Consider the following 51,604-nt stretch of genomic DNA (forward strand, 5'->3'; position numbering starts at 1 on the left):
ATCGACTACAACGAGCACCGCCCCCACGACGCCCTTGGCGGCATGACGCCCGCCGAGTTCCGAAATCACCACGAGGCCAGAAGCTCTACTTTCGAACTGTCCGCTTGACGGGGGAGGTTACGTCTCGCGAACTGATCGTCGATCTTCAAGGTCTTCACCGGAAGGCTCTTGAATTCGCCGAAAGACGAGATGCCAGCACCGAAGTCGTCCAGCGCCACTTGAGTGCCCAGTGCGCGGACTTGCTCGACCTCTGGGCCGGCGTCCTGACGATCCGCCCCTTGCACTCAGTCGGGCGCCAGCTCGCCGCTGGCCCGGAGCTCGTCGCGTCGCCGGGCGTTGACGATGGTGAGGAGCTTGCGCATGCAGGCCACCAGCGCGACCTTCGCCGGCTTGCCGCGGTCGCGAAGCTGCCGATAGTGCGCCTTCATGGCCGGGTCGCAGCGCACGGCGGAGAGGGTGGCCATGTACAGCGCCACCCGCATGCTGGCCCGCCCGCCACGGATGCGGCGTCTGCCCTGGCTGTTGCCGCTTTCCCTCGCCATCGGCGCGACACCGACGAGCTTGGCGATCTGCCGGCGGCTCAGTCGTCCCAGCTCGGGCAGCAGGGCGAGGGTCGTGGCCTGGAAGATCGGCCCCATGCCCTTCGATGAGCGGATGGCCGCTGTGCCATTCGCGTCGACGAGGACCTTCATGGCCTGTTCGATGGCCGCGAGTTCCCGCCGGAGGGCCGCCATGGTGCGGTGGATCAGGGTGCGCACTGCGGTCGGGGTGCGATTGGCCTGCTGTTTCTGCGCTTGGAGGGTGATGACGACCTGTCCGCGGCGGCGCAGCCAAGCGCGCAGTTCGCGTTGCCACGGCGGTGCCGGGACGTGGCAGCGCAGTCGATCGCGGAAAAGCCGCGCGAACAGGCAGAGCAGCCGCGCATCGATGGCGTCGGACTTGGCGAGTTCACCGATGGCGCGGGCAAAGGCGTTCGACTGTCGGGGGTTGATCCGCGCCACGTGGAGCCCGGCGTCCACGCAGGCGTCCAGTAGCGCGTCCTCGTAGCCGCCGGTGGCTTCGACGACCACGAAGGCATCGTCGAGGCCGGCCAGCCCGCGAATGAGCTTCCGTCGCCCGGCAGCATCGTTGCTGAAACGGGTGGTCCGGGCTCGCCCGTCGATGGCGAGATCGAGGAAGTCCTTGCCGACATCCACACCTGCGGCCGTCATCACGATGCTCCGAGGGAAGGGGAAGCCGTGGGAGCCGGCGTGCGTCCCTTGAGGAGCTACGGTGGCGCGGCACCCAAGCGTTATCGGGCGCGCACGCCGGTCTCCCGGTGCCTACATTAGGGAAACGCGCCGCCGCTGTTCTTCGGGACCTTGATTCCAGCCATCGTCGGCCAGACTGCTCGTCCAGCGCGCGCCTCAGCCCAGCGCCTTCATCCCCGAGGCGGCGAGCAGTTCGACCATCTGCCCGGCCTGCTGCGCCTGCTCGCTGCTGGCGTTGCCCTGTTCGGCGCGCTTGGCCACGCCCTGCGCGATCGCCGCGAGGCGGAAGAAGCTGAAGGCCAGCACGAAGCCCCAGTCGTCGGGGATCGCGCGGCCGGTTTTCGCGGCATAGCGCGCCAGCAGTTCGCGTTCGGAGGGAATGCCGAGAGCGGCGCGGTCCATGCCAGCAAGGCCGGGCAGGGCGGGATTGCGCGGCAAGCGCAGGGCCATGCAGAAGTAGCCGAGATCGGCGAGCGGATGGCCCAGCGTGGCCAGTTCCCAGTCCATCACCGCGAGCACGCGCGCTTCGTCCTTGGCCCACATCAGGTTGTCGATGCGGAAGTCGCCGTGCACCAGCGCGACGATGCCGTCATCCGCCGGGCAGCGCTTCGGGAGTTCTGAAATCAGCGCGTCCATCGCCGCGATGTCGCGCGTGCGGCTCTGCGCGTACTGCTCGCTCCAGCGCGCGATCTGGCGGGCAAAGTAGTTGCCGGGCTTGCCGAAATCGGCGAGCCCCGCGGCCGCCACGTCGACGCCATGGATGGCGGCGAGCGTGTCCATGATCGATTCGAAATGCGCCGCGCGTTGCTCGGGCGAGTGGTTCGGCAGCGCCGGGTCCCACTCGACGCGGCCGTCGACGAAGTCCATCACGTAGAACATCGAGCCGATCACCGCATCGTCCGTGCACAGCCAGTGCGGCGTGGCCACGGGCACGCGGCCCTGCAACGCCTCCAGCACGCGGAACTCGCGGTCGACGGCGTGCGCCGAGGCGAGCAGCGCGCCCGGCGGCTTGCGGCGCAGCACATACGTTCCGGAGGCGGCGTCGAGGCGGTAGGTCGGGTTGCTCTGGCCGCCCTTGAACTTCGTCGCCGTCAGCGGGCCGCGGAAGCCCGGGATCGCGGCTTCGAGCGCGCTGGCGAGTGCCGCCTCGTCCAAGGCGAAGGGCGTGCTCATGCGCGGTGCGCCTTCAACATGCCCTTGGCCAGCGAGGCGAGGTGCACTTCATCCGGGCCGTCGGCGAGGCGCAGGCAGCGTGCGCCGGTGTAGGCGGCCGACAGGAAGGGATCGGCGAGGCCGCCGGCGCCATGGATCTGGATGGCGCGATCGACCACCGCGCAGGCCATGCGCGGCGCGACGATCTTGATCATGCCGATGGCGTCCTTCGCGCCCTTGTTGCCCTTGGCGTCGAGCTGGGCGGCGGCGTCGAGCGTGAGCAGGCGGGCCTGCTCGATCTCGCAGCGCGACAGCGCGATCGCCTCCTGCACCATGCCCTGCGCGCCGAGCGGCTTGCCGAAGGCGATGCGGCTTTGCGCGCGCGCCACCATCATCTCCAGCGCGCGCTGCGCCATGCCGATGGTGCGCATGCAGTGGTGGATGCGCCCCGGGCCCAGCCGCGCCTGCGCCAGCGCGAAGCCCTGGCCTTCGCCGCCGATGAGGTTCGCCGCGGGCACGCGCACGTTGGTGAATTCGAGCTCGACGTGGCCGCCCGGGGCATCGTCGTGGCCCAGCGCTTCGAGCGGCCGAACCACGCGCAGGCCGGGCGTGTCCATCGGCACCAGCACCATCGCGTGCCGGGCGTGCGGCTCGGCCTCCGGCGTGGTCACGCCCATGACGATGAGGATGCGGCAGCGCGGGTCGCCGGCGCCGGTGATCCACCACTTGCGGCCGTCGAGCACGTAATGATCGCCGTCGCGGCGGATGCGCAGGGCGATGTTGGTGGCGTCCGAGGAGGCCACGTCCGGTTCGGTCATCGCGAAGGCCGAGCGGATCTCGCCGCGGAGCAGCGGTGCCAGCCACGCGGCCTTCTGCTCCGGCGTGCCGAAGTGTGCGACCACCTCCATGTTGCCGGTGTCGGGCGCGTTGCAGTTGAAGACTTCGCTGGCCCAGAGCACGCGGCCCATGCGCTCGGCCAGCGGTGCGTAGTCGAGGTTCGAAAGGCCGGCGCCGTGCGTGGCGTCGGGCAGGAACAGGTTCCACAGGCCGGCGGCCTTCGCTTCCGATTTCAGCGTTTCGATGCGCGGGCAGACCGTCCAGCGCGTGGCCGGGTCGGACGCCCAGGCGTGCACCTCGGCTTCGGCCGGCAGCACACGCTCGGCCATGAACGCAGCAAGCCGGGCATCGAGCTCGCGGGCGCGGTCGGAGAAGGGGAAGAGCGGGCTCATCGGCAGTCCTTCAGAAATGGGTCCACAGCCGGCGGTCGTGCGCGAGGTGCGGCAGGGTGTTGAAGCTGCCGAAGCGCAACCGCCCCTGGCGGGCGCTGAACTCGTTGATCGAGGCGTTGCGGATGGCGAGGTTCAGGTCGACGGCGCGGGCCGCCGGCACCTCGAGCGCCTGCTGCGCGAGCCGGGCGATGACGCCGCCCGAGCTCACCACGAGGGTCGGGCCGTCGCCAGTTGCGTCCGCCGCGGCCGCACCGGCCCGCGCCACGCGCTCGCCAAACACGCCCCAGCGTTCGGGGACGGCCTCCAGTTCGTCGTGCGCCCAAGCGTGGATGGCGGCGTACAGCATCGGGCCCACCACCGTCGGGTCGTGCGAACCGGCGCGGGCGCGCATGTCGGCATCCGCGCGCTCGACGAGGTAGGCGCGGATCACCGCGCCGTGGTCGAACTCGTTGAGGTCGGCGTCCTCTTCCGGCTCGGGCAGCGGATGCCCGGCCTCGGCGAAGGCGCGGCGGATCGCTTCGAAGGTCTCGCGGTGCCGGCGCATGGCACCGACGCGCACGCGGGCGAAGCCGTGCGGCTCGCGGGCGAGCCAGGTGCCGAGGTGGCCGGCCTGCGTCCAGCCCAAGGGCGAGAGGCGGTCGTAGTCGTCGGTGCCGTAGCTGGCCTGGGCGTGGCGGACGAAGAGCAGGGCCATGCGTCAGCGCGCCGGAATCGCGGGCCAGAACGCCTGCGCGTAGCGGGCGTTGATCGGGGTGCCGCCTTCCGGCGTCACCACCAGTTCGAACACGATGTCGTCGCGCTCCTCGATGCGGGCTTCGCCGAGGTAGTAGATGGCGCCGCGATCGCGCACCTCGCGCAGGTTCAGCGATTGCCGCTGCCCGGCGCCGTTGATGGCGGTGGCCTCGATGCGCGCCGTCACCGCGACGGCTGTGGCCGCACGCGGGCCCTTCATCACCGAGACGTTGAGCAGCGCACGGTTCGCCGAGCGCGTGATGCCATAGCGCGTGGCGATTTCCGGCGTGAGCTGGGTGCTCGGCATCGCGTTGTAGTGCACGGTGAACTCGCCGGACTGCGTGCTGTTGAGTCCCGAGCTGAGCGTCAGCGAGGGCTTCGGCGGAGGCGCGGCCGGCGGCGTGGCGCTGGCCGTGGGCGCGACGAGCGCGGCGGCGAGCACGACGCCGATCAGCGGCAGGGCAGTTTGGAAGGCGGGCATGGCGGAAGGCTCCGGATCAGTCGTTCGCCGCGGAGAGTTCCGCGCCGCGGCTCCGCGCAGCGTGAATGGCCGCGGCGACCAGCGGCGTGAAGCCGCCGGCGGCGAAGGCGTCGAGCGCGGCCTGCGTCGTGCCGTTCGGCGAGGTGACGCGCTGTCGCAGCGTGGTGGCGGTTTCGCCGCTTTCCTTGAGCATTCGTGCGGCACCGGCGAGGGTCTCGACGACCAGCGTGCGCGCGGCGCCGGCGGGCAGGCCCTCGGCCTCCGCGGCGGCCTGCATCGCCTCGGCCAGCAGGAACACGTAGGCCGGACCGCTGCCCGAGGCCGCGGTGACGGCATCCATCAGCGCTTCGTCGTCGATCCACACGGTCTCGCCGGCGGGCTTGAGCAGGGTATCGGCGAGGGACTTCTGCGCGGGCGTGGCGGCGTTCGTGGCGTACAGGCCGGTGACGCCGGCGCCGAGCAGGGCGGGGGTGTTGGGCATGGTGCGCACCACCGCGATGCCGCCGCCCAACCAGCGGTCGAGCTGCGCGCTGGTGATGCCGGCGGCAATCGAAACCACCAGCGGGCGCTGCGCCTGGGCCAGCGGCGCCAGCGCCTCGCAGACGCCGCGCAGCACCTGCGGCTTGGTCGCCAGCACCCACACCGCGCCCTTCGATGCGGCGGCGGCGTTGTCCTCGGTGGTGACCACGCCGAACTCCGTGGCCAGGCCCTCGCGGTTGGGCGCGTAAGGCTCGCTGACATGGATGTCATGGGCCGATGCGCCGCCGCGGACCATGCCGCCGATCAGGGCGCGGGCCATGTTGCCGCCGCCGATGAAGGCGACCGGAGGAAGGGCGGTGGGGCTCGGGCTCATGGGTTCGCGGGTAAGGAGGCGGAAGCCCTGCATCATGGCCGGCCCGCGCGGCGTTCGGAACCCCGGCTCAAGCCTTCGTTGGGCGAGCCCCGAACAGCGCGGAGCCCACGCGCACCAGCGTCGCGCCCTCGGCCACGGCCAGCGGCCAGTCGTCGCTCATGCCCATCGAGAGGGTGTCGCAGCCCGGGTGCTGCGCCCGAAGGGCGTCGAAGAGCGCTCGCATGCGCGCAAAGGCGACGCGTCGGTGTGCTTCGTCCGGGTGCGGCGCGGGAATGGCCATCAGGCCGCGCAGCGCGAGGCGGGGCAGGGCGGCGGCCTGGTCGGCCAGCGCCATCACGTCGGTGGGCGCACAGCCGGACTTGCTGGCTTCGCCGTCGATGTTGACCTGCAGCAGCACGTTCAGAGGGCCGCGATCGGCCGGGCGTTCTTTGTCGAGCAAGGGCAGCAGTTTGGCGCGGTCGACCGACTGCACCCAGTCGAAGTGGCAGGCGGCCTCGCGGCACTTGTTGCTCTGCAGGGGGCCGATCAGGTGCCACTCCAGCTCCAGGTCGTCCAGTTCGCGCTGCTTGGCCAGCGCCTCCTGCACGTAGTTCTCGCCGAAGGCGCGCTGGCCGAGGCCCGCGAGGGCGCGGACCGCCTCAGCGGGCTGGGTTTTCGACACCGCGACGAGACGCGCCGAAACCCCGGCCGCGGGGTGGGCGAGGGCGTCGACGAGCGGGCGGTAGCGGGCTTCCAGAGCGTCCATGGGCTGGGGCTATACTGCCGGAGAACGTGCCGTCGCACGACGGTGTGCGACTCAATCGGCTTCGACCGGCTCTGGGGAGTGAACGAATGGATATCGCGGAACTGTTGGCCTTCTCGGTCAAGAACAAGGCCTCCGACCTGCACCTCTCGGCCGGCCTGCCGCCGATGATCCGCGTGGACGGCGACGTCCGCCGCATCAACATCCCGGCGCTCGACCACAAGACCGTGCACGCGCTGATCTACGACATCATGTCGGACAAGCAGCGCCGCGATTACGAGGAATTCCTCGAGACCGACTTCTCGTTCGAGATCCCGGGGCTCGCGCGCTTCCGCGTCAACGCCTTCAACCAGAACCGCGGCGCCGGCGCCGTGTTCCGTACCATTCCCTCAGAAATTCTGACGCTGGAAGACTTAAACGCGCCGCGCATTTTCCGCGAGCTCATCGACCAGCCGCAGGGCTTGATTCTGGTCACTGGCCCGACCGGCTCGGGCAAGTCCACCACGCTGGCAGGCATGGTCGACCACATCAACAAGAACGAGTACGCGCACATCCTGACGGTCGAAGACCCGATCGAGTTCGTGCACACCTCGCAGAAGTGCCTCGTCAACCAGCGCGAAGTGCACCGCGACACCCACGGCTTCAACGAGGCCCTGCGCTCCGCGCTCCGCGAAGACCCCGACTACATCCTCGTCGGCGAGCTCCGCGACCTCGAGACCATCCGCCTGGCGCTGACCGCCGCGGAAACCGGCCACCTGGTATTCGGCACCCTGCACACCAGCTCCGCGGCAAAGACCATCGACCGCATCATCGACGTGTTCCCCGCTGGCGAGAAGCCGATGGTGCGCTCCATGCTCTCGGAATCGCTGCGCGCTGTGGTGTCTCAATCGCTGCTGAAGAAAGTGGGTGGTGGCCGAGTTGCGGCACACGAAATCATGGTCGGCATCCCGGCCATCCGTAACCTGATCCGCGAGGACAAGGTGGCCCAAATGTACAGCTCCATCCAGACCGGCCAGCAGTACGGTATGCAAACGCTCGACCAGTGCCTCCAAGACTTGCTGAAGCGCGGGCTGATTACCCGCGCGCAGGCGGCCACTTACGCCAAGGACAAGCGCATCTTCGAGTGATCGAACGCGTCGACTGAGCGCCCACGAGAACCGGCCGGAGCCCCCCAATGAGCAGCATCGATTTCACCTCGTTCCTCAAGCTGATGGCGCACAAGAAGGCGTCCGACCTGTTCATCACGGCCGGCGTCCCGCCGTCCATGAAGCTGCACGGCAAGCTGGTGCCGATCACCCAGGAGCCGCTCACGCCCACGCAGAGCCGCGACCTGGTGCTGAACGTGATGAACCCCTCGCAGCGCGAGGAGTTCGAGAAGACCCACGAGTGCAACTTCGCCATCGGCCTCGCCGGCGTCGGCCGCTTCCGCGTGTCGTGCTTCTACCAGCGCAATCAGGTCGGCATGGTGTTGCGCCGGATCGAGACCAAGATCCCGACCATCGACGAGCTCAACCTGCCGGCGGTGATCAAGACGCTGGCCATGACCAAGCGCGGCCTGATCATCTTCGTCGGCGCCACGGGTACGGGTAAGTCGACGTCGCTGGCGGCGATGATCGGCTACCGCAATATCAACTCCTCGGGCCACATCATCACCATCGAGGACCCGATCGAGTTCGTGCACAAGCACGAGGGCTGCATCGTCACCCAGCGCGAGGTCGGCATCGACACCGACAGCTGGGAGGCGGCGCTGAAGAACACCCTGCGCCAGGCGCCCGACGTCATCATGATCGGCGAGGTGCGCACCCGCGAGGGCATGGACCACGCCATCGCCTTCGCCGAAACCGGCCACTTGGTGCTGTGCACGCTGCACGCGAACAACTCGAACCAGGCGATGGACCGCATCATCAACTTCTTCCCGGAAGAGCGGCGCAACCAGCTGCTGATGGACCTGTCGCTCAACCTGAAGGGCATCGTGGCCCAGCAGCTGATCCCGACGCCGGACGGCAAGGGTCGTCGCTGCGCGATGGAGATCCTGCTCGGCACGCCGCTGGTGCAGGACTACATCCGCGACGGCGAGATCCACAAGCTGAAGGACGTGATGAAGGAGTCCACCCAGCTGGGCATGAAGACCTTCGACCAGGCGCTGTTCGAGCTCTACCAGTCCGGCGAGATCACCTACGAAGACGCGCTGCGTTACGCCGACTCGGCCAACGAGGTGCGCCTCAAGATCAAGCTCGCGCAGGGCGGCGACGCCCGCACGCTGTCGGCGGGCCTGGACGGCGTGGAAGTCTCGAAAGTCGAGTAATCGCCTCGCCGGCAACAAGGGAACGGGCCACCCCCCGATGGCCCGGATGCAAGGGCGTGCATGTACCTCCATCGCTGGTTTTCACGGGCCGGTCGGCTCCTCGATCGCCTTCCGCCGTTCACCTGGATCAACCGCGCGGTCTACCGCCGCGCGTTCGCACGGAACCGCCACGAGAACCTCTTCCTCGGGCGCTATGCGAGCTTCGCCGAGGCCGCTGCCGCCGCCCCGCCGGTCAAGCCGGTCGGTTACGACAATGCCGATTCGGTCGCGCTCTATGGCGACGAACTGCGGCCGCGTGATTACCCGGCGGTGTTCTGGATCGATCGCCTCGTGCGCGCGGGCGCCCGCCGCGTCTTCGACCTCGGCGGCTACACGGGCATCAAGCACTATGGTTTCGCCCGCCTGATCGATTACCCGGCCGACCTCGTCTGGACCGTTGGCGACGTGCCGGCCGTCGTCGAGGCGGGGCGTCGCGTGGCGGCCGAGCGCGGCATCGAAGCACGCCTGAGATTCACCGCCGACCTCTCTGCCGTCGCCGAGGCCGACCTGCTGTTCGCCTCGGGCAGCGTGCAGTTCCTCGAGGAGTCGCCCGGCGCGCTGCTGTCGCGCACCGGGGCTCGGCCGCGCTGGATCCTGCTGAACACCTCGGCCATCCATCCGAAGCACTCGTACATCACGCTCAACAGCATCGGGACCGCGTCTTGCCCCTACCGCGTGCAGTCGCGCGATGCGTTGGTGGCCGAGCTCGAGGCGCTGGGCTACCGGCTGCTCGACGAATGGCGCAACCCCGGCAAGGGCATCACCGTGCCCTTCCACCCGGAACTGGACCTCGAGGAATACCGCGGCTTCTGCTTCGAGCGCGTCGCTTCGGCCTGATTCAGCCGCCGGCCTGGTAGCGACCGATGTCGAAGCCGCCCACCTCGAACTCGATCGGGTCGGCGCGGCCGTCCACCGGCGCGATGCGCACGCGGGTGGCGGCGTCGAGCGCACGGATGAAGCCGGCATCGTCCTTGATGAACAGCGCCGGCCGCGTGCCGGTGCTCGAGGCTTCGCCGGCGAAGCGCTTCGGCGGGGCCTCGTCCAGCGTGATGTTGAACGCGCAGGGGCGGCCGCACTCGAACGCGCCGTCCTCGATGACGAGGTAGACGCTCTGGCCCCAGCGCGGATCGTCGCGCAGCACCAGTTGCACGGTCGGGACGACGGCGAAACTGGCGGGGTCGTCCGCGTCGGGACGCCGGTTGCGCATCGAGGCGGCTTTCTGCGGGTCGGATTCCCCGGCGATGGGCGTCGACACGTAGCTCCATAGCGCCTTCAGGCGTTCGCTCTCGACCTGCGTCTTCGCCGTCTCGCGCAGCGCGTCCAGGCCCTCCGACACTTCGGTGGCGGCGGCCGTGCCGGGGCCGTCGGCGAGGATCACCTCGGCGCTGGCGACGGCAATGCGGGCGTCGCCGCGTGCCCTGGCGTCGCGGTAGACCTGCAGGGTCGGGGCCATTGCCGCTTCGCGGGCGGCCGCGGCGGCTTCGGCGGCTGCACGCTGCTCTTCCGGGCTCGGGCCGCAGGCGGCCAGTGCCAACACGGCGGCCGCCAGCAGGGCAGGGCGGAGGCGGAGGACGGACAGGCGGGAGGGCTGGGGCATGGGTGCGTCAGGCTGGGGCCGGCCTTCAGCTTAAGCGCACCCCCGCTCGGGGCGCACGGCCTACAATGCCGGCATGCCGCTGGAAAACACGCTCTCGTCGTCGCTTCTGCTCGCCATGCCCGGTATGGACGATCCGAATTTCGCCCGCACTGCGGTGCTGGTCTGCCAGCACGACGGCGACGGGGCCATGGGCGTGGTGCTGAACCGCCGCACCGACGTGCTGCTCGGCGAGTTGTTCGAGCAGCTCGGCATCGAGGGCGCCTCGCACGAGATGATGGGCCGCCAGGTGCTGTGGGGCGGCCCGGTGCAGGTCGATCGCGGCTTCGTGCTGCACGACGACCCGCGGCCGTGGCCCTCGACCCTGCGCTTCGGCGGCTTCAGCCTCACCAGTTCGCGCGAGATCCTGCACGCCATGGCGCGCGGCGACGGCCCCGAGCGCTACCTCGTCATGGTCGGCCATGCCGGCTGGGGCGGCGAGCAGTTGGAAGGCGAACTCGCGCAGAACGCGTGGCTCACCGTGCCGGCGCCCGAGGCCATGGTCTTCGACACCGACAGCGAGCTGCTGTGGCAGGTGGCGGCGGGCCAGATCGGCGTCGACATGGCGAACATGGCCGATTACAGCGGCCACGCGTGAGCGGCGCTCGCGCATGAGCCTCGGTGCGGTGCTCGGCTTCGACGTCGGCGCGAAGCGCATCGGCGTCGCCGTCGGCAACGGCATCACCGGCACCGCCAGCGAACTCGGGCTGATCGAGGTGCGCGACGGCATCCCGGATTGGGCGCGCTTCGAGAAGCTGTTGAAGGAGTGGGCTCCGGTGCAGCTGATCGTCGGCGACCCGCTCACCTTCGATGACGACGACCCCGACCCGCCAGCCCGCCAGCGCGCTCGCGGCTTCGCCCGTGCCGCTGCCAAGCGCAGCGGGCTGCCGGTGGTGATGGTGGACGAACGCCGCAGTTCGAAGGAGGCCGCCCGCCGCTTCGCCGACCAGCGCCGCGCCGGCATCAAGCGCCGCAGCCACGCCGAAGAGATCGACGCTCTCGCCGCCGTGGTGATCGTCGAGCGATGGCTCGCCGGCGGCAACGACCCGACCTGACCCGACTATTTCCCGAACCGATCCCGCCGCCATGACGACCGAACGCCTGCGCCACCTGCTCACCCTCGACGGCCTCGGCGGCGACCGCCTCGACGCCCTGCTCGACACCGCCGAGGCCCTGCACCCCAATGCCCTCGGTGGCACGGCGCTCCGCCACGTGCTGGCCGGTCGGACGGTGTGCAACCTGTTCTTCGAGAACTCGACGCGCACGCGCAGCAGCTTCCAGCTGGCAGCGCAGCGCCTCGGCGCCGACGTGCTGAATTTCGACATCAGCGCTTCGTCGGTGAAGAAGGGCGAGAGCGCGCTCGACACGCTGCGGACGCTCGAGGCGATGGGCATCGATGCCTTCGTCGTGCGCCACGCCGAGAACGGCGCCGTCGCGGCGCTGGCTGCGGGCGCGAAGCCGACGACCTCGCTGTTGAACGCCGGCGATGGCCGCAGCGCGCACCCCACGCAGGGCCTGCTCGACATGCTGACGATCCGCCAGCGCAAGGGTCGCGATTTCGGCGGCCTCTCGGTGCTGATCGTCGGTGACGTGCTGCATTCGCGCGTGGCGCGCTCCGACCTTCATGCCCTGCGCCAGCTCGGCTGCCGCGACATCCGCGTCTGCGGCCCGGCCAGCCTGCTGCCCGGCTCGAACATCACCGCCGGCTGCACGGTCGGCCAGAACCTCGACGCGATGGTCGAAGGCGCCGACGTGGTGATGATGCTGCGCCTGCAGCGCGAGCGCATGGAGGAGGGCCTGGTGCCCTCGCTCGACCAGTACTTCCGCGAGTACGGCCTGACGCCGGCGCGTCTGGCGCGCGCCAAGCCGGATGCGATCGTCATGCATCCCGGCCCGATGAACCGCGGCGTCGAGATCGCCGACGCCGTGGCCGACGGCCCGCAGTCGGTGATCCTCGACCAAGTCGCGAACGGCGTCGCGGTGCGGATGGCGGTGCTCAAGCACCTGCTCGGCGGCTGACCCGCCGCGTCACGGTGCCGGCAGGTGCCGGCGCAGGAAGGTGAGGAGCCGCGTGGCGCGATCGCGCCGGTTTTCGAGCGCGTAGAACCCGTGGCCTTCGCCCTCGTACACCTTCATGTCGACGGCCACGCCCTTCGCGCGGAGCGCTTCGGCGAACGCGGTCGTCTGCGACGGCGGCGTGCGCTGGTCGAGCGCGCCGGCATGCAACAGCACCGGGTCGGCGATGTCGGCCACGCGGCGGATCGGCGAGATCGCGGCGCGATCGACGTCGCCGATCGAGTTGCCCACGGCCTCGCGTGCCCGACGGTAGCGACCGACGTCGGCGGATTCCTCCCAGGTGGTGAGGTCGTAGAGCCCAACCTCGCCGACGCCGCAGGCGAACATCTCCGGGTCGTTGGCGAGGGCCAGCATCGACGCATAGGCGCCGTAGCTGCCACCGACGGCGCACCATCGGCCCGCCGCGCCGTGGCCCTCGCGGTTCGCCCACGCGACCGCGTCTTCGAGATCACGCTGCATGGCGGCGCCCCATTGGCCGCGGCCGGCTTCGAGAAAGGCGGCGCCGCGGCCGGAAGAGCCGCGGAAGTTCACTTGCAGCACCCCGTAGCCGGCCTTCGCGAGCAGCTGCACCGTATCGTCGAACAAGCCCTCGTCGCGGACGCCGATGGGACCGCCGTGCGGCATCAGCACCATCGGTACCGGGCCCTCGGCCGCGCCGATCGGGCGCGTCAGGAAACCATGCAGTTCGAGGCCATCGCGGGCCTTGAACTGGATCGGCACCGACGGAACCAGTTCGGAGGCCTCGACGCCGTCGAGCAGGGCGGCGATGCGCTCGAGGCGCTTCGTCGCCGGGTTCCACAGGTGGAAGGTGCCCGGATCGCGGTCGGAGTACGAGGTGATCAGTCGGATGTCGTCGGGGCCGGACGCCGGGCCGACGTCGATGGCTTTCCCGGCCAGCAGCGAGGCCAGCGCGCGATGCACGGCAGCGACCTCGTCGCCATTGTCGAAGAAGACGCTGGTGCGATCGCCCCCGACCGGGCGCACGCCGATCGGCGTGCCGTCGCCTGTGCGATGCACGACGCCGGGATCGAACACCGGGTGTGACCAGGCGGCCTGCCATTGGCCGTCCGCGATGCCGCGCCATTCCAGCCGGCTCGGGCCGGAAGCCTGCTGGCGCTGGAACAGGATGCGCTGGCCGTCGGCCGAGAAGCCCAGGGCGTACCAGGCCTGTCCTTCGCGCTCCGCACGATGCAGCAGGGTCCATTCGGCGCTGTCGGATTCCCGGTACCAGGTCTCGTAGATGTCGTTGCCGGGCGAGCCCTGCGCGATGCGCACCTGCCCATCGGCATCCGTGACGAAGCCGGCATTCGCTACCGGCGAGCGCGCGACGCGGGTCACGCGGCCGGTGGAAAGCTCCGAACGGTGGACTTCCGGGATGGGGGCGAGGCCTTCGAAGGCCTGCAGGTGCAGAAGCACATGGTCGTCGTCCTTGGCGAGCCCGTCGAGCAGCTCGGCACCGACGCCGCGCGCATCGGTACCGCGCAGCAGGCCGCTCACCTGGCTGTTCAGTGCCGCGGCTTCACCTTCGCGGAGGTCGAGCCGGTAGAGGATGCCCGTGGGCATCGGGGCCTCGTACTTGTCGAAGCGCTTGAGCAGCCGGGCCAGCACCACGTGCGGCGACACCCAGACCGGATCGACGACATGGGTGTCCTCGCCGAAGCCCATGTGGGCAGCGATGCCGCCGTCGGCGCGGCGCAGCACCACGATGATCGTCTTGTCGCCCTGGGCCATCTGCAGCGCGAGGTGCGCGCCGTCGGGTGACAGCGCCACGTCGCCGATGCGGGGTTCGACCACCAGTTGCTGCACGAGGTCTTCGATGCGGTGGCTCGAAGGCGTCGGCGCGGCGCTGGATGGCGAAACCGCGCCGGCAAGCAGGGCAGTGGCCAGCATCAGCGCGGTGGGCGCGGCGATCCGTCGCATGTCGGGGGTCCTTCGGGGGCGGTGTCGGGGAAGCCAAGCGTCCCGATTCGGGCCGCCCGGTGCAAGCGCCCGTCAGCGCGCGAGCACGTCCGCCTGTGGCGTGCCGTCCATCGGCTCCAGCGTGGTCTCCGCGACGGCCAGGCCTTCGGCATCGAGCCGGTAGCGGATCACGCGGACGAAGCCCGCGCTTGGGCTCGCGTTGTCGTCGTCGTCGCGGTACAGCGGGAAGCTGCGGACCAAGGCATCGCCCTGCACGCCGAACTGGTCGCGGCCGCGCCATCCGATGGCCGCCTCGTCGTCGAGGGTCGGCGCCTGGATCGCCGTGGCGCCACCGGCGGCGTCGAAGCGCCATCCGCGCACGTCCCCTTCGGCCGAGCTCCCGCCGCTGCGCGTCCAGAGCAGCAGTTCGGGCGCGGAATCGCCGTCGAGGTCGGTGGCGAAGGCCTCGGCGAGGCCGCCGACCACGTCGAGCCGAAGGCGCTGCGGGGCGGCGCCGACCGTGGCGGTGAGCACCAGCACGTCGATGCGCGTGGCATCGCCGACGGTGGCGGTATCGAGATCGAACTGCCAGCCCGAACCGGACAGGCGAAGGCTGCGGATGACCGGTGTGTCCGCCGCTGGCGTGCCCGTGGGTTCCGCCTCGATGGCCGTAGGCGGGATGTGCGGCGTGGCCGCAGGGGTAGGTGGCGCGGGATCTCGGCCGTTTTCGCCGCATCCCGCCAGGGTCGCCGTGGCGACGAGCAGCAGTGCGAGGCGGCCCGGCGCGCGCATCGTCAGTGCATCAGGAAGACGGTGGCGAGGCCGAGGAAGGCGAAGAAACCCATCACGTCGGTCACGGTGGTGAGGATTACGCCGCCGCCGACCGCCGGATCGACGTTGAAGCGGCGCAGCAGCATCGGCACCAGCACGCCCGCGCAGGCCGCGAAGCCGAGGTTGATCACCATCGCGGCGAAGATCACCGCGGCGATGCCCGGGCTGCGGAACCACGCCAGCGTCACCGTGGCGACGACGAGGCCGAGCAGCACGCCGTTCATCAGCGCGATGCGGATCTCCTTCCAGACCAGCGTGCGCAGGTTGGCGGCGGAGACCTGGCCCAGGGCGAGGCCGCGCACCATCAGGGCCAGCACCTGCGTGCCGGCGTTGCCGCCCATGCCCGCGACGATGGGCATCAGCACCGCGAGGGCAACCACTTCCGCCAGCGTGGCCTGGAAGCGGCCCACGACGCTGGCGGCCAGGAAGGCGGTGCCGAGGTTGATGCTCAGCCACAGGAAGCGGCCGCGGAAGGCGCGCAGCACCGGGCTGAACAGGCTCTCGTCCTCGCTGACGCCGGCCGCGGAGAGCACCTGGTAGTCGGCCTGCTCGCGGATGATGTCGACGACGTCGTCGATGGTGATGCGGCCGAGCAGCACGTTGTTGTCGTCCACCACCGGCGCCGAGATCCAGTCGTGGTCGGAGAACTGCCTTGCCACCTCGTCGGAAAGGGTGTCGACGGCGATGGCGGGCTGCTCGCCATCCATCAGCGTGTTGATCGGCGTCGTTGGTTCGTGCGTGAGCAACTGGGCCAGCGCGATGCGGCCGAGGTACTGGTGGCGGCGGCTGACGACGTAGAGGTGGTCGGTGTTCTCGGGCAGTTCGCCGCGCAGGCGCAGGAAGCGCAGCACCACGTCGACGCTGACGTCGGCGCGCACCGTCACCACGTCCGGGTTCATCAGGCGCCCGGCGCTGTCCTCGGGATACGACAGCACCTGTTCGAGGCGCTCGCGGTTCTCGCGGTCCATCGACTTCAGCACCTCGTCGATGACCGTGTCGGGCAGGTCCTCCATCAGCTCGGCGAGGTCGTCGATGTCGAGGTCCTCGACCGCGGCGACGAGCTCGTCGGCGTCCATCGCCGCGATCAGGCCCTCGCGGACCTCGTCGTCGACGTGCAGCAGCACTTCGCCGTCGTCTTCCGGATCGACGAGGCCCCAGACCACGTCGCGCTTGGCCGGCGGCAGCGATTCGAGCAGGTTGCCGATCTCGGCCGCCGACAGCGAGTTCACCAACCGGCGCACGGGCCCGAGCCGCCCGCTGTCGAGGGACTCCGACAGCATGCGCAGCTGGTGGGCGGTGCGTTCGTGGCGGGCGGCGTCGACCATCGAGGAGCCTGAGCGTGCAGGGCGCGCGCATTATGGCCCTTGGGCGCGGGGGCGAACAGCGCGCCGCGCGTGCTTGCGGCGTTCATCGAGGCTCCGGCACGCTGGTGCACCGTCGATCGGAGCTGCCGACCATGCGAATTCCTGCCATCGCCACCGCCGCCCTGTTGCTCGCCGCCTGTGCGCCCGGCGAGATCGTGCCGACGGAACCGATGGCGCTCGACGGCGTGCGCTTCGAGGTGGAGGCCTTGCCGCAGGCTGAGGGCGCCTGCGATCCGGCACAGCCTTTCCCGGCGCGCGTCACCTGGGACGTCACCGACTGGACCGACCCGAAGTTCGACTTCCTGCTGCGCAGCACGAACGGCCAGCTGTTCGCCCGCCACAACACGGCGAGCGGGGAGCACGTGACCGATCCCTACGCGCACGAAGGTCTGTGGATCCTCCTCGTCGACCGCAACACGCAGCTGCTGGTCGCCGCGACGCCGGTGCCCGCGCTGGTCTGTCCTGCCGATTGAGTCGCGCGCCGACGCGGCGGCTCAGAGGGCGCGCACGCGCTCCAGCCAGCGCTCCACTTCGGCGCGCTCGCGGCACTGCAGCAGCGAGGCCGCCCGGCGCCTGAGCTTGCCGACGTCTGCGGCGCGGATCGCTTCGCGGACTTCCAGCACGGCGCCCGGATGCACGCTGAAATCCCGCAGGCCAAGCGCCAGCAGCAGCGGCACATCCTCGGCGCGTGCCGCCAGTTCGCCGCAGACGTGGATCGGCAGCCTGGCATCGCGCGCCTGTGCGAACAGCTGGTGCAGAAGGCGAAGCACCGCCGGGTGGCGCTCGCTGTAGAGGCCGTCGAGTGCTTCGTGCGTGCGGTCGGCGGCCAGCAGGTATTGCACGAGGTCGTTGGTGCCGACGGCGGCGAAGTCGATCAGGTCGGCGTAGTCCAGCAGCGTCAGTGCCGCGGCGGGCACCTCGACCATGACGCCGAAGCGCACGTGTTCACCGATCGGCACGCCGTCGTCGCGCAGCCGCGCGGCCAGCGCATTGAGCCGGAACTTGACCGCTTCGATTTCCTCGCGAGCGGTGACCATCGGCACCAGCACGCGAACCGGGCCGAAGGCAGAGGCGCGCAGCATCGCGCGCAGCTGGGCATCGAGCAGCATCGGCCGCGACAGCGACAGGCGCACGCCGCGCAGTCCCAGCGCGGGGTTCGGTTCGTTGCGCAGGGTGAGGCCGCTGTTGTCGGCCTTGTCGGCACCGAGGTCGAGCGTGCGCAGGGTCACCGGCTTGCCGGCCATGCCGAGCACGGCATCGCGGTAGGCGTGGAACTGCTCGTCCTCGTCGGGCACCTGCGCGCGGCCCATGAACAGGAACTCGGTGCGGTAGAGGCCGATGCCGTCCGCGCCCATCGACAGTGCCTCGGCGATCTCCTCGCGCCGTTCGCCGTTGGCGTACAGGCCGATGTCCATGCCGTCCTGCGTCCGCGTCGGCGCCCGCTTCAGGCGGTCGAGCTGGGCGCGCTTCTTCTCGATCTTCGCCCGGGCGACGTGGTAGCGGGCGAGGTCGTCGGCGTTGGGTTCGACCACCAGCAGGCCGTCGCGGCCATCGACCAGCAGGGCATCCCCGTCGTTGACGTGCGAGAGCGCATCGGCGCAGCCCACCACCATGGGCAGGTGCAGGCCGCGCGCGATGATCGCGCTGTGCGACAGCGGGCTGCCGGCGCGCGTCACCACGGCCAGCAGCTGCTGGCGCGACAGTTCGGCGAGTTCGGCCGGGGCGATGTCGTCGGCGACGAGGATCTCGCCGGCGAGGCCCAGCTGGCCATCGTCCGCGCGGCGGTGCAGGGCGGCGTGCACGCGGCCGATCACGTGGTCGAGGTCGTCGAGCCGCGTGCGGAAGTAGTCGTTGTCCATCGCCTCGAACACCGCGGCGAGGCGGTCGCGCTGCAGCTTCAGCGCGTAGTCGGCGGAGTAGCGCCCGGTCTGGATCAGGTCGCGCAGGCCGGCGCGAAGCTCCGGGTCGTCGAGGATCAGCACGTGCAGGTCGAGGAACTCGCCGATCTCCTGCGCCAGCGCGCCGTGTAGCTTCTCGCGCAGCCCGCCGAGTTCGTCGCGGGCAGCCTGCATGGCGGCGTCGAGGCGGGCCAGCTCGGCTTCGATAGCCTCCGGCGCGATGGTTTCCTCGGAGAGCGTGAGGACGTGCGGGTGGCGGACGCGGGCGCGGCCGAGGGCAAGGCCCTTCGACGCCCCGACGCCGGCCAGCGCGCGCCGCATCAGCTCTCCTCGTCGAAGCGTCGGGCGAACAGGGCTTCCGCGGCGGCCATGGCCTCGGTTTCGTCCGGACCGTCGGTGCGCAGCGTCACCGTGCTGCCCTGTCCCGCCGCGAGCAGCAGCACGCCCATGATGGATTTCGCGTTCACCTCGCGGCCGCTACCCACGAGGGTGGCCTGCGCCTTGAAGCCGCCGAGCAACTGCACGAGCTTGGCCGAGGCCCGCGCGTGCAGGCCGAGGCGGTTGATGACGGGGATCTGCCGTTCAAGCATCGTCGAGCACCACGCCGTTGCGGCCGCCGTTGGCCGCGGTTCGCGCCAGGTCCTCGAGGCCCTGGTCGCCGTAATTCATCACCCGCAGCAGCATCGGCAGCGACAGCCCGGCCACGCGGCGGCAGGGCGAAGCGATCTGCGTGAGCTGGTGGGCCAAGCGCGCGGGTGAGGCGCCATAGACGTCGGTGAGCAGCAAGGCGCCGTCGTCGCCCATCACCTTCTTCAGCGCCGCGCTGGCGCGCGGAAGTTGCACGGCGAGGTCGGCGTCGAATTCGAGCTCGAACGCCCGCGCCTCCAGCGGCAGCTTGCCGAGCAGGCGCGATGCGGTTTCGAGCAGGGCGTTGCCGAGCCCGGGATGGGTGACGAGGAGGATGCCGACGGCCATGCATCGAACCTTAGCAAACCCCCATGGCGCGTCGGCAAGCGCCGACGCCGCGGGCTCACTCCAGTTCGCGGTGGTAGGTGAGGGCGTCGTCGCGTCCGAGCTCGCGGAAGTGCGCCGCCAGCGTCTCGGCCAGATAGACCGAGCGATGCCGGCCGCCGGTGCAGCCGAAGGCGATCGTGAGGTAGCTGCGGGTTTCGGATTCGAAGCGCGGCAACCAGCGCTCGACGAAGCCCCGGACCTCGGCGACGTAGTCCTGCACCTCGGCGATGCCGGCGAAGTGCGCCTGGATCAGGGCGTCGCGGCCGGTCAGCGGCCGCAGGGCCGGGTCCCAGTGCGGGTTCGGCAGGCAGCGGGTGTCGAAGACGAAATCGGCGTCCACCGGCAGGCCGCGCTTGTAGGCGAAGCTCTCGAACAGCACGGTGAGGCCCGGCCGGCGTCCGGCTTCCAGCTCGGTGAGCACGAGCTTGCGCAGCTGGTGCACGTTGAGCGCCGTGGTGTCGAAGACATGGTCGGCCAGGGCGCGCACCGGGCGCAGCACCTGGCGCTCCAGCGCGATGGCGTCGGGCAGGGCCAGGCCGAGCTGCGACAGCGGATGGCGCCGGCGGGTGTCGGAATAGCGCTTCACCAGCGTTGCGTCGGCCGCGTCGAAGAACACCAGACGGTGCTGGTAGCCGCGTTCGCCGACCGCCGAGAGCCATTGCCCGATGCTGCCCAGGTCGGCGTGGTGGTTGCGCACGTCGATACCGACCGCGAGCTTCTGGTGCGTCTCGCTGGTGCCGACGCTGTCGACGAAGCCGGGCAGCAGGTCGGCCGGCAGGTTGTCGACGCAGTAATAGCCGAGGTCCTCGAGCGTCCGCAGGGCGACGGACTTGCCGGCCCCCGACAACCCCGAAACGACGGTGAGGGAGCGGCTCATGGCGCGGCCTTGTCGAGCAGCGCGGAGTGGCGCGCGAGGAAGGCGGCCGCCGGATCGTCGCCCTTGGCCCGCAGGATGTGCAGGCGGGCGGCGGCTTCGGTCAGCACCGCGAGGTTGCGGCCCGCGGCCACCGGCAGGTTGATCACCGGGACGTCGAGGCCGAACACCGGGCGCGCAGCGGTCTCGCCGGTCAGCCGCGAGAGGCCTTCCACGTCCACCGCCTCGCCGGGACGCACGAGGTTGACGATCAGGCGCAGGTACTTGTTCCGCTTCACCGCGGTGTCGCCGAACATCTGGCGGATGTTCATGATGCCGAGGCCGCGCACTTCCAGCAGGTCCTGCAGCAGCTCGGGGCAGGTGCCGTCGAGCACGTCGGGCGCGATCTGGGTGAACTCCGGAGCGTCGTCGGCGACGAGGCGATGGCCGCGCGAGATCAGCTCCAGCGCCAGTTCGCTCTTGCCGAGCCCGGACTCGCCGGTGATCAGCACGCCGATGGAATAGATCTCGATGAACACGCCGTGCAGCGTGATGCGCGGCGCCAGCGCGCGCGCCAGCACGTATTGCAGTTGCGAGAGCAGTTCATGGCCGGCCTGCGGCGAGATCCACAGCGGCGTGCCGGTTTCCTCGGCGATGTCGCGCAGGTCGGTGGGGCAGCCCTGGTCGCGGGTGATCACCAGCGCGAGCGGCCGGAAGTCGACGATCTTCTGCAGGGTTTCCCAACGCTGCCGGGCGTCGAGCGAATCCAGCCACTGCAGCTCTTCGCGGCCGAGGATCTGCAGCTTGTTCGGGTGGATGACGTTGAGGTAACCCACCAGCGACGGCCGCCGCGTGCGGTGTTCCTCGGCTTCGAGGGCGCGGTCGCCGCCGGCCTGGCCGGACAGCCAGCGCAGCCCGAGCCGGTCGCGGTGCTGTTCGAAGAGTTCGCGGGCGCTGAGTCGGCGCGGCAGCATGCGCGGGGCCGTCTCAGGCCGCCGCGGAGTGGCCGGGACGCCAGTCGGCGACGAGCCGGAACAGCGCCTCGCTGTCGGTGGCGGCTCGCAGCCGGGCGCGGAAGCCCTCGTCCGCGAACATCTCGGCGAGCTGGGCGAGCAGCACGAGATGCTGCTGGGTGAAGTGTTCCGGCACCGCCAGCGCGAACAGAAGGTCGACCGGCTGGCCATCGCTGGCACCGAAATCCACCGGCTCGGCGAGGCGGATGAAGGCCCCTGTCGCGACCGTCAGTGCCGGACTGCGGCCATGCGGAATGGCGACGCCGTGGCCCAGCCCGGTGCTGCCGAGGCGCTCGCGCTGGCAGAGGCTGTCAAAGAGGGCGCGTTCGCGCTCGGCATTGCCTTCGCCAAGCAGCTGGGCCAGTTGTTCGAGCAGGCGTTTCTTGGAAGAAACCTTGGCGCCCGCGAGTACGCGCGCGGGCGCCAGGAGGTCGAGGAGGTGCATGGGGATGGGGCTTGTGGGGCCGCGATGCCTTCAGCCGAAGCTGCCGGAGCGGACCGCGGATTCGCCGCGGTGGTGGTCGGTGATGCGCTCTTTTTCCTTGAGCACGATGCGGTCGAGCTTGTCGACCAGCAGGTCGATGGCGGCATACATGTCGGCGGCCTCGGCTTCGGCGTGCAGCGCCTTGCCGCGGGGGGTGAACGTGGCTTCGGCCTTGTGCTGGAGCTTGTCGACGGAAAGCAGGACGCGCACGTCGAGATGGTGGTCGAAATGGCGGGAGATCCGCTCGAGCTTCGCCGTCACGAAGTCCTTCAGGGCCGGGGTGATGTCGATCTGGTGGCCGCTCACTTCAAGGCGCATGGGCGCGTTCTCCTTGCTGGGACAAACAAACCTTCACTAGGAGGCAGCATACGCCCCTCGGGGGAGGGGGCGAAGGGGAACCACGTCAAATTTCGATGTCAGCGTTGCCCGCGCTCGGAGGAGGGCGGGAGGCCCAGCCCTTCTCGGTATTTCGCCACGGTGCGCCGCGCCACGGCGATGCCCTCGGCCTTCAGTGCATCGGCAAGCGCTTGATCCGAAAGCGGTTTCCCGGCGGGTTCGGCCTCGATCATCTTGCGGATCATGGCCTGCACGGCGGTGGACGAGGCCGCGCCCCCGTGCTCGGTGGCCAGCCCGGCGCTGAAGAAGAACTTGAACTCGAAGGTGCCGCGGGGGGTGCGCAGGTACTTGCGCGTCGTGGCGCGCGAGATCGTCGATTCGTGGAGATCGAGCTGCTCGGCGACGTCGCGCAGGGTGAGTGGCCGCATCGCTTCGAGGCCGTGGTCGAGGAAGGCGCTCTGCGTGCGGACGATGGCCTCGGCCACCCGCTGCAGGGTTTCGCCGCGGTTCTCCAGGGCTTTGATGAGCCACCGTGCTTCCTGGAGCTGGCCGCGAAGGTAGGCGTCGTCGTCGCGACTGCAGCGCCCGATCAGGCCTTGGTAGTGCGAGTTCAGCCGGAGCCCGCCACCACCGCGGGCCATGCGGACGCGCCAGACGCCGCGCTGCTTCAGCGCGATCGCATCCGGCTGCACGTATTCGGCCGGCGCACCGTCGAAGCGGGCGCCGGGCTTCGGGTCGAGCGCCTTCACGAGCGCGATGGCTTCGACGAGCGCGGTGGTGTCGACGCCGAGATCGGCGGCCAGCCGGTCCGGGCGCTGCCGGGCGATGGCGTCGAGGTGCGCCGCCACCAGCCGCTGCGCGAGGGCCAGTCCCGGCGTGTCGACGGACAACGCGGCGAGCTGCAGGCCCAGGCACTCGGCGAGGTCACGCGCACCGCAGCCGATCGGATCGAACTGCTGCACGAGGCGCAGCAGCGCCCGCACGTCGTCCAAGGTGACGTCGAGCGCGGCGGGCAGGGCGGCGGGCAAGGCCTCCAGCGGCTCGCGCAGGTAGCCGTCGTCGTCCAGCGCATCGATCACGGCTTCGCCGATGGCTTCGTCGCGGGCGGAGTGCACGCTCATCCGGAGCTGCCAGCGAAGGTGTTCATGCAGACCCGGTGCGGCGCCGGCGTCCTCGCGCTCACCATCGTCGTCATCGCGCTGGCGCGGGCCGGCATCGTCGTCGCCGAGCGTCCAATCCTCATCGGTGAACGCTTCGTCGACCTCGTCGGCCGCCTCGGCGCCGGCGCCCTCCGCATCCTCCGGCGCTTCGTTCGCGGGGCTGTCGTCCAGCGTCGCGGCGGCACCCTCGTCGTCGCCCGGTTCGGCGAGTTCGAGCAGGGGGTTCGATTCGACGGCGGCCTGCAGTTCGGCCTCGAGTTCGATCTGCGAAAGCTGCAGCAGGCGGATGGCCTGCCTCAGCTGCGGCGTGAGTGCCAGCGCCGTGCCGAGCTTGGCCTGCAGGGCGGGCTTCATGGCCGCGGCCTTACATCGTGAAGCTGGAGCCCAGGTACACGCGGCGGACGTCGGGGTTCATCAGCACGTCGTTCGGCGAACCCTGGGCCAGCACGGTGCCGGCATTGAGGATGTAGGCGCGGTCGCAGATGCCGAGCGTCTCGCGGACGTTGTGGTCGGTGATCAGCACGCCGATCCCGCGGTGCTTGAGGTGCCGGATGATCCCCTGGATCTCGCCGACGGAGATCGGATCGACGCCGGCGAAGGGCTCGTCCAGCAGCATGTAGCGCGGGTTCGCGGCCAGGGCGCGGGCGATCTCGATGCGTCGGCGTTCGCCGCCCGAGAGGCTCTCGCCCAGCTGTTCGGCGACATGGCCGATGTGCAGTTCGTCGAGCAGGTGGCCGAGCTCCGCCTCGCGCTGCGCGGGCGAGAGGTCTTCGCGCAGTTCGAGCGCGGCGCGCACGTTGTCGGCGGCCGACAGGCTGCGGAACACGCTGGCTTCCTGCGGCAGGTAGCCCACGCCGCGGCGCGCGCGCTGGTGCATGGCGAGGCTGCTGATGTCCTGGCCGTCGAGCAGGATCTCCCCGCCGTCGCTCGGCACGAGGCCGACGACCATGTAGAAGCAGGTGGTCTTGCCGGCGCCGTTGGGGCCGAGCAGGCCGACGACCTCGCCGGGATGCAGGTCGAAGCCGAAATCCTTGACGACTTCGCGCTTCTTGTAGCGTTTGGAAAGCGCGCGCGCCGAAAGCATCAGTTGCCGGCCGGGCGGACTTTGGGCTGGATCGTCATCTGCACCCGGTTGCCGTCGCCGCCGCTGTCGATGCTGCCGGTGTCGAGGTTGTAGCGGATGGTCTCGGCCTGGAGGTCGCCGCGCGCCTGCGCCACGCGGGCGCCGCCGGCCAGAAGCATGATCTCGTCGTCGGGCGCGTAGGTGACGCGCGCCGCCTGCGCATCGACGACTTCGCCGCGGTCGTTCTCCTGGCGGATCCGCACCGGGCTGCCCTCGAGGACGATGCGTTGCACGTCGCCGCCGCGCCGTTCCACCGTGGCCGTCGCGGCATTCACCTGCAGCGAGCCCTGGGTGATCTCGACGCTGCCGCTCATGACGATGCTGTCGTCGTCGCCGAGGCCGCCAGTCTGGCGGTCGGAGCGCACGCCCATCGGTTGTTCGCGGTCGTTCTTGCGCGCCTCAAGGGCGGGGGCCGTCAGCAGGGGCAGCAGGACGACCAGAAGGCTCGGGATAGAACGTCGCATCGACATCGGCGAGGAGCTCGTAGGTTTTGGCCTGCATGTCCACGTCGAGGCCGGTCGCCTGAAGTATAGAGCGGCCTTGCGTGACGGTCACCGCGGCGTCGGTGCGCACCCGCTCCGATTCAGTGAACACGCTCAGGTGGTCGGTGCTGAATCGCGCCTGGCGTCCGTCGGCCTCCGGGGGCGCCAGCATCTCCACGCCGCCTTCCAGCCGGACTTCGTCGTTGTCGGGGCCGATCCACGCCGTAGCCGAGCGGGCGTCCCAGCGTTGCCCGGGGGTTTCGCCCGGGAAGCCGAAGCGCGGCTCGGTCAGCGTCGTGACCTCCGCGTCCTGGTCGCGCTCGAGCAGCGGCCCCGCGACGGTGAAGCCTTCGCTGCCGTCCTTCCGCAGGCCCGTCATCTCGAAGCCTTCGAGCCGGTAATCGGCACGGCTGTCGATGGCGGGCGGGGCCGGTGTCTCGCGCAGCCACCACAGCGCGGCGCCGGTGGCGGCCGCGCCGATCGCGAGCAGCACGCCCAGCCAGACGCGGCTCATCGCAGGAAGCTCGCCAGCACGGCCTCGGCCTTGCCCTGCGCGCCGAGGATCAGGTCGCAGAGCTCGCGGGCGGCGCCCTGGCCACCGCCCGCGCGGGTGCGCCAATGCACGCGCTCCTTCACCCAAGCGTGAGCGTTCGCGGGCGCGACGGCGAGGCCGGCGATGCCCATCGCGCCCAGGTCGACGAGGTCGTCGCCCATCATCGCGGCCTCGGCCGGGGTGTGGCCGTACTTCGCGCAAAGCGATTCGAGCAGGGCGCGCTTGTCCTTGACGCCGATGTGCACCTCGGTGAGGCGCAACTCGCGCCCGCGCGCTTCCGCGACGGCGCTGTGGCGTGCCGTGGCCAGCGCGACCTGCACGCCGTGCTCTTCGAGCAGGCGCAGGCCCATGCCGTCATGGATGTCGAAGGCCTTGAGCTCGCGGCCCTCGGCGTCGAGCCACAGGCGGCCGTCGGTCAGGGTGCCGTCGACATCAAAGCAGGCGAGGCGCACCCGCGCCGCGCGTTCGCGGATGTCGGCGGGGTAGTCGGCGAGGTGGGCGTAGGCCATGGCTCAGACCACCCGCGCGTTGAGCAGGTCGATGAAGTTCAGTGCACCGACGACGCGACGCTCGGCGTCGACGACCACCAGCGCGTTGACCTTGTGCTCCTCCATCGCATGGACGGCGGCGCTGGCCAGCGCGTCCGGGGCGATGGTCTTGGGCGAACGGCCCATCACCTTCGCCACGGCGTCGCCGCGCACGTCCAGCGTCGGGTTGTCGAGCGCGCGACGCAGGTCGCCGTCGGTGAACACGCCGACGAGCCGGTCTTCCGCATCGACGACGGCCGTCATGCCGAGACGGCCGCGGCTCATCACCACCAGCGCTTGCGCGATGGATGCCTCCGCGGCGACGCGCGGCACATCGTCGCCGGCGTGCATGACGTCGCGGATGGTCAGCAGCAGGCGGCGGCCCAGCGCGCCGGCCGGGTGCGAGCGGGCGAAGTCCTCCGGCGTGAAGCCGCGAGCCTCGAGCACCGCCACCGCGAGCGCGTCGCCGAGGGCCAGCGATGCCGTGGTGCTGGTGGTCGGGGCGAGGTTATGCGGGCAGGCCTCGGAGGGCACCGAGACGTCCAAGTGCACGTCGGCCAGCTGGGCCATCGACGAGCCGGGGCGCCCGGTCATGGCGATCAGCGGCACGCCCATGCGTTTCAGCGCCGGGGCGATCATCAGGATCTCGTCGCTTTCGCCCGAATACGACAGCGCCAGAACGACGTCGCGCTCGGTGACCATGCCGAGGTCGCCATGGCTGGCTTCGCCCGGATGCATGAAGAAGGCCGGGGTTCCGGTGGAAGCGAGGGTGGCGGCGATCTTCCTGGCGATATGGCCCGACTTGCCCATGCCGGTGCAGACGATGCGGCCGTGGCAGGCCAGTACCCGTGCGCAGGCCGCGCTGAAGGCGCCGTCGAGGCGGCTGGCGAGCGCGGCGAGTGCGGTGGCTTCCTCGCCGATCACGCGCCGGCCGGTGCGGGCGAAATCGGGCATTTCCGGGGCGGCGGCGGCCGCTGGGGCACTCATGGGAAGCCTTCGGGGAGTACAATGAGCCTCCTAGTTTACGGCAGGGCCTTCGGCCCTCTTCGCCTCCTCCATGAATGCAGATTTCGTGCGCCAGCTGATCGAAGCTGGCCTGCCCGGCGCCCGGGTCCACGTCGAGGGCGCCGACGGCGTGCACTTCGAAGCCACGGTCGTCAGCCCGGCCTTCGCCGGCAAGCTGCCGTTGGCCCGCCATCGCATGGTCTACGCGACGCTCGGCGAGCGCATGGGCGGCGAGATCCACGCCCTGGCCCTCCGTACCCTCACCCCTGACGAAGCCGACCGGAACTGACATGGCCAAGATCGTGATTGCCGGCGGCGAAGCGCTGAACGGCGAAGTGCAGATTTCCGGCGCCAAGAACGCCGTCCTCCCGATCCTCTGCGCCACCCTGCTGGCCGACAACGCCGTCGAGATCGGCAACGTCCCGCACCTGCACGACGTCACCACGACGATGGAACTGCTGGGCGAGCTCGGCGTGCAGCTGATCGTCGACGAGAAGCTCACCATCACCGCCGACCCGCGCCACGTCACCAGCACCATCGCGCCGTACGAGCTGGTGAAGACCATGCGTGCCTCGATCCTCGTGCTCGGCCCGCTGCTGGCCCGCTTCGGCCATGCGCAGGTCGCGCTGCCGGGCGGCTGCGCCATCGGCTCGCGCCCGGTCGACCAGCACATCCGCGGCCTGCAGGCGCTGGGCGCCGATGTGCTTGTCGAGGGCGGCTTCATCAAGGCCACGGCCAAGCGCCTGAAGGGCGCGCGCTTCGTGTTCGACATGGTCACCGTGACCGGCACCGAGAACGTGCTGATGGCCGCCACGCTGGCCGAGGGCACCACGGTGCTCGAGAACTGCGCGCAGGAGCCCGAGGTCGTCGACCTCGCGAACTGCCTGATCGCCATGGGTGCGCGGATCGAAGGCGCTGGCAGCAACAAGATCATCATCCACGGCGTCGACCGCCTGCACGGCGGCCACTACGACGTGCTGCCCGACCGCATCGAGACGGGCACCTTCCTCGTGGCCGGCGCGATGACCGGTGGCCGCGTGATGGCCAAGAAGACCCGCGCCGACATCATGGATTCGGTGCTGCAGAAGCTCGAAGAGGCCGGTGCGCACGTCAACACGGGCGATGACTTCATCGAGGTGGACATGCGCGGCAACCGCCCGAAGGCGGTCAGCCTCACCACCGCGCCGTACCCGGCCTTCCCGACCGACATGCAGGCGCAGTTCGCGGCGATGAACACCATCGCCGAGGGCGTGGGCGTGATCACCGAGACGATCTTCGAGAACCGCTTCATGCACTTGAACGAACTGACGCGCCTCGGCGCGGACGTCCGCATCGAGGGCAACACGGCGATCATCCGCGGCGTGCCGAAGATGACCGGCGCCCCGATCATGGCCACCGACCTGCGCGCCTCGGCGTCGCTGGTGCTGGCGGGCCTGGTCGCCGAAGGCGAAACCACCGTCGACCGCGTCTACCACATCGATCGCGGCTACGAGAACATCGAAGAGAAGCTGGGCGGCCTCGGCGCGCGCATCCGCCGCTTGCCGGGCTGATCGCGTGCAGCGCGTTGGCGAGGACATCCTCGCGGCCCTCGACGCCGCGGCCAACGCCCCGGTACCGCCGCGCGTCGGCGAAGTGCTGGGTGCGGGCGGTGCCTCGGCCTTCGGCTTCACCCTCGTTGTGCTGTGCCTGCCCTTCCTGCAGCCGATCTCGCTCGGCCCCTTGGGCACCATCGGCGGGCTCGCGCTCGCCGGTATCGGCTGGCAGCTGGCGCGCGGTGATGCGCGCCCGTGGCTGCCCGAGTCACTCTCGCAAGCGCAGCTCGACGCGAACCAGTGGCGCCAGCTCGCCGCCGCTGCGCGCAAGGTGCTGGGCTGGGCGTCGAAACTCGTTCGCCCGCGACTCGGGCATTGGACCGAAGGCCGTCGCGGCCATCGCATCGCCGGCTCGCTGGTCGTGGTCGCGGCGCTGCTGCTGGCGATTCCCGTCGGCGGCATCCCGCTGAACAACCTGCTGCCGGCGCTCGCCATCATTTGCGCCGCCTTGGCGTTGATGGCCGACGACGGCCTGATGTTCCTGTTCGCGCTGTTCTGGCTGGCCGTGACGGTCGGTTACTTCATCGTCCTGTACGAAGTGTTCGTAGCGATGGCGATGAAGGCTTGGGCGCTGTTCCACCTCTGGCCCACGGCGTGGTCGCTGGTCGAGGCCGGTTGGCGGACCCTCGGGGCCTGATCGGCCGTCGCGGCGCGACCGCCGCTGGCATCAGCCGCGGCGCAGCAGCCGCATCTCGACCGTATCGCCGTCGTCCTCGCGCTGTTCGATGCGCAAGGGCAGATGGCCGTCGTCGCGGTCGAGCCACAGCACCGTGGTGCGGCCGCTGGCGTCGTCGCGTCGCCGCTCGATGCGCAGGCCCTGTTCGGAGGCCGCGCCCATCGGCACCGCTTCGGCCTCGCCGATCCACCAGGTCTGCGCTTCCACCGCGTTGCGGCCGGCCACCTGCAGGGCCTGTGCACCGCGTTTCCCGCCGGCGACGGACTGCATCAGCGCCACGGTGAGCAGCTGCCGATCGAGGATGCCGCGCACATAGGGGGCCTCCTGGCGTTCGTCGCGGTTGCGCAGGGTGATGCGGCCCGCGGCGGCATCGACGACGGCGCTGCGCTCGCGCGAGTTGAAGCTGGTCTTCTGCGCGTAGCGGTAGTCGAGCGTTTCCGGGCGGCCATCGACGTAGCGGAAGCGGCTCGATTCGTCGATGCGCACGCCGGCGATCTTGGCCAGCCCCTGCGTGCCCCGCGTCTCGCTGGTGAAGCGCCAGTCGTTGCCGTCGCGTGCGAGGCGCAGCGTCGCTTCGCCGAGCACATCGCCGTTGCGACGGACCTCGTAGGTCGCGCTGAACGGGGCCACCGGCGCGGCCGTCGCCGGGAGGGCCAGTGCCAGCGATAGCGCCATGGCGCCGCGGAGCAGGATCGAACGCATGGGGAGGTCCTTCGTGGTGTCGTCGAGGGCGCCGCGCTCAGGGCGCGGCGTGCAGCCGGTCGTCGTCGCCGAGGCGCAGGGGTTCGCGCAGCGGGGCGCCCTGCCAGCGGATGGCATCGGCATCGAGCCGCAGCGCGCCGCCGGCGACGGCAGCGACGCTGGCGAGGAGCAGCGGATGCTCGCGGGCCAGCACGCGCGCGGCCAGGGTTTCCGCCGTATCGCCGTCGTGCACCGGCACGCGCACCTGGGCCAGCACCGGGCCGGCGTCCAGTTCGGGGATCACCACGTGGACGCTCGCCCCGTGCTCGGCATCGCCGGCCTCCAGCGCGCGCTGGTGCGTGTGCAGGCCCGGGTGGCGCGGCAGCAGCGAGGGATGGATGTTGATCATGCGGTTCGGGAAACGGGCGATCGCGGCGGCGCCGATGATGCGCATGTATCCCGCACAGACGATGAGGTCGGGCTGAACCGCGTCGATGGCGTCGAACATCGCCGCGTCGAAGGCGTCGCGCGTTTCGAAAGTGTTCGGCTTCATCGCCCAGGCGTGGACGCCGGCCTCGGCGGCGAGGGCCATGGCGCCGCTCTGTGGCTTGTCGGAGAACACGCCGACCACGCTGCCGTGGATGTGCCCCGCGGCGCAGGCCTGGAGCAGGGCTGCGAAGTTGCTGCCGCGCCCCGAGGCGAGGACCGCGAGGCGCAAGCTCATCGCGAGGGCGCGCGGCGGGGTACCGCGAGACGCCACGCCAGCACGGCCGCGCCCAGCGCGGTCATGATGCACATCGCGAACAGCGGCAGGGCGGCCTGCAGCAGCAGCCAGCCGAAATCGACATCGCGCTGCACGTGTTGGATGAAGGCGAAATCGTCCTTCCGCACCAGCGGCCAGAGCGCAATGGCTCCGGCGGAAGTGGCGGCCGCGAGGAGGGCGGACAGCGCGATGGCGATGCGGCGTGCCGAGCCCATGCCTCCGGCCCTCAGCCGATGCGCACGCGCTCGTGCACCGACGCGCCGGCGCTCTTCACCACGCGGCCGATCGGGCGCGGCGGCAGGCCTGCGGCGGTGAGCGGTGCGGACAGCGCCGGGATCGACGCTTCCGGCACCACCAGCACGAAGCCGATGCCGCAGTTGAAGGTGCGCCACATCTCGGCGTCGGCGATGGCGCCTTCGCGCTGCAGCCACTCGAACACCGGCGGCAGGATGATCGTCGAGGCGTCGATGTCGAGGCCGAGGCCATCCGGAATGACGCGGATGATGTTCTCGGTGAGGCCGCCGCCGGTGATGTGCGCCATGCCGTGGATCGGCGAATCAGCGCCCGGGAAGGCCTGCAGCAGCGACAGGATCGGCTTCACGTAGAGCTGGGTCGGGGCCATCAGCGCGTCGATCAGCGGCACGCCGCCGACCTGCACGTCGAGGCCGCCCTTGGCCGCGTCGAAGCCGGCGCGTGCCAGCACCTTGCGGATCAGCGAGTAGCCATTGCTGTGCGGGCCGGAGGAGGGCAGGGCCAGCAGCACATCGCCTTCGCGCACACGTCCGCCGTCGCGCAGCTCGCTCTTCTCCACCGCGGCGACGCAGAAGCCGGCGAGGTCGTATTCGCCGGGCGCGTACATGTCGGGCATCTCGGCCGTTTCGCCGCCGATCAGCGCGCAGCCCGAGAGCTCGCAGCCACGGGCGATGCCGCCGATGACCGCGGCCGCGGTGTCGATGTGCAGCTTGCCCGTGGCGAAATAGTCGAGGAAGAACAGCGGCTCGGCACCCTGCACCAGCACGTCGTTGACGCACATGGCCACGAGGTCGATGCCGATGGTGTCGTGGCGGTTCAGCTGCTGGGCCAGCTTCAGCTTGGTGCCCACACCGTCGGTGCCGGAGACCAGCACCGGCTCGCGGTACTTGCCGGAGAGGTCGAACAGGGCGCCGAAGCCGCCGAGCCCGCCCATCACTTCGGGGCGGAAGCTGCGCTTCACCAGCGGCTTGATGCGCTCGACGAGGTCGTTGCCGGCGTCGATGTCGACCCCCGCGTCGCGGTAGGTCAGGGGCGTCGGGGTGCTCACGGGTGGCGGGCCTTCGGGCATCAAGCGAAGCGCGCAGTTTACCAGCCGGGCTCCGGCCGACGGTCGCCGGGGCCCCCTCGCGGCTGAACCGGGGCCGCCGCGGCCATTGCCGCGTTGGACGCTTCCGCGCGCCCTGCGGCACCATGGCGCGTCCCTCGGAGTCCACGATGCACGCGCTTTCCTCCCGATCCCTCCGCGCCCTCGCGCTGTCCGGCCTGCTCCTCGGGGGCGCGATGCCCTCGGCCCACGCGCAGGCGCAGGCCGCCGGCGAAGCGCCCGTCGCGGGCCCCGCTGCGGCGGAACCCGCTGCGGCGCCCTCGCGGGAGCTCGAGTGGTACACCGCCGAAGTGCCGGTGACCTCGCAGGAGAGCCGCGAGCGTGACGCCGCACTCGGCCGCGCGCTGGCCCAGGTGCTGGTTCGGGTGAGCGGGCAGGTGGCGGCGCCGAACGACTCCGTGGCGCAGCGGGCGCTGCGCGTCGCCGAATCCATGGTCGTGGGCACCGAGTACCGCGATGTCGAGGAATTGGCCGGTGGCGTGCCGGTCCAGCGCCAAGTGCTGGCGGCAAGCTTCGATCCCGACGCCGTCGATGCGCTGGTGGTCGCGGCGGGCCTGCCGCTGTGGGCCGGCGAGCGGCCGAAGCCGATGCTTTGGCTGGCGGTCGACGATGGCGGCGGCGCCGGCCCGCGCCTCGTTTCGGCGCAACAGATCAACGTGGTGAAGCCGCTGGCGCAGCGCGGTCTGGAGCGCGGCCTGCGCTTCCTGCTGCCCGGCGGTACCGCCGTGGAGCAACCGGCCTCCGGCAGCATCTGGGCCCTCGATGCCGCCGCGGTCGGCGTGCTGTCCAGCCGCTATGGCGCCCGCGTGCAGCTGCTCGGCAAGGTGGCCCGCGCCGGTGCCGCAGGCTGGACCAGCGAATGGCTGCTGGCCGACGGTGCCGAGGAACTGGCGCGCTGGAGCGTCACCGATCCCAGTCCGCAGCGGGCCATCGCCGCGGGTGCGGACCGCGCGGCCGACACACTGGCGGCGCGGCAGGCGAAGCGCGTCGAGGCCGGCAAGGCCGAAGTGCTGGAGGCGGAAATCCTCGGCATCGACAGCCAGTCCGCGTGGCTCGACCTCGCCGCCTACTTGCAGTCCCTGCCGGTGCTGCGCGGTTTCGATGTGATCGAAGCCCGCCCCGATGCGATGCGCGTCCGACTCGACCTCGCCGTCGACCGTGCGCGTTTCGAGGCGATGCTGGGAGGTTCCGGGCGCCTCGTGCCGGAGACCACCGCCTCCGCCACCGATGCGACCCTGCCCGCGCTGGTGCGCTACCGCGTGGCGCGCTGACCCGATGCCAAGGACCGCCCGATGACTGCCCCGCTGCTCTGGTTGCGCCCCTGGCTGTGGCTGGGCGGCTTCGTCGTGCTCGGCCTGCTGCTCTGGCTGCTGGGCCCCGTGTTGACGCCCTTCGCCGTCGCGGCGCTGTTGGCGTGGATGGCCGACCCGCTGGTCTCTCGCATCGAGCAGCGCGGGCGCTCGCGCGGAACGGCGGTCACCCTCGTGTTCCTGATGATGAGCCTGCTGTTGGTGCTCGTCGTGCTGCTGCTGGTGCCGATGCTGAAGACGCAGATCGAGCAGGCGGGCGAGTGGGGCCCGAAGCTCGGCGTGTGGATCACCGGAACGGCGATTCCCTGGGTGGAGGCCCGCTTCAGCGTGTCGATCGCCGCCTACGTCGATCCGGCGGAACTCGGCAACTTGTTGAAGGAACACTGGCAACAGGCCGGCGGCGTCGCAGCGAACGTGATCGGGGGCCTGTCGAAATCCGGACTCGCCTTCCTCGCGCTGGTCGCCAACCTGCTGCTGATCCCGCTGGTCACGTTCTATTTCATGCGCGACTGGCGCGGGATGATCGACGCGGTGCACGGGCTGATCCCGCGCCCGCTGGAGCCCACGGTCGTACGCCTGGCCCGCGAATCGGATGATGTGCTTGGTGGTTTCCTGCGTGGCCAGGTTAGCGTGATGATCGCGCTGGGCCTGATCTACGGCGTGGGCTTGAGCCTCATCGGCCTCGACCTCGGCTTCCTGATCGGCATGATCGCCGGCCTGCTCAGCTTCGTGCCCTACCTCGGTACCGCCATCGGCCTCGTCGCGGCGGTCATCGCCACCCTCGTCGAGCACGGCGATCTTTTCCACCTCGTCCTGGTGTGCGCGGTGTTCAGCGGTGGCCAACTCATCGAGGGCTTCGTGCTGACGCCGTGGCTGGTGGGCGACCGCATCGGCCTGCATCCGGTGGCGGTGGTGTTCGCGATCATGGCGGGCGGCCAGCTCTTCGGCTTCCTCGGCATCCTGTTGGCGTTGCCCGCGGCCGCGGTGTTCATGGTGCTGCTGCGCTACGCGCATGAGCGCTACACGCAGAGCGTTCTGTATCGCGAAGACCGCGACGGCGACGGCGTGCTGGAAGGCGAGCGCGAAGGCCCGCCTGCCGACGAGGCCCGCGACACGCCGCCTGCATGAGTGCCCAGCTGCCGCTGGCGCTGCCGGTGGGGCCGGACCAGCGCTTCGAATTGTTCGTCGGCCACGACTGGGCCGTCGAGGTTCTGCGTGCCGCTGCGACGGGCGAACGCGTCGATGCGTCGATTGATGCCGGCCTGTTCGTCGAAGGCGTCGAGGGGAGCGGCAAGAGCCATCTGCTGTTGGCCGCGTGTCGCGAGGCGCACGAGGCCGGACGTCGCGCACGCTACCTGCCGGTGCCGGCCTTTGCTGGCGCGCTCGGCACGATGCTCGAGGGCCTCGACGCGAACGACCTCGTGGCGCTCGACGGCATCGAGGCTGTTTCCGCTTCACGCGAGGACTGCGAAGCCCTGTTCCACCTGCACAACCGCCTGCGTGACGCGGGACGAACGCTGCTCTACGCATCGCGCCTGCCGGCTAGCGCCGCCGCCTGGGCGCTGCCGGACCTGCGCTCGCGCCTCGGGCAGGGCCTGAGGGTGTCGCTCGATGTGTTGGATGACGCCGGCCGCCGCGAGGCGCTGCGTCGCCGCGCCGCACGCCGCGGTCTCGAGCTCGACGACGCCGTGCTCGACTGGCTGTTCCGTCGCGTCGAGCGCGACCTGAAATCTCTCACTGCGCTGCTGGATCGGCTCGATCGTGCAGCGCTCGCCGCACAGCGCCGGCTGACGGTGCCCTTCGTGCGCCAAGCGCTCGATCTCGATTGACCATCCCGCGGCGCTCCGGCCGCGATGCAAGGGAGGCCCCATGAACGTCCTCGTCTTCCTCGGTTCGCGCCGGGCGTCGTCCCCACCGAGTCCGCCGCGACTCGGCGAACGCGTCGCCCGCCATCTCGTCGCTGAAGCGTCGACGTCCTTCCAAGTCGAGCTCGTCGATCCGCTGGCGCTGCCGATCGAGCCGGTGTTCCGCCCGGTGTTCACGCGGCCGGCGTCCGAGGTTCCGCCGGCGATGGCGGAACTGCACGCACGCATCCGTGCCGCCGACGCCTACGTGATGGTCAGTCCGGAGTACAACCACTCGCCGAGCCCGGCCCTTACCGATTTGCTGAACGCGTTCCCGAGCTCGGCGTTCGCCTTCAAACCCAGTCTGATCGCGACGTATTCGTCCGGCCAATGGGGTGGTACGCGGGCCGCGGTCGGGCTGCGCACGTTCCTCTCGGAACTGGGCTGCGTTCCGGTCTCGGCGATGCTGCATTACCCGCACGCGGATCGCGTGTTCGACGCCGACGGACGGCCTGCCGCGGGCGAAGACGCCGGCCGCTGGGCAAGTTACGCGGCGCGGGGTCTCTCGCAGCTGGCGTGGTGGGCGCAGGCCGCGGCGGCCCAGCGCGAAGCGGTTGATCCGTTCGCCGCGTCGCCGCCTTTTCGGCGCCGTCCCACGGAGCGCGACGCTCCGGCGGGTTGAACCTCAGCGCAGGGCGGCGTCGAGGGCCGCCAGCCGCTCGGGCGTGCCCACATCCGTCCATCGGCCGTCGTGGCGTTGGCCGGTGATCACGCCGTTGGCAATAGCCGCATCGAACAGCGGGCGCAGCTTGAATCGCGGCGGCGTTTCGTTGGCGCCGGGTGCGTCGCCGACGATCCCGCGCCAGCCATCGAGGAACTCGCGGCGGTACAGGCCGATGCCGGAGAAGGTGAGCGCCTCGGCCCCGGCGGTCGCGAGCTGCAGGCGCCCGTCGTTGCCGAGGGCAAAATCGCCGCGGCCGTGATGCTCCGGGTTCGCCACCATCACGAGGTGCGCAAGGCCTTCGGGTTCGCGAGGCAGCGTGGCGAAGTCGAAATCCGTCCACACGTCCGCGGCGATGGCGAGGAAGGGGGGCTCGCCCAGCAGCGGCAGGGCGTTGAGCATGCCACCGCCCGTTTCCAGTGGTTCCGGGCCTTCGTGCACGAAGTGCAGTCGCAAGCCCCAGGCCGCGCCGTCACCGAGCGCTGGCGCGAAGCAGTCGGCCAGCCAACTCGTGTTGATCACGACGTCGCGGACGCCGAGCGCGGCGAGCTTTTCGAGATGCCAGGCGATCAGCGACTTGCCGCCGGCCATGAGCAGGGGCTTCGGCGTGGTCTCGGTGAGCGGACGCATGCGCTCGCCCTTGCCGGCGGCGAAGACGAGGGCGTGCGTCGGGCGGTCGCTCATGCGGGCGGCGGGCTCAGCGGGGCGGCAGCGCGCCGACCTGTGGGAGCACGCGCTCCTCGATCACCGCCTGCAAGGGCTGCAGCATCCGGTGCTTCGGGATCACGTCGAGCAGGTAACGCACGAATCGCGGCGCGTCGGCGAGGTACTTCGGCTTGCCGTCGCGGTGGTTCAATCGCGCGAAGATGCCGAGCACCTTCAGGTGCCGCTGCACGCCGGTCAGATCCACATCGCGGCGGAAGTCGGCCAGATTCGGCACCGGCAGGCCGGCAGCGGTCGCGCGCTCGTGGTAGCGCGCCACGCCCCAGTCCACGAGGTCCTGCGGCCAGCCGTGGAAGGCGTCCTTGAACAGCGAGAGCACGTCGTAGCTGATCGGCCCGACCACGGCGTCCTGGAAGTCCAGCACGGCGAGTCCGCCGTCGCGAAGCGGCATCAGGTTGCGCGGCATGAAGTCGCGATGCACCAGCACGGTGGGCTGCGCGAGGATCGCGTCCATCAGCCGGCGGTAGACCAGCTCCAGCGGGTCGGTCAGCGCGCAGTCGAGCGGGTGGCCGAGATGAGTGCCCAGGAGCCAGTCGTCGAACAGCTTCAGCTCGCGGGTCAGCAGGGCCTCGTCGTAGCGCGGGAAGCCGGCGGGCGGCGCGATGGTCTGCAGCGGCAGCAGCTGGTCGAGCGCGGCGTCGAACCAGTCGGTCGCGTTCGATTCGTCGATGACCTGCAGCAGGGTCTGCGCGCCGAGGTCTTCCAGTAGCAGGAAACCGGCCTCGACCTCGCGGGCCAGAACGCGCGGCACGCGCACGCCGCCGTGTTCGAGCAGGTCGCGGATAGCGAGCCAGGGACGCACATCCTCCTTGCCGGGCGGCGCGTCCATGAGGATGCGCGTGGGCGTGCCGCTCGAGCGCCAGTAGCTGCGGAAGCCGGCGTCCATCGACGCGCGCTCCAGCGTTGCGCCGTGATCGCCCAGCGCCATACGGGCGAACGCGAGGCGGTCGTCGGCGCGTGCGGCGTCGTCGGCCGTCGCGGCCGTTCCGGTGTTCGTCATCGCCTCACTTGCCCTTCAGTGCCTTGACCAGCGCGAGCAGCGCCACCGCGCCGCCCACCGCGGCGGCGAAGCGCATCCAGCGCCCGCCGACGGTGATGTCGAAGGTGTCCAGCACCCACGAGGCGCAGATCGCGCCGGCCATCCCGAGCAGGGTGGTGAGGATCAGGCCGAGCTTCTGCTTGCCCGGGAAGATCCAGCGCGCCAGCAGCCCAGCGACGAAGCCCAGCAGCAGGATCTGCACCCAGCCGTAGCCGAGGAAAGCGAGGTCCATCGAACGTTCTCCCTTGAGATCAGCAGCAGCCGTGGTCGCCGAATTCCGCGCCGCCCGCTGCCACGCCGACCCCGCGCGTCAGGCCCTTCTGCGAGGCCTCGTAGTGCTCGGCGATCACCTGCGCCACCGCCTGCGTCACGCGCTTGCCGGTGGGGATGTGCAGGAACTCGTTCGGGCCGTGCGCATTGCTGTGCGGGCCCAGCACGCCGGTGATCATGAACTGCGCACCCGGGAACTTCTCGCCGAGCATGCCCATGAAGGGGATGGTGCCGCCCTCGCCCATGTACATCGCCGGCGCGCCGAAGGCGTGCTGCGACGCATGGTCGATGGCGTGCGACAGCCACGGGCTCATCGCCGGGGCGTTCCAGCCGGTGCTGCTCTTCTCCAGCTCGAAATTCACCTTCGCGCCGTAGGGCGGGTTCTTGATGAGCGCGTCGCGCAGCGCGTGCCCCGCGGTCTTGCCGTCGGCGGTGGGTGGGATGCGCATCGACAGCTTCACCGCGGTGAAGGGGCGCAGCACGTTGCCGGCGTTCGACAGCGAGGGCCAGCCCTCCTGGCCGGTGACCGACAGCGCCGGGCGCCAGGTGCGGTTGAGCACCAGCTCGGCGAGGTCGTCGAGCGCGGGCTGCATGCCCTTCACGAAGGGGAACTTGCTGTACACCTCGTCGCCGAGGACTGCGGCGGCCTTCTTCGCCTGCTCGATGCGTTCCGGCGGGATCGCAACGTGCAGGGCGTCCAGCGTGACGCGGCCGGTCTCGATGTCTTCGATGCGGGCCAGAAGCTGGCGCAGCACGCGGAACGATGAAGGCACGATGCCGCTGGCGTCGCCCGAGTGCACGCCTTCGTCCAGCACGTCGACGCGCAGGTTGCCGCCGGCGAGGCCACGCAGCGAGGTGGTGCACCAGAGCTGGTCGTAGTTGCCACAGCCGGAGTCGAGGCAGACCACCAGCGAAGGCTTGCCGATGCGCGCGGCGAGATGGTCGACGTAGAAGGGCAGGTCGTAGCTGCCGGACTCCTCGCAGGCTTCGATGAGGATCACCGCGCGGCAATGCGGCTTGCCCTGGTCCTGCAGGGCCTGGATGGCGGCCAGCGAGCCGAATAGCGCGTAGCCGTCATCGGCGCCGCCGCGGCCGAACAGCTTGTCGCCCTTGATCACCGGCACCCAGGGGCCGAGGTCCGGGTCCCAGCCGGTCATCTCCGGCTGCTTGTCGAGGTGGCCGTAGAGCAGGACCGTGTCGCCGTCCGCGCCACCGCCGTCGGTGCCCGGGACCTCGATGAAAATCAGCGGCGTGCGGCCCTCGAGGCGCACGATCTCGACCGTCATACCCTTCACCGGCTGGCGCTTCGCCCAGTTGGCGAGCAGCTGGGTGGCGTCTTCCATGTAGCCGTGCTTCACCCAGTCGGCGTCGAACATCGGCGACTTGTTGGGGATGCGGATGTACTCGACGAGGCGCGGGACGATGTCGTCGTCCCACATCTGGCCGACGAAAGACTGGGTGCGGGCGTGGTCCATGGCGGGCTCCGTGGCGGCCGCTACGGGCCGGCGTGAATGGCGTGTCCTCGATTGTAGTCGGCGCGCGGATCGGGGGTAGGAAAATTCCTACAAGACGTCGCGTGAAACTCCTAGCCGACGTCGGGCGCTCGGTCGATAACCTGCCGGACGTCGGATCGCGATGCTGTCTCCACCGCGGCACGAACCCCGCCGCGGCCCCAAGGATGACGGACACGGAGCCCCCCAATGAACTTCCTGAGCAAGACTTTCGCCGCGCTGCTGTTGGCCCTGGCCTTCGCCGGTGCGGCCCAAGCCAACGAGCGCATCAACATCAACACCGCCGATGCCGCCACGCTGGATCGCGTGATGGACGGCGTCGGCCCGGCGAAAGCCGCGGCCATCGTCGAGCACCGCCGCGTGCACGGCCCGTTCCGCTCGATCGACCAGCTCGTCAACGTGAAGGGCATCGGCCCGGCCACGCTTGAGCTGAATCGCGCGCGGATCATGGTGGGTGGTGCACCAGCCGCGGCGCCGGGGACGGCCCGCGCGGCAACGAGCGCCCCGCGCCCCACCGCACCAGCCCCCCGGGTGCGTTGAGGCACGGTCTCAAGGACGAGCGCGTCGCCCACGGAGGGGCGCAAGGATGAACCAGGGAGCGCTGCCCCGGACGGCGGCGTGACCGGCAAGGACGCTGCCCGGTGTCGCCCATGGAATGGGCGGCCGGGCCTTTTTCTTCCGCCCCTTCCCGCATGGCGAGGGGCGGGCCAGACTGGCGGGGACCTGTGTTCCGATGTCGGCCCCCGCATGATCGAACTGCTCCCCGCTACCACCCATCGTCGCGAGCGCTGGAAGAACGGCGGCGGCTGGACGCGCGAGATCCTGCGATTCCCGGCGGACGGCGCGTGGGACTGGCGGATCTCGGTGGCGGAAGTGGGCTGCGACGGTCCGTTTTCACCCTTCCCCGGCTGCGAGCGCGAGATCGTCCTGATCTCGGGGCAGGGCATGGAACTGCACTTCGCCGATGGCCAGATGCATCGCCTGGTACCGCCGCACGGTCGGCTGCGCTTCTCCGGTGAGCGGCCGCTGACGGCCCTGCTCGTGGATGGCCCGACGGTCGATTTCAACCTGATGTGGCGGCGCGACGCCATCGACGCGCAGCTGCTGCATCGGCCAATCGTCGGCTCGATGCTGTTCTTCGGCGAACCCGACGTGACCTGGGTGCTTTACGTGCTGGCCGGGCAGGTGCGCACGCCGGCTGGCGTACTCGATGTCGGTGACGCGGCGCGCTTCGCCATTCCTCCCGGCGAGCGACGTGTCATCGAGGGAGGCGGCGAGGTGCTGCTGGTGAAGCTTGCGCCGAAGAGCTGAGCACCGCCGAGGCCACGGTCAGCGGTCGTCGCGGGTCCAGACGGCGCCGTCTTCGACCTTCACCGGAAACTTCACCAGCGGCAGGTAGGCCGGCGCGCACTGCGCCTCGCCAGTGCGGAGGTCGAAGGTCGCCGAGTGCAGCAGGCAGACCAGCACGCCCCGTTCGGCATCGAAGGGTCCGGCCGAGAGCTCGTAGTCCTCGTGCGTGCACTGGTCATGCACGGCGTACAGCGTGCCGTCGAAATTGATCACGAGGATCGGCGTATCGCCGTCCCAGACCACCCGCGTCTCGCCGGGGGCAAGTTCGTTCTCGGCGCAGACCTTCACCCATGTCACAGGGCTTTCTCCAGCACCTCGAAGCGCAGGTCGGTGCGCTTTGGATGGCCGAAGCGCACGTCGCCGTAGGGGAAGGGCTTCTTGACGCCGGTGCGGTGGTAGCCGCGGCGCTCGTACCAGGCGATCAGTTCGTCGCGGACGTCGATCACCGTCATCCGCATCGCCGAAAGCTGCCAGTCGTCGCGGGCGATGCGCTCGCACTCGCGCAGCACCGCGTCGCCGAGGCCACCACCTTGCCGCGCCGGGTCGACGGCGAACATGCCGAAATAGCCCGCGCCGTCGTCGTCGCAGACGTGGGCGCAGGCCACGAGGGCGCTTTCGCGCTCGGCGAGCACGACGCGGCTGCGGAGGCGGACGAGATCATGCTCCAGCACCTCGGGGGCGACGCGCGGGCCGTCCAGCAGGTCGGCTTCGGTGGTCCAGCCGGCGCGGCTGCTGTCGCCGCGGTAGGCCGAAGTGACGAGGGCGATGATCGCGTCGCGGTCGGCGAGCGTGGCGGTTCGGAAGTGCAGCGGTGCAGTCATGGCGTTGGCGTGCGGTGTTTGGCGTGGCGATGCGTTCAGAGCAGCAGCTGGCGCACTTTGTGGAGCGCGGCCACCAGCGCGTCGATCTCGGCTTCCGTGTTGTAGAACGCCAGCGAGGCGCGGCAGGTGGCGGAGACGCCGAACCAAGCCAACAGCGGGTGGGCGCAATGCTGGCCGGAGCGCACGGCGATGCCTTCCAGATCCAGCAGGGTGGCGAGGTCGTGCGCGTGCGTGCCCTCGATGGCGAAGGAAATCACCGCGGCTTTCTCGCGGGCCGTGCCGAAGATCCGCAGGCCCGGCACGGCGGCGAGCGCCGCGTTCGCGTGGGCGAGCAGCTTCTGCTCGCGGGCCTCGACGGCCGCCATGCCGAGCGCGGAAAGCCACTCGGCGGCCGCACCCAGGCCGATGTGGCCGGCGATGTTCGGCGTGCCGGCTTCGAAGCGCATCGGCGGGTCGTTGAACACCGTCCCCTCGAAGCGGACTTCCTTGATCATCTCGCCGCCGCCGAGGAAGGGCGGCATCTGCGCCAGCAGTTCACGCCGGCCCCACAGGCCGCCGGTGCCGGTCGGGCCGCACATCTTGTGGCCGGTGAAGGCATAGAAATCACAGCCGAGCGCCGCGATATCCACCGGGCGGTGCGGCACGGCCTGCGAGCCGTCGACGACCGTGGTGATGCCGCGCATCGCGGCCTCGCGGCAGATCTCGCGCACGGGATTCACCGTGCCTAGGACGTTGGACACGTGCGCGAAGGCGAGCAGCTTCACCTCGGGCGTGAGCAATCGCCAAAGGCCGTCGAGGTCGAGTTCGCCTTCGGGGGTGAGCTCGGCGACCTTGATCGTCGCGCCCGTGCGCTCGGCGATGAGCTGCCACGGCACGATATTGGCGTGGTGCTCCATGCGCGTCAGCACGATGGCGTCGCCGGGCTTCAGCCGCGGCAGCGCCCACGAGTACGCGACGAGGTTCAGCGCGAAGGTCGTGCCGCTGCACAGCACCAGCTCATCGCGCCGCACGTTGAGGAAGCGGGCCAGCGTGCCGCGGGCGCCCTCGTAGGCTTCGGTCGCTTCGCTGCCCAGGGTATGGACGGCGCGGCTGACGTTGGCGTTGTGGTGCGCGGTGAACTCGTTCACCGCATCGATGACCGCCTGCGGCTTCTGCCCGGTGTTGGCCGAGTCGAGATAGATCAGCGGCTTGCCATGGACCGTGCGTTCGAGCACCGGGAACTGTGCGCGAATCGCGGACCAGTCGTGGGCGGCTGGGGTGTCGCGCGGCGTGGGGGCAGGCATGCTCATTCGCGGGTCGCTGCGGCGGAAGCGAGGCGGGCGTCGAGCGTGGCGGCCAGCGTGGACTCCAGCGCCTCGTTCGCCAGCACGGCCAGCGGTTCGCGCAGGAAGGCGGCGGTGAGCATCGCCGTGGCCTCGGCCAGCGGCACGCCGCGGGCGCGCAGGTAGAACAGGGCGGTGTCGTCGAGCCGGCCCACGGTCGCGCCGTGCGCCGCCTGCACGTCGTCGGCGTGGATGACGAGCACCGGCTGGGTATCGATCTCGGCGCCGTCGTCGAGCAGCAGGTTCTTGTTGGAGAGCGTGGCGTTGCTGCCGTCGGCGCCCTCGGCGATCAGGATGCCGCCGTGGAACACCGCCCGGCCGCGCTGCGCCCCGAGGCCGCGCCAGGTGAGCTCGCAGCGGGTGTCGCGGGCGCGGTGCTCGATGCCGAGGCGGGTGTCGAGGTGGCGGCGGCCGTCGGCCAGCAGCACGCCGTTCGCATCGAGCTGCGCGCCGTCGCCGGCCAGGACGACGTCGAGCTCGTGGCGCGACAGGGCGCCGCCGATTTCGAGGTCGAGCCGACGGTAGTGCGCGTTCGCGCCGAGCGTGGCCTGCGTGCGCTGGACCAGGGTGGCGCCGTCGGCTTCGCGCTGCACGCGGGCCTGCGTGAGCGTGGCGCCGTCGCCCAGCTCGACGTGCAGCACGGTGTTCAACAGGTGGCGATGCGCGCCAGCGCCGAGGTGGTGCTTGGCGACGTTGAGAGCCGCGTCGGCGCCGAGGGCGATGCGATGGCGGAGGTGGAAAGCGCGATCCGCACCGTCCTCCACGCCGATGACAACGAGGTGTAGCGGCGTGGCCACGCGGACCCCGGGCTCGACCTCGAGGACGAAGCCCTCGTCCGCGAGGGCGCCGTTCCATTGCTGGAAAGCGGCGTCGGTGGCCGTCGTGTCGACTGCCAGCCAGGCCGCTGCTTCGGCCGGCGCCTCACGCAGCACTTCGGACAGCAGGCGCACGCGCAGGCCTTCGGCCAGGCCATGCAGGTCGGAGAGTGCCGGGGCGTAACGGCCGTTGGCGATGACGAGGCGCGGCGCCGGAATGTCGGCGACCACCTTCAAATCGACATCGACGCGGGCCGCGGGGGCCTCGAAACGGCGTGCGGCGAGTGCTCGCAGGGCGGTGTACTTCCAGCGCTCGTTTCGGGTGGTCGGGATGCCGTGCGCGAGGGCGGCCTCGCGGGACAACGCGCGCGCCGGTGCGAGCGCCGGGGTGGCTTCGGCCATCGCGGTGGCCTGCGCGTCCAGCGCCTCGACCAGCGGGCTGGTCGCGGCCGTGCTCATGCCGAGGCTCCCGGCGCGATGCGGTCCTTCACCCAGCTGTAGCCGTGCTGTTCGAGTTCGAGCGCGAGCTCGGGGCCGCCGCTCTCGACGATGCGGCCGTCGGCCAGCACGTGCACCACGTCCGGCTTGATGTAGTCGAGGAGGCGCTGGTAGTGCGTGACCACGAGGAAGCTGCGCTCCGGCGAGCGCATCAGGTTCACGCCCTCGGCCACCAGCTTCAGCGCGTCGATGTCGAGGCCGGAGTCGGTCTCGTCGAGGATGGCCAGCGTCGGCTCCAGCACGGCGAGCTGGAAGATCTCGTTGCGCTTCTTCTCGCCGCCGGAAAAGCCGACGTTGACAGCGCGGTTCAGCAGCTCGTCCTTGATGTGCAGCACCGAGAGCTTCTGGCGCACCAGCTTCAGGAAGCCCATCGAATCGATCTCAGGCTCGCCGCGATGCTTGCGCTGCGCGTTGAGCGCGGCGCGCAGGAAATAGGTGTTGTTCACGCCCGGGATCTCGACCGGGTACTGGAAGGCGAGGAACACGCCTTCCGCGGCGCGCTCCTCCGGCTCCAGCGCCAGCAGGTCCTTGCCCTGGTAGGTGACCGAGCCCTCGGTGACCTCGTAGCCGTCGCGGCCGGCGAGGATGTTGCCTAGCGTGCTCTTACCGGCGCCGTTCGGGCCCATGATGGCGTGCACCTGGCCGGGCGCGACCTCGAGGCTCAGGCCCTTGAGGATTTCGCGGCCGCCGACGCGGACGTGGAGGTTGTCGATCTTGAGCATCGGATCAGTCCAGATAGGGCTTCAGGTCGGCCGGGATGGGCATGGGCCGGAGCGGGTTGACGTTGGCGCCGCCGGTATTCCCCGCGGGCACCCAGATGACGGTCTTGAGCAGGGCGGCGAGGCTGCGCACGACTTGGCCGCGGACTTCGCGCGCGTCGGCGCGCTTCCAGCCGTTGCGCAACATGCGGAGATGCGCCTTGGTGTGCGCCAGCGTGTGGCGCTGCCCGAGAATGTGGGCACGCTCGAGGTGATGGAAGGCCGTCTGCCAGGCCCCAGCGGCTTCGAGCGCGTCCGCTTCGGCGAGCTCGCGACGGTAGGCCTCGCGGAGGGCGGGCGCCATGTTCATCCCACTGCCCCTTCGAGGCTGACTTCAAGCAGCTTCTTGGCTTCCACGGCGAACTCCATCGGCAGCTCCTTGAAGACCTGCTTGCAGAAGCCGTCGACGATCAGGCTCACCGCGTCTTCTTCGCCGATCCCGCGGGCGCGGCAGTAGAACAGCTGGTCGTCGCTGATCTTCGAGGTGGTGGCCTCGTGCTCGACGGTGGCGCTGGCGTTCTTCACCTCGATGTAGGGGAAGGTGTGCGCGCCGCAGCGCTTGCCGATCAGCAGCGAGTCGCACTGCGTGTAGTTGCGTGCGTTGGCGGCGGTCTTCTCCACCTTCACCAGCCCGCGGTAAGTGTTCTGGCCGCGCCCGGCGCTGATGCCCTTGGAGACGATGGTGCTCTTGGTGTTCTTGCCGATGTGCACCATCTTGGTGCCGGTGTCGGCCTGCTGGCGGTGGTGGGTGAGGGCCACCGAGTAGAACTCGCCCACCGAGTCGTCGCCGAGCAGCACGCAGCTCGGGTACTTCCAGGTGATGGCCGAGCCGGTTTCCACCTGCGTCCAGCTGATCTTCGAGCGTGCGCCGCGGCACTCGCCGCGCTTGGTCACGAAGTTGTAGATGCCGCCCACGCCGTTCTCGTCGCCGGGGTACCAGTTCTGCACCGTGCTGTACTTGATCTCGGCGTCGTCCAGCGCCACCAGCTCGACCACCGCGGCGTGCAGCTGGTTCTCGTCGCGCATCGGCGCGGTGCAGCCTTCGAGATAGGAGACGTAGGCTTTCTCCTCGCAGATGATCAGCGTGCGCTCGAACTGGCCGGTGTGGCCGGCGTTGATGCGGAAGTAGGTGCTGAGCTCCATCGGGCAGCGGGTGTTCTTCGGGATGAACACGAAGCTGCCGTCGGAGAACACGGCCGAGTTCAGCGCGGCGAAGTAGTTGTCGCCGACCGGAACGACCGATCCGAGGTACTGCTTCACCAGCTCGGGATGCTCGTGCATCGCCTCGCTGATCGAGCAGAAGATCACGCCGGCCTTCTTCAGCTCGTCCTTGTACGTGGTGCCGACCGAGACCGAGTCGAAAACGGCGTCGACGGCGATGCCGGCAAGGCGCGCGCGCTCGTGCAGCGGCACGCCGAGCTTGTCGTAGGCCTCGAGCAGCTTGGGGTCGATCTCGTCCAGCGACTTCGGGGCGTTCTTCGGCGCGGCGAAATAGCTGATGGCCTGGTAGTCGATCGGCGCGATGTTGAGCTTCGCCCACTCCGGCGGCGTCATCGTCAGCCAATGGCGGTAGGCCTTCAGGCGCCACTCGGTCATCCACTCCGGCTCGTTCTTCTTGGCCGAGATCGCGCGCACGACGTCCTCGCCCAGGCCGGCGGCGAAGGATTCGGTCTCGATGTCGGTGATGAAACCGGCGTCGTAGCGGCGGTTGAGGGCTTCCTCGACGCCGGCCTCGAGCGGGGTGCCGGAGGGCAGAAGGGTCTCGACGGTGGGTGCGGTCATGATGGCTCTCCTCGGGGCGCGCTCAGGTCGACGGGACCAGGGCGGCCGGGATGGCTTTGGGGTTCTTGGGAACGGGCGCCAGGGCGGGCGCCAGCATGTCGGCCAGGGTGGTGCGGTTCAGCGCGTCGAGCAGCACGTCGTTGATGCGCTGCCAGCCGGCCCGGATGCCGCAATGGGCCTCGATGCCGCAGTCACCGTCGTGCACGCTGCAGGCGGTCATGCCCAGCGGGCCCTCGAGGGCCTCGACGATGTCGGCCAAGCGGATTTGCGCCGCCGACCGTGCCAGCCGGTAGCCGCCGGCCGCGCCGCGGAAACTCTCGACCAGCCCTGCCTGCGCCAGCAGCTTCAGCACCTTGGCGACCGTGGCGGCCTCCACCCGCGAGCGCTCGGCCAGCTCGGCGGCGCTGTGCACGCGCTCGGCCTGCTCGGCGAGCACCGTGAGCACCACGGTGGCGTAGTCGGTGAGTTTGGTGACGCGGAGCATCGGGGCGGTCGCTCGCAGGGGCTGGCGGAAGGGCTGGCCGGAGCCCGGGCGGCCCCGGGCTGAATCAGGACCGGAATTGTACGGATTGACCCCGGCCCGCTCAATCGGCGGGGTGTGAAGGGAGCCGCCAGCCGTGTGGCCGGGCCCGGTTCCGGAGACAATGAGCGCCAGCAGGCGGGGCATACCGACACGCCTTCGATCAGCGCTGACGCGCCTTCTCTTTGCGCAATCGCGCTTCACGGCCTACACCATGACCCAAACGCTTCACTCCTCGCCCGTTGACGAGGCTGCTTCCTTCCCTGATCGCGCCCGCACGGCAATTGAGCTGCTCGAGGCCGTTCGCGACGACCGCGCGCTTCTGGAGGCTTTGCCCGAGGCCGAGCGTGTTCGCCTGCTGCAGGCGGTGGCCTTGGTGCATCACCCGGAGCCGCGCGAACGCCGCAAGAAAAACAAGGAAGCGCTGCGCGAGGCCGCTCGCGAGAAGGCACGGAAGACCGAAGCTCTGCTCGATCAAACCGGCATCCGCACCTTGCGCAGCAAGCCGGTATTCACCACGCCGAACTACTTTCCGCCGCATCCTGCCGGCCAGCACGATCCGCGCAACAATGCGGCCGAGCCGGTCTTGTTGGGCGAGTCGCCCGAGCTTCTGCACTGCTATGTGTGCAAGCAGAAGTACACGCTGGTGCATCACTTCTACGATCAACTTTGCCCGCCCTGCGCGGAACTGAATTTCTTCAAGCGCACCGAGACCACGGATCTCCGTGGGCGTGTGGCGCTGCTCACCGGCGGCCGGGTGAAGATTGGCTACCAGGCCGGATTGAAGCTGCTTCGTGCCGGTGCCGACCTGATCGTGACCACGCGCTTCCCCCGCGACTCCGCGCAGCGCTACGCGCAGGAGCCGGACTTTTCGGAGTGGGGCCATCGACTTGAAGTGTTCGGACTCGACCTTCGCCACACGCCCAGCGTGGAAGCCTTCTGTGCCGAGTTGGTCGCGACCCGGCCGCGCCTCGACTTCATCATCAACAACGCCTGCCAGACGGTTCGCCGCCCGCCGGCGTTCTACGCGCACATGATGGCCGGCGAAACGAAAGCCCTGCATGAGTTGCCGGAGCACATCCGCAATCTGGTGGGCGGATACGAAGGCTTGCGCGCGGCGGATCTGCTGCCGGGTGGCAGTCAGGCCTTGGTGGATGGCCCCAACTTGGCCACGCAGGCGGGTATTGCGCGTGCGGCCGAGCTTTCACAGGTTCCGCTGCTGGCCGACGAGCTCCTGGGGCAAGCGCATCTGTTTCCGGAAGGCCGCGTCGACAAAGACCTGCAGCAGGTGGATTTGCGCGGTCGGAACTCGTGGCGTTTGCAGATGGATGAAGTGCCGGCGGTGGAGCTGCTCGAAACACAGTTGGTCAACGCGGTCGCGCCCTTCATCATCAATGCGCGCCTGAAGACACTCATGCTGCGTACCCCGGAACGCGACAAGCACATCGTGAATGTGTCGGCGGTGGAGGGGCAGTTCTATCGCAACTTCAAGACCACCAAGCATCCGCATACGAATATGGCGAAGGCGGCGCTGAACATGATGACGCGCACGTCCGCCGCCGATTATCACGGTGACGGCATTCACATGAATGCGGTCGATACTGGATGGGTGACCGACGAAGACCCGATCGAAATCGCGGCGCGCAAAACCATCGAAGAGCGCTTTCATCCTCCGCTCGACATCGTGGATGGTGCGGCGCGCATCGTGGATCCCATCATCGGCGGCATTAACAGCGGCCAGCACGTGTGGGGCCAGTTCTTGAAGGATTACGCCCCCACCGATTGGTGAGCGTCGGGCGCCACTGGCCCAGGTGACACCCGTCACCCACAAGTCCTGACGCCCGTGGATGGGGCGCAGGTTTGGCTTTCGGGAGACTGCCTCCACGCCCCCACGGTGGGGGCGGTGAGAGGAGAGCAGCCGTGGAATCGCGTGACCTGACCCGCATCGCCCTGATCGCCGCCGGCGCCTATGTGATCGGCCGGACCATCAAGGCCGCCAAGGGCTTCGGCTGGGCCAGCTTTGGCTTCGCCTGGGTGGCGTACTGGACCGGTGGCTTCGGCTGGATGCGCCATGTCTTCTTCTGAGCGCAGCCTCGAAATCCAGCGCGCCGAGTTCGCGGCCGCGCGTGGGCTGGCCATGCCGCTGGCCGGCACGATCGCCTGGGCTGCGGTGGGCGTGGCCGGACTGTTCCTGCCCGAGTCGACGATGCTGCTGGTGCTGGTGATCGCCACCGGGATGATCGCCTACCTCGGCATGGGGCTCTCGAAGCTCACCGGCGAGGACTTCCTCGACAAGTCGAAGCCGAAGAACGCGTTCCAGAACCTGTTCTTCGTCGGCATGGCGCAGGCCCTGCTGGCCTACGCCATCGCCATTCCTTTCGGCATCGTGGAACCCAGCGCGATGCCGCTCGGCGTCGCCGTGCTCAGCGTGTCGATGTGGATGGTGTACAGCTGGATCATCGGCCATTGGGTCGGCTACGCCCACGCGGTGGCCCGTGTCGTGGCCGTGCTGGCGCTGCACTACGCGCTGCCGGACCATCGCTATGTGGCGATTCCTGCCGCCGTGGTCGTGCTCTATCTCGCGGTGATCGTGGTGCAGGAGCGGCGCTGGCGGATGAACCGCGACGCGCGCCCCGTGGCCGCCTGAGCCTCGGCCTCAGGCGATCACGCCACCCAGCAGGTGGCCGATCGCGAAGGTGAGGGCGCCCGCCCCGCCGCCGATGGCGAGCATGCGCAGGCCGCCGCCGAAGGCGTTCCGGCCCGAGAACAGGCTCATCGCCGCGCCGGTCGCGAACAGGCCCGCGGCGGACAGCCCACCGCCGATGTAGGCGGCCGTCGGCAGTGCGGCACCGAACACGAAGGGCAGCAGGGGCAGGGTGGCGCCGACAGCGAAGGCGAGGAAGGACGAGATCGCCGCACCCCAGGGCGAGCCGAGGTCGTCCGGGTTCAGGCCCAGCTCCTCGCGGGCCAGCACGTCGAGCGCGTGCTCGGGGTTCGCGACCAGTTGGTCGGCCATTCGCCGGGCATCCGCTGGATCGATGCCGCGGGCCGCGTAGATCAGGGCCAGCTCCTCGGCCTCCGCTTCGGGGTACTCGGCGAGCTCCTCGCGCTCCAGCCCGATCTGGTACTCGAACAGTTCGCGCTGCGAGCGCACCGAGACGTACTCGCCGGCCGCCATCGACAGGGCGCCGGCCAGCAGGCCGGCGACACCCGCGGCCAGCACCGTCGCATCGCCGGAGCCCGCGCCGACCATGCCGAGGATCAGGCTGGCGTTGGAGACGAGGCCGTCGTTGATGCCGAACACCGCGGCGCGCAGCGAGCCGCCGCCGGGCCCACGGTGGCGATGGCCGATGTCTTCCACGCGGGTGTGCCGGGCATGGCCGGCGGGTGCCGCGTCGTAGGCCGACAGGCCGCGCACCTTCAGGGCGCGAAGCAGCGGGAGGAGCCGCTTCGGCGGCACGCGCCCCAGCAGGGCGCCCACGGCGCGCGCGCGCGCGGTCGGGACGAACGGCGGCAAGGCCGGCGCCAGCGCCGCCCAGCGCTGCGCCTGCTGCTCGGCCGTGCCGGCGAGCTGCTCGAACAGCGCCGCCATCCGGGCATCGCTCTCGGCGGCGGCCAGCCGCCGGTACAGCCACGCCGACTGCTTTTCCTCGTGCCAACTCTCGACGGCGGACATGGGCTGTTCCTGCGCTCGGGACGCGGCCAGAATAGGCCTCTTCCCGCCACGCGCCTTGACCCATGCCAAAGAAAATCGAACGCCGCCAGTCGTCCATCCACGGCAACGGCGTGTTCGCCACCGAGGCCATCGCCAAGGGCGAGCGCGTGGTGCGCTACAAGGGCGAAGTGCGCGCCCATGCCGACGTCGATGCCGATTACGCGGGCCACGACGAGACCGGCCACACCTTCCTGTTCAGCCTCAACGATGAGTTCGTGATCGACGCGAACATCGACGGCAACGTCGCGCGCTGGATCAACCACAGCTGCGCGCCGAACTGCGAGGCCGTGCAGGAAGAGAACGCCAAGGGCAAGAAGCACAAGGACAAGGTCTACATCCACGCCCTGCGCGACATCGCCGCGGGCGAGGAGCTGAGCTACAACTACGGCATCGTGCTCGACGAGCCCTACACCCCGGCGTTGAAGAAACTCTGGGAATGCCGCTGCGGCTCGGCCAAGTGCACCGGCACCATGCTGCAGCCCAAGGACGAGCCGAAGCCGAA

Annotated in this window: 61 protein-coding genes and 1 pseudogene; 20 read left to right on the forward strand and 42 right to left on the reverse strand. The window is 70.1% G+C overall.

What is annotated here, in order from left to right; translation table 11 throughout:
* Positions 1-65 precede the first annotated feature (65 nt).
* From ACIQ6S_RS10260 to ACIQ6S_RS10295, 8 genes are all read right to left on the reverse strand, one after another.
* Positions 66-284, reverse strand: a complete 219-nt coding sequence (locus ACIQ6S_RS10260; protein WP_397608280.1) for an EAL domain-containing protein — start codon at positions 282-284, stop codon at positions 66-68.
* The gene (locus ACIQ6S_RS10265; protein ID WP_397608281.1) at positions 285-1,211 is read right to left on the reverse strand and encodes an IS110 family transposase; all 927 of its coding nucleotides are present in this window, start codon (positions 1,209-1,211) and stop codon (positions 285-287) included.
* Between the two features lie 195 nt (positions 1,212-1,406).
* The gene (locus tag ACIQ6S_RS10270) at positions 1,407-2,423 is read right to left on the reverse strand and encodes a phosphotransferase family protein (protein WP_397608282.1); all 1,017 of its coding nucleotides are present in this window, start codon (positions 2,421-2,423) and stop codon (positions 1,407-1,409) included.
* Positions 2,420-3,631 carry an acyl-CoA dehydrogenase family protein gene (locus tag ACIQ6S_RS10275; RefSeq protein ID WP_397608283.1) on the reverse strand — a complete coding sequence of 404 codons (1,212 nt, stop codon included), beginning with the start codon at positions 3,629-3,631 and terminating at the stop codon, positions 2,420-2,422. Before ACIQ6S_RS10275 ends, ACIQ6S_RS10270 begins: the two co-directional genes overlap by 4 nt.
* Before the next feature lie 10 nt (positions 3,632-3,641).
* On the reverse strand, positions 3,642-4,325 hold the full coding sequence (locus tag ACIQ6S_RS10280) for a histidine phosphatase family protein (protein ID WP_397608284.1): 684 nt from the start codon (positions 4,323-4,325) through the stop codon (positions 3,642-3,644).
* Between the two features lie 3 nt (positions 4,326-4,328).
* Entirely contained in the window at positions 4,329-4,844 is a 516-nt protein-coding gene (locus tag ACIQ6S_RS10285) for a DUF4426 domain-containing protein (protein ID WP_397608285.1), read from the reverse strand.
* A 16-nt stretch (positions 4,845-4,860) separates the two neighbouring features.
* Complete coding sequence (gene proC, locus ACIQ6S_RS10290; RefSeq protein ID WP_397608286.1) at positions 4,861-5,697, reverse strand: pyrroline-5-carboxylate reductase; 837 nt, start codon at positions 5,695-5,697, stop codon at positions 4,861-4,863.
* Between the two features lie 67 nt (positions 5,698-5,764).
* Positions 5,765-6,442, reverse strand: coding sequence for a YggS family pyridoxal phosphate-dependent enzyme (locus ACIQ6S_RS10295; RefSeq protein ID WP_397608287.1), 678 nt, complete (start codon positions 6,440-6,442; stop codon positions 5,765-5,767).
* 86 nt (positions 6,443-6,528) lie between these two features.
* Between ACIQ6S_RS10295 and ACIQ6S_RS10300 the strand changes: the two genes are divergently transcribed.
* Genes ACIQ6S_RS10300 through ACIQ6S_RS10310 form a run of 3 tightly spaced genes read left to right on the forward strand, consistent with a single transcriptional unit; the run spans position 6,529 to position 9,620 of the window.
* Positions 6,529-7,566, forward strand: a complete 1,038-nt coding sequence (locus ACIQ6S_RS10300; protein ID WP_298344564.1) for a type IV pilus twitching motility protein PilT — start codon at positions 6,529-6,531, stop codon at positions 7,564-7,566.
* A 47-nt stretch (positions 7,567-7,613) separates the two neighbouring features.
* Positions 7,614-8,744 carry a PilT/PilU family type 4a pilus ATPase gene (locus ACIQ6S_RS10305; RefSeq protein WP_397608288.1) on the forward strand — a complete coding sequence of 377 codons (1,131 nt, stop codon included), beginning with the start codon at positions 7,614-7,616 and terminating at the stop codon, positions 8,742-8,744.
* Between the two features lie 60 nt (positions 8,745-8,804).
* On the forward strand, positions 8,805-9,620 hold the full coding sequence (locus ACIQ6S_RS10310) for a methyltransferase, TIGR04325 family (RefSeq protein WP_397608289.1): 816 nt from the start codon (positions 8,805-8,807) through the stop codon (positions 9,618-9,620).
* 1 nt (position 9,621) lies between these two features.
* On the opposite strand, the gene ACIQ6S_RS10315 is transcribed toward ACIQ6S_RS10310, so the two are convergent.
* Positions 9,622-10,380, reverse strand: a complete 759-nt coding sequence (locus tag ACIQ6S_RS10315) for a hypothetical protein (RefSeq protein WP_397608290.1) — start codon at positions 10,378-10,380, stop codon at positions 9,622-9,624.
* A 73-nt stretch (positions 10,381-10,453) separates the two neighbouring features.
* Here ACIQ6S_RS10315 and ACIQ6S_RS10320 point away from each other — a divergent pair, with 73 nt between their 5' ends.
* The 3 genes from ACIQ6S_RS10320 to ACIQ6S_RS10330 are packed head-to-tail and all read left to right on the forward strand — an operon-like array spanning position 10,454 to position 12,435.
* Positions 10,454-11,014 (forward strand): YqgE/AlgH family protein, encoded by a 561-nt coding sequence (locus tag ACIQ6S_RS10320; protein ID WP_397608291.1) that lies wholly within the window; start codon positions 10,454-10,456, stop codon positions 11,012-11,014.
* A 13-nt stretch (positions 11,015-11,027) separates the two neighbouring features.
* Entirely contained in the window at positions 11,028-11,471 is a 444-nt protein-coding gene (ruvX, locus tag ACIQ6S_RS10325) for a Holliday junction resolvase RuvX (protein WP_397573054.1), read from the forward strand.
* Between the two features lie 31 nt (positions 11,472-11,502).
* A complete protein-coding gene (locus ACIQ6S_RS10330) occupies positions 11,503-12,435 on the forward strand; it encodes an aspartate carbamoyltransferase catalytic subunit (RefSeq protein ID WP_397608292.1) in 933 nt (310 codons plus the stop codon).
* Between the two features lie 9 nt (positions 12,436-12,444).
* Here ACIQ6S_RS10330 and ACIQ6S_RS10335 read toward each other — a convergent pair whose 3' ends face one another.
* The 3 genes from ACIQ6S_RS10335 to mgtE form a co-directional block, all read right to left on the reverse strand.
* Positions 12,445-14,412 (reverse strand): alpha/beta hydrolase family protein, encoded by a 1,968-nt coding sequence (locus ACIQ6S_RS10335; RefSeq protein WP_397608293.1) that lies wholly within the window; start codon positions 14,410-14,412, stop codon positions 12,445-12,447.
* A gap of 72 nt (positions 14,413-14,484) precedes the next feature.
* On the reverse strand, positions 14,485-15,183 hold the full coding sequence (locus tag ACIQ6S_RS10340; protein ID WP_397608294.1) for a hypothetical protein: 699 nt from the start codon (positions 15,181-15,183) through the stop codon (positions 14,485-14,487).
* A 2-nt stretch (positions 15,184-15,185) separates the two neighbouring features.
* Entirely contained in the window at positions 15,186-16,547 is a 1,362-nt protein-coding gene (mgtE, locus tag ACIQ6S_RS10345) for a magnesium transporter (protein WP_397573058.1), read from the reverse strand.
* A gap of 131 nt (positions 16,548-16,678) precedes the next feature.
* Here mgtE and ACIQ6S_RS10350 point away from each other — a divergent pair, with 131 nt between their 5' ends.
* Positions 16,679-17,059, forward strand: a complete 381-nt coding sequence (locus ACIQ6S_RS10350; protein WP_397608295.1) for a hypothetical protein — start codon at positions 16,679-16,681, stop codon at positions 17,057-17,059.
* Positions 17,060-17,080: 21 nt separating this feature from the next.
* Here the strand turns inward: ACIQ6S_RS10350 and ptsP are convergent, their stop codons facing one another.
* The 13 genes from ptsP to ACIQ6S_RS10415 form a co-directional block, all read right to left on the reverse strand.
* The gene (gene ptsP, locus ACIQ6S_RS10355; protein ID WP_397608296.1) at positions 17,081-18,805 is read right to left on the reverse strand and encodes a phosphoenolpyruvate--protein phosphotransferase; all 1,725 of its coding nucleotides are present in this window, start codon (positions 18,803-18,805) and stop codon (positions 17,081-17,083) included.
* Positions 18,805-19,074, reverse strand: a complete 270-nt coding sequence (locus tag ACIQ6S_RS10360) for an HPr family phosphocarrier protein (protein WP_297866121.1) — start codon at positions 19,072-19,074, stop codon at positions 18,805-18,807. The genes ptsP and ACIQ6S_RS10360 overlap by 1 nt, the downstream gene beginning before the upstream one ends.
* Complete coding sequence (locus tag ACIQ6S_RS10365) at positions 19,067-19,459, reverse strand: PTS sugar transporter subunit IIA (protein WP_397608297.1); 393 nt, start codon at positions 19,457-19,459, stop codon at positions 19,067-19,069. The genes ACIQ6S_RS10360 and ACIQ6S_RS10365 overlap by 8 nt, the downstream gene beginning before the upstream one ends.
* Before the next feature lie 55 nt (positions 19,460-19,514).
* Positions 19,515-20,375, reverse strand: coding sequence for an RNase adapter RapZ (gene rapZ, locus ACIQ6S_RS10370; protein WP_397608298.1), 861 nt, complete (start codon positions 20,373-20,375; stop codon positions 19,515-19,517).
* Positions 20,372-21,325, reverse strand: a complete 954-nt coding sequence (gene hprK / locus ACIQ6S_RS10375) for an HPr(Ser) kinase/phosphatase (protein ID WP_397608299.1) — start codon at positions 21,323-21,325, stop codon at positions 20,372-20,374. The genes rapZ and hprK overlap by 4 nt, the downstream gene beginning before the upstream one ends.
* Positions 21,326-21,338: 13 nt before the next feature.
* On the reverse strand, positions 21,339-21,809 hold the full coding sequence (gene ptsN, locus ACIQ6S_RS10380; RefSeq protein ID WP_397608300.1) for a PTS IIA-like nitrogen regulatory protein PtsN: 471 nt from the start codon (positions 21,807-21,809) through the stop codon (positions 21,339-21,341).
* Between the two features lie 30 nt (positions 21,810-21,839).
* Complete coding sequence (gene hpf, locus ACIQ6S_RS10385) at positions 21,840-22,166, reverse strand: ribosome hibernation-promoting factor, HPF/YfiA family (RefSeq protein ID WP_297866125.1); 327 nt, start codon at positions 22,164-22,166, stop codon at positions 21,840-21,842.
* 98 nt (positions 22,167-22,264) lie between these two features.
* On the reverse strand, positions 22,265-23,698 hold the full coding sequence (locus ACIQ6S_RS10390) for an RNA polymerase factor sigma-54 (protein WP_397608301.1): 1,434 nt from the start codon (positions 23,696-23,698) through the stop codon (positions 22,265-22,267).
* Between the two features lie 10 nt (positions 23,699-23,708).
* Positions 23,709-24,428, reverse strand: coding sequence for an LPS export ABC transporter ATP-binding protein (lptB, locus tag ACIQ6S_RS10395; RefSeq protein ID WP_397608302.1), 720 nt, complete (start codon positions 24,426-24,428; stop codon positions 23,709-23,711).
* Complete coding sequence (gene lptA, locus ACIQ6S_RS10400; RefSeq protein WP_397608303.1) at positions 24,428-24,931, reverse strand: lipopolysaccharide transport periplasmic protein LptA; 504 nt, start codon at positions 24,929-24,931, stop codon at positions 24,428-24,430. The genes lptB and lptA overlap by 1 nt, the downstream gene beginning before the upstream one ends.
* Positions 24,867-25,463 carry an LPS export ABC transporter periplasmic protein LptC gene (lptC, locus tag ACIQ6S_RS10405; RefSeq protein WP_397608304.1) on the reverse strand — a complete coding sequence of 199 codons (597 nt, stop codon included), beginning with the start codon at positions 25,461-25,463 and terminating at the stop codon, positions 24,867-24,869. Before lptC ends, lptA begins: the two co-directional genes overlap by 65 nt.
* A complete protein-coding gene (locus tag ACIQ6S_RS10410) occupies positions 25,460-26,011 on the reverse strand; it encodes a KdsC family phosphatase (protein ID WP_397608305.1) in 552 nt (183 codons plus the stop codon). The genes lptC and ACIQ6S_RS10410 overlap by 4 nt, the downstream gene beginning before the upstream one ends.
* 3 nt (positions 26,012-26,014) lie before the next feature.
* The gene (locus ACIQ6S_RS10415; protein ID WP_397608306.1) at positions 26,015-27,016 is read right to left on the reverse strand and encodes an SIS domain-containing protein; all 1,002 of its coding nucleotides are present in this window, start codon (positions 27,014-27,016) and stop codon (positions 26,015-26,017) included.
* Positions 27,017-27,086: 70 nt separating this feature from the next.
* Between ACIQ6S_RS10415 and ACIQ6S_RS10420 the strand changes: the two genes are divergently transcribed.
* From ACIQ6S_RS10420 to ACIQ6S_RS10430, 3 genes are read left to right on the forward strand one after another with little or no spacing between them, the layout of a single operon-like run.
* Entirely contained in the window at positions 27,087-27,323 is a 237-nt protein-coding gene (locus tag ACIQ6S_RS10420) for a BolA family protein (RefSeq protein WP_298344524.1), read from the forward strand.
* Position 27,324: 1 nt separating this feature from the next.
* Complete coding sequence (gene murA / locus ACIQ6S_RS10425; RefSeq protein ID WP_397608307.1) at positions 27,325-28,584, forward strand: UDP-N-acetylglucosamine 1-carboxyvinyltransferase; 1,260 nt, start codon at positions 27,325-27,327, stop codon at positions 28,582-28,584.
* 4 nt (positions 28,585-28,588) lie between these two features.
* On the forward strand, positions 28,589-29,263 hold the full coding sequence (locus tag ACIQ6S_RS10430; RefSeq protein ID WP_397608308.1) for an exopolysaccharide biosynthesis protein: 675 nt from the start codon (positions 28,589-28,591) through the stop codon (positions 29,261-29,263).
* A gap of 30 nt (positions 29,264-29,293) precedes the next feature.
* Here ACIQ6S_RS10430 and ACIQ6S_RS10435 read toward each other — a convergent pair whose 3' ends face one another.
* The 4 genes from ACIQ6S_RS10435 to purM are packed head-to-tail and all read right to left on the reverse strand — an operon-like array spanning position 29,294 to position 32,067.
* Positions 29,294-30,004 carry a DUF3108 domain-containing protein gene (locus tag ACIQ6S_RS10435; RefSeq protein ID WP_397608309.1) on the reverse strand — a complete coding sequence of 237 codons (711 nt, stop codon included), beginning with the start codon at positions 30,002-30,004 and terminating at the stop codon, positions 29,294-29,296.
* 37 nt (positions 30,005-30,041) lie between these two features.
* Entirely contained in the window at positions 30,042-30,707 is a 666-nt protein-coding gene (gene purN, locus ACIQ6S_RS10440) for a phosphoribosylglycinamide formyltransferase (RefSeq protein WP_397608310.1), read from the reverse strand.
* Positions 30,704-30,961: a hypothetical protein gene (locus tag ACIQ6S_RS10445; RefSeq protein ID WP_397608311.1), complete on the reverse strand. Its 258-nt coding sequence runs from the start codon at positions 30,959-30,961 to the stop codon at positions 30,704-30,706. Before ACIQ6S_RS10445 ends, purN begins: the two co-directional genes overlap by 4 nt.
* Before the next feature lie 11 nt (positions 30,962-30,972).
* Positions 30,973-32,067 (reverse strand): phosphoribosylformylglycinamidine cyclo-ligase, encoded by a 1,095-nt coding sequence (purM, locus tag ACIQ6S_RS10450; protein ID WP_397608312.1) that lies wholly within the window; start codon positions 32,065-32,067, stop codon positions 30,973-30,975.
* Between the two features lie 146 nt (positions 32,068-32,213).
* Here purM and ACIQ6S_RS10455 point away from each other — a divergent pair, with 146 nt between their 5' ends.
* The 4 genes from ACIQ6S_RS10455 to ACIQ6S_RS10470 are packed head-to-tail and all read left to right on the forward strand — an operon-like array spanning position 32,214 to position 35,939.
* Positions 32,214-33,374 carry a DUF2066 domain-containing protein gene (locus tag ACIQ6S_RS10455; protein ID WP_397608313.1) on the forward strand — a complete coding sequence of 387 codons (1,161 nt, stop codon included), beginning with the start codon at positions 32,214-32,216 and terminating at the stop codon, positions 33,372-33,374.
* Positions 33,375-33,395: 21 nt separating this feature from the next.
* The gene (locus ACIQ6S_RS10460) at positions 33,396-34,541 is read left to right on the forward strand and encodes an AI-2E family transporter (RefSeq protein WP_397608314.1); all 1,146 of its coding nucleotides are present in this window, start codon (positions 33,396-33,398) and stop codon (positions 34,539-34,541) included.
* Positions 34,538-35,242, forward strand: coding sequence for a DnaA regulatory inactivator Hda (gene hda / locus ACIQ6S_RS10465; RefSeq protein ID WP_397608315.1), 705 nt, complete (start codon positions 34,538-34,540; stop codon positions 35,240-35,242). Before ACIQ6S_RS10460 ends, hda begins: the two co-directional genes overlap by 4 nt.
* A gap of 40 nt (positions 35,243-35,282) precedes the next feature.
* Positions 35,283-35,939: an NADPH-dependent FMN reductase gene (locus ACIQ6S_RS10470; protein ID WP_397608316.1), complete on the forward strand. Its 657-nt coding sequence runs from the start codon at positions 35,283-35,285 to the stop codon at positions 35,937-35,939.
* A 3-nt stretch (positions 35,940-35,942) separates the two neighbouring features.
* On the opposite strand, the gene murU is transcribed toward ACIQ6S_RS10470, so the two are convergent.
* Genes murU through ACIQ6S_RS10490 form a run of 4 tightly spaced genes read right to left on the reverse strand, consistent with a single transcriptional unit; the run spans position 35,943 to position 39,485 of the window.
* Positions 35,943-36,662, reverse strand: a complete 720-nt coding sequence (murU, locus tag ACIQ6S_RS10475) for an N-acetylmuramate alpha-1-phosphate uridylyltransferase MurU (RefSeq protein WP_397608317.1) — start codon at positions 36,660-36,662, stop codon at positions 35,943-35,945.
* 13 nt (positions 36,663-36,675) lie between these two features.
* Positions 36,676-37,701: an aminoglycoside phosphotransferase family protein gene (locus ACIQ6S_RS10480; RefSeq protein WP_397608318.1), complete on the reverse strand. Its 1,026-nt coding sequence runs from the start codon at positions 37,699-37,701 to the stop codon at positions 36,676-36,678.
* 4 nt (positions 37,702-37,705) lie between these two features.
* Entirely contained in the window at positions 37,706-37,972 is a 267-nt protein-coding gene (locus ACIQ6S_RS10485) for a GlsB/YeaQ/YmgE family stress response membrane protein (RefSeq protein WP_297866145.1), read from the reverse strand.
* Between the two features lie 19 nt (positions 37,973-37,991).
* Positions 37,992-39,485, reverse strand: coding sequence for a M20 family metallopeptidase (locus tag ACIQ6S_RS10490; RefSeq protein ID WP_397608319.1), 1,494 nt, complete (start codon positions 39,483-39,485; stop codon positions 37,992-37,994).
* A gap of 225 nt (positions 39,486-39,710) precedes the next feature.
* Here ACIQ6S_RS10490 and ACIQ6S_RS10495 point away from each other — a divergent pair, with 225 nt between their 5' ends.
* Both ACIQ6S_RS10495 and ACIQ6S_RS10500 read left to right on the forward strand, forming a co-directional pair.
* A complete protein-coding gene (locus ACIQ6S_RS10495) occupies positions 39,711-40,061 on the forward strand; it encodes a helix-hairpin-helix domain-containing protein (RefSeq protein ID WP_298344490.1) in 351 nt (116 codons plus the stop codon).
* Positions 40,062-40,268: 207 nt separating this feature from the next.
* On the forward strand, positions 40,269-40,832 hold the full coding sequence (locus ACIQ6S_RS10500; RefSeq protein WP_397608320.1) for a HutD family protein: 564 nt from the start codon (positions 40,269-40,271) through the stop codon (positions 40,830-40,832).
* Positions 40,833-40,850: 18 nt separating this feature from the next.
* Here the strand turns inward: ACIQ6S_RS10500 and ACIQ6S_RS10505 are convergent, their stop codons facing one another.
* From ACIQ6S_RS10505 to ACIQ6S_RS10540, 8 genes are read right to left on the reverse strand one after another with little or no spacing between them, the layout of a single operon-like run.
* The gene (locus ACIQ6S_RS10505; RefSeq protein WP_397608321.1) at positions 40,851-41,168 is read right to left on the reverse strand and encodes a Rieske (2Fe-2S) protein; all 318 of its coding nucleotides are present in this window, start codon (positions 41,166-41,168) and stop codon (positions 40,851-40,853) included.
* Positions 41,165-41,692 (reverse strand): GNAT family N-acetyltransferase, encoded by a 528-nt coding sequence (locus ACIQ6S_RS10510; protein ID WP_397608322.1) that lies wholly within the window; start codon positions 41,690-41,692, stop codon positions 41,165-41,167. The genes ACIQ6S_RS10505 and ACIQ6S_RS10510 overlap by 4 nt, the downstream gene beginning before the upstream one ends.
* A 35-nt stretch (positions 41,693-41,727) precedes the next feature.
* Positions 41,728-42,981: a cysteine desulfurase gene (locus tag ACIQ6S_RS10515; protein WP_397608323.1), complete on the reverse strand. Its 1,254-nt coding sequence runs from the start codon at positions 42,979-42,981 to the stop codon at positions 41,728-41,730.
* Positions 42,978-44,231: a Fe-S cluster assembly protein SufD gene (sufD, locus tag ACIQ6S_RS10520; protein WP_397608348.1), complete on the reverse strand. Its 1,254-nt coding sequence runs from the start codon at positions 44,229-44,231 to the stop codon at positions 42,978-42,980. The genes ACIQ6S_RS10515 and sufD overlap by 4 nt, the downstream gene beginning before the upstream one ends.
* 53 nt (positions 44,232-44,284) lie before the next feature.
* Positions 44,285-45,049, reverse strand: coding sequence for a Fe-S cluster assembly ATPase SufC (gene sufC, locus ACIQ6S_RS10525; protein ID WP_397608324.1), 765 nt, complete (start codon positions 45,047-45,049; stop codon positions 44,285-44,287).
* A 4-nt stretch (positions 45,050-45,053) separates the two neighbouring features.
* The gene (locus ACIQ6S_RS10530; protein WP_397608325.1) at positions 45,054-45,389 is read right to left on the reverse strand and encodes a DUF3703 domain-containing protein; all 336 of its coding nucleotides are present in this window, start codon (positions 45,387-45,389) and stop codon (positions 45,054-45,056) included.
* Between the two features lie 2 nt (positions 45,390-45,391).
* On the reverse strand, positions 45,392-46,867 hold the full coding sequence (gene sufB / locus ACIQ6S_RS10535; RefSeq protein WP_397608326.1) for a Fe-S cluster assembly protein SufB: 1,476 nt from the start codon (positions 46,865-46,867) through the stop codon (positions 45,392-45,394).
* 22 nt (positions 46,868-46,889) lie between these two features.
* Positions 46,890-47,351 carry an SUF system Fe-S cluster assembly regulator gene (locus tag ACIQ6S_RS10540; RefSeq protein WP_397608327.1) on the reverse strand — a complete coding sequence of 154 codons (462 nt, stop codon included), beginning with the start codon at positions 47,349-47,351 and terminating at the stop codon, positions 46,890-46,892.
* A 250-nt stretch (positions 47,352-47,601) separates the two neighbouring features.
* Between ACIQ6S_RS10540 and ACIQ6S_RS10545 the strand changes: the two genes are divergently transcribed.
* The 3 genes from ACIQ6S_RS10545 (at position 47,602) to ACIQ6S_RS10555 (ending at position 50,034) form a co-directional block, all read left to right on the forward strand.
* Complete coding sequence (locus tag ACIQ6S_RS10545; protein WP_397608328.1) at positions 47,602-49,176, forward strand: SDR family NAD(P)-dependent oxidoreductase; 1,575 nt, start codon at positions 47,602-47,604, stop codon at positions 49,174-49,176.
* 131 nt (positions 49,177-49,307) lie between these two features.
* Positions 49,308-49,472 (forward strand): hypothetical protein, encoded by a 165-nt coding sequence (locus ACIQ6S_RS10550; RefSeq protein WP_397608329.1) that lies wholly within the window; start codon positions 49,308-49,310, stop codon positions 49,470-49,472.
* Positions 49,459-50,034 carry a DUF7010 family protein gene (locus ACIQ6S_RS10555; protein ID WP_397608330.1) on the forward strand — a complete coding sequence of 192 codons (576 nt, stop codon included), beginning with the start codon at positions 49,459-49,461 and terminating at the stop codon, positions 50,032-50,034. The genes ACIQ6S_RS10550 and ACIQ6S_RS10555 overlap by 14 nt, the downstream gene beginning before the upstream one ends.
* Positions 50,035-50,043: 9 nt before the next feature.
* Here ACIQ6S_RS10555 and ACIQ6S_RS10560 read toward each other — a convergent pair whose 3' ends face one another.
* On the reverse strand, positions 50,044-51,063 hold the full coding sequence (locus ACIQ6S_RS10560; protein ID WP_397608331.1) for a VIT1/CCC1 transporter family protein: 1,020 nt from the start codon (positions 51,061-51,063) through the stop codon (positions 50,044-50,046).
* 62 nt (positions 51,064-51,125) lie between these two features.
* Between ACIQ6S_RS10560 and ACIQ6S_RS10565 the strand changes: the two are divergent.
* Positions 51,126-51,587 (forward strand): annotated as a pseudogene (locus ACIQ6S_RS10565) (SET domain-containing protein); the annotation flags it as partial.
* Positions 51,588-51,604: the final 17 nt, after the last annotated feature.

Source organism: Silanimonas sp., assembly GCF_044377035.1.
In the GTDB taxonomy this organism is placed as follows: Bacteria; Pseudomonadota; Gammaproteobacteria; order Xanthomonadales; family Xanthomonadaceae; genus Silanimonas.

Bases quoted from the DNA above. Each gene is read 5' to 3' on its own strand.
- ACIQ6S_RS10265 (WP_397608281.1), bottom strand. From the start codon at position 1,211: ATGACGGCCGCAGGTGTGGATGTCGGCAAGGACTTCCTCGATCTCGCC.
- ACIQ6S_RS10270 (WP_397608282.1), bottom strand. From the start codon at position 2,423: ATGAGCACGCCCTTCGCCTTGGACGAGGCGGCACTCGCCAGCGCGCTC.
- ACIQ6S_RS10275 (WP_397608283.1), bottom strand. From the start codon at position 3,631: ATGAGCCCGCTCTTCCCCTTCTCCGACCGCGCCCGCGAGCTCGATGCC.
- ACIQ6S_RS10280 (WP_397608284.1), bottom strand. From the start codon at position 4,325: ATGGCCCTGCTCTTCGTCCGCCACGCCCAGGCCAGCTACGGCACCGAC.
- ACIQ6S_RS10285 (WP_397608285.1), bottom strand. From the start codon at position 4,844: ATGCCCGCCTTCCAAACTGCCCTGCCGCTGATCGGCGTCGTGCTCGCC.
- proC (WP_397608286.1), bottom strand. From the start codon at position 5,697: ATGAGCCCGAGCCCCACCGCCCTTCCTCCGGTCGCCTTCATCGGCGGC.
- ACIQ6S_RS10295 (WP_397608287.1), bottom strand. From the start codon at position 6,442: ATGGACGCTCTGGAAGCCCGCTACCGCCCGCTCGTCGACGCCCTCGCC.
- ACIQ6S_RS10300 (WP_298344564.1), top strand. From the start codon at position 6,529: ATGGATATCGCGGAACTGTTGGCCTTCTCGGTCAAGAACAAGGCCTCC.
- ACIQ6S_RS10305 (WP_397608288.1), top strand. From the start codon at position 7,614: ATGAGCAGCATCGATTTCACCTCGTTCCTCAAGCTGATGGCGCACAAG.
- ACIQ6S_RS10310 (WP_397608289.1), top strand. From the start codon at position 8,805: ATGTACCTCCATCGCTGGTTTTCACGGGCCGGTCGGCTCCTCGATCGC.
- ACIQ6S_RS10315 (WP_397608290.1), bottom strand. From the start codon at position 10,380: ATGCCCCAGCCCTCCCGCCTGTCCGTCCTCCGCCTCCGCCCTGCCCTG.
- ACIQ6S_RS10320 (WP_397608291.1), top strand. From the start codon at position 10,454: ATGCCGCTGGAAAACACGCTCTCGTCGTCGCTTCTGCTCGCCATGCCC.
- ruvX (WP_397573054.1), top strand. From the start codon at position 11,028: ATGAGCCTCGGTGCGGTGCTCGGCTTCGACGTCGGCGCGAAGCGCATC.
- ACIQ6S_RS10330 (WP_397608292.1), top strand. From the start codon at position 11,503: ATGACGACCGAACGCCTGCGCCACCTGCTCACCCTCGACGGCCTCGGC.
- ACIQ6S_RS10335 (WP_397608293.1), bottom strand. From the start codon at position 14,412: ATGCGACGGATCGCCGCGCCCACCGCGCTGATGCTGGCCACTGCCCTG.
- ACIQ6S_RS10340 (WP_397608294.1), bottom strand. From the start codon at position 15,183: ATGCGCGCGCCGGGCCGCCTCGCACTGCTGCTCGTCGCCACGGCGACC.
- mgtE (WP_397573058.1), bottom strand. From the start codon at position 16,547: ATGGTCGACGCCGCCCGCCACGAACGCACCGCCCACCAGCTGCGCATG.
- ACIQ6S_RS10350 (WP_397608295.1), top strand. From the start codon at position 16,679: ATGCGAATTCCTGCCATCGCCACCGCCGCCCTGTTGCTCGCCGCCTGT.
- ptsP (WP_397608296.1), bottom strand. From the start codon at position 18,805: ATGCGGCGCGCGCTGGCCGGCGTCGGGGCGTCGAAGGGCCTTGCCCTC.
- ACIQ6S_RS10360 (WP_297866121.1), bottom strand. From the start codon at position 19,074: ATGCTTGAACGGCAGATCCCCGTCATCAACCGCCTCGGCCTGCACGCG.
- ACIQ6S_RS10365 (WP_397608297.1), bottom strand. From the start codon at position 19,459: ATGGCCGTCGGCATCCTCCTCGTCACCCATCCCGGGCTCGGCAACGCC.
- rapZ (WP_397608298.1), bottom strand. From the start codon at position 20,375: ATGAGCCGCTCCCTCACCGTCGTTTCGGGGTTGTCGGGGGCCGGCAAG.
- hprK (WP_397608299.1), bottom strand. From the start codon at position 21,325: ATGCTGCCGCGCCGACTCAGCGCCCGCGAACTCTTCGAACAGCACCGC.
- ptsN (WP_397608300.1), bottom strand. From the start codon at position 21,809: ATGCACCTCCTCGACCTCCTGGCGCCCGCGCGCGTACTCGCGGGCGCC.
- hpf (WP_297866125.1), bottom strand. From the start codon at position 22,166: ATGCGCCTTGAAGTGAGCGGCCACCAGATCGACATCACCCCGGCCCTG.
- ACIQ6S_RS10390 (WP_397608301.1), bottom strand. From the start codon at position 23,698: ATGAAGCCCGCCCTGCAGGCCAAGCTCGGCACGGCGCTGGCACTCACG.
- lptB (WP_397608302.1), bottom strand. From the start codon at position 24,428: ATGCTTTCGGCGCGCGCGCTTTCCAAACGCTACAAGAAGCGCGAAGTC.
- lptA (WP_397608303.1), bottom strand. From the start codon at position 24,931: ATGCGACGTTCTATCCCGAGCCTTCTGGTCGTCCTGCTGCCCCTGCTG.
- lptC (WP_397608304.1), bottom strand. From the start codon at position 25,463: ATGAGCCGCGTCTGGCTGGGCGTGCTGCTCGCGATCGGCGCGGCCGCC.
- ACIQ6S_RS10410 (WP_397608305.1), bottom strand. From the start codon at position 26,011: ATGGCCTACGCCCACCTCGCCGACTACCCCGCCGACATCCGCGAACGC.
- ACIQ6S_RS10415 (WP_397608306.1), bottom strand. From the start codon at position 27,016: ATGAGTGCCCCAGCGGCCGCCGCCGCCCCGGAAATGCCCGATTTCGCC.
- ACIQ6S_RS10420 (WP_298344524.1), top strand. From the start codon at position 27,087: ATGAATGCAGATTTCGTGCGCCAGCTGATCGAAGCTGGCCTGCCCGGC.
- murA (WP_397608307.1), top strand. From the start codon at position 27,325: ATGGCCAAGATCGTGATTGCCGGCGGCGAAGCGCTGAACGGCGAAGTG.
- ACIQ6S_RS10435 (WP_397608309.1), bottom strand. From the start codon at position 30,004: ATGCGTTCGATCCTGCTCCGCGGCGCCATGGCGCTATCGCTGGCACTG.
- purN (WP_397608310.1), bottom strand. From the start codon at position 30,707: ATGAGCTTGCGCCTCGCGGTCCTCGCCTCGGGGCGCGGCAGCAACTTC.
- ACIQ6S_RS10445 (WP_397608311.1), bottom strand. From the start codon at position 30,961: ATGGGCTCGGCACGCCGCATCGCCATCGCGCTGTCCGCCCTCCTCGCG.
- purM (WP_397608312.1), bottom strand. From the start codon at position 32,067: ATGCCCGAAGGCCCGCCACCCGTGAGCACCCCGACGCCCCTGACCTAC.
- ACIQ6S_RS10455 (WP_397608313.1), top strand. From the start codon at position 32,214: ATGCACGCGCTTTCCTCCCGATCCCTCCGCGCCCTCGCGCTGTCCGGC.
- ACIQ6S_RS10460 (WP_397608314.1), top strand. From the start codon at position 33,396: ATGACTGCCCCGCTGCTCTGGTTGCGCCCCTGGCTGTGGCTGGGCGGC.
- hda (WP_397608315.1), top strand. From the start codon at position 34,538: ATGAGTGCCCAGCTGCCGCTGGCGCTGCCGGTGGGGCCGGACCAGCGC.
- ACIQ6S_RS10470 (WP_397608316.1), top strand. From the start codon at position 35,283: ATGAACGTCCTCGTCTTCCTCGGTTCGCGCCGGGCGTCGTCCCCACCG.
- murU (WP_397608317.1), bottom strand. From the start codon at position 36,662: ATGAGCGACCGCCCGACGCACGCCCTCGTCTTCGCCGCCGGCAAGGGC.
- ACIQ6S_RS10480 (WP_397608318.1), bottom strand. From the start codon at position 37,701: ATGACGAACACCGGAACGGCCGCGACGGCCGACGACGCCGCACGCGCC.
- ACIQ6S_RS10485 (WP_297866145.1), bottom strand. From the start codon at position 37,972: ATGGACCTCGCTTTCCTCGGCTACGGCTGGGTGCAGATCCTGCTGCTG.
- ACIQ6S_RS10490 (WP_397608319.1), bottom strand. From the start codon at position 39,485: ATGGACCACGCCCGCACCCAGTCTTTCGTCGGCCAGATGTGGGACGAC.
- ACIQ6S_RS10495 (WP_298344490.1), top strand. From the start codon at position 39,711: ATGAACTTCCTGAGCAAGACTTTCGCCGCGCTGCTGTTGGCCCTGGCC.
- ACIQ6S_RS10500 (WP_397608320.1), top strand. From the start codon at position 40,269: ATGATCGAACTGCTCCCCGCTACCACCCATCGTCGCGAGCGCTGGAAG.
- ACIQ6S_RS10510 (WP_397608322.1), bottom strand. From the start codon at position 41,692: ATGACTGCACCGCTGCACTTCCGAACCGCCACGCTCGCCGACCGCGAC.
- ACIQ6S_RS10515 (WP_397608323.1), bottom strand. From the start codon at position 42,981: ATGAGCATGCCTGCCCCCACGCCGCGCGACACCCCAGCCGCCCACGAC.
- sufD (WP_397608348.1), bottom strand. From the start codon at position 44,231: ATGGCCGAAGCCACCCCGGCGCTCGCACCGGCGCGCGCGTTGTCCCGC.
- sufC (WP_397608324.1), bottom strand. From the start codon at position 45,049: ATGCTCAAGATCGACAACCTCCACGTCCGCGTCGGCGGCCGCGAAATC.
- ACIQ6S_RS10530 (WP_397608325.1), bottom strand. From the start codon at position 45,389: ATGGCGCCCGCCCTCCGCGAGGCCTACCGTCGCGAGCTCGCCGAAGCG.
- sufB (WP_397608326.1), bottom strand. From the start codon at position 46,867: ATGACCGCACCCACCGTCGAGACCCTTCTGCCCTCCGGCACCCCGCTC.
- ACIQ6S_RS10540 (WP_397608327.1), bottom strand. From the start codon at position 47,351: ATGCTCCGCGTCACCAAACTCACCGACTACGCCACCGTGGTGCTCACG.
- ACIQ6S_RS10545 (WP_397608328.1), top strand. From the start codon at position 47,602: ATGACCCAAACGCTTCACTCCTCGCCCGTTGACGAGGCTGCTTCCTTC.
- ACIQ6S_RS10555 (WP_397608330.1), top strand. From the start codon at position 49,459: ATGTCTTCTTCTGAGCGCAGCCTCGAAATCCAGCGCGCCGAGTTCGCG.
- ACIQ6S_RS10560 (WP_397608331.1), bottom strand. From the start codon at position 51,063: ATGTCCGCCGTCGAGAGTTGGCACGAGGAAAAGCAGTCGGCGTGGCTG.